This is a genomic window from Hyphomicrobium sp. (assembly GCF_036262015.1).
Lineage (GTDB): Bacteria > Pseudomonadota > Alphaproteobacteria > Rhizobiales > Hyphomicrobiaceae > Hyphomicrobium_C.
This window is the reverse complement of the sequence record NZ_DATAJR010000004.1, coordinates 55,389-112,061: the sequence shown is the minus strand read 5'-3', so window position 1 is coordinate 112,061 and position 56,673 is coordinate 55,389. Positions and strand designations below refer to the sequence as shown.

The 56,673-nt window shown below is 61.9% G+C and carries 54 protein-coding genes and 1 tRNA gene (2 of these 55 running past the window's edge); 19 read left to right on the top strand and 36 right to left on the bottom strand.

Annotated features, from left to right (window positions below):
• The 6 genes from VHO05_RS01510 to VHO05_RS01485 all read right to left on the bottom strand — a co-directional run.
• On the bottom strand, positions 1-894 hold the start of the coding sequence (locus VHO05_RS01510; protein ID WP_329644844.1) for a DUF1156 domain-containing protein. 2,046 nt of this gene lie to the left of the window's left edge; 894 of the gene's 2,940 nt are visible here — the first part of the coding sequence; the start codon lies at positions 892-894; its stop codon lies off the left edge, out of view.
• Positions 895-902: 8 nt separating this feature from the next.
• Entirely contained in the window at positions 903-1,388 is a 486-nt protein-coding gene (locus VHO05_RS20285; RefSeq protein ID WP_422653715.1) for a DUF7680 family protein, read from the bottom strand.
• A complete protein-coding gene (locus tag VHO05_RS01500) occupies positions 1,385-4,471 on the bottom strand; it encodes an ATP-binding protein (protein ID WP_329644842.1) in 3,087 nt (1,028 codons plus the stop codon). The genes VHO05_RS20285 and VHO05_RS01500 overlap by 4 nt, the downstream gene beginning before the upstream one ends.
• Before the next feature lie 394 nt (positions 4,472-4,865).
• Positions 4,866-5,168, bottom strand: a complete 303-nt coding sequence (locus VHO05_RS01495; protein WP_329644841.1) for a CcdB family protein — start codon at positions 5,166-5,168, stop codon at positions 4,866-4,868.
• Entirely contained in the window at positions 5,168-5,425 is a 258-nt protein-coding gene (locus VHO05_RS01490) for a type II toxin-antitoxin system CcdA family antitoxin (protein ID WP_329644840.1), read from the bottom strand. Before VHO05_RS01490 ends, VHO05_RS01495 begins: the two co-directional genes overlap by 1 nt.
• A 361-nt stretch (positions 5,426-5,786) precedes the next feature.
• Complete coding sequence (locus VHO05_RS01485; RefSeq protein ID WP_329644839.1) at positions 5,787-6,362, bottom strand: recombinase family protein; 576 nt, start codon at positions 6,360-6,362, stop codon at positions 5,787-5,789.
• A 282-nt stretch (positions 6,363-6,644) separates the two neighbouring features.
• On the opposite strand from VHO05_RS01485, the gene VHO05_RS01480 reads away from it, so the two are divergent.
• From VHO05_RS01480 to VHO05_RS01470, 3 genes are all read left to right on the top strand, one after another.
• Complete coding sequence (locus VHO05_RS01480) at positions 6,645-8,180, top strand: hypothetical protein (protein ID WP_329644838.1); 1,536 nt, start codon at positions 6,645-6,647, stop codon at positions 8,178-8,180.
• A complete protein-coding gene (locus tag VHO05_RS01475; RefSeq protein ID WP_329644837.1) occupies positions 8,177-11,602 on the top strand; it encodes a hypothetical protein in 3,426 nt (1,141 codons plus the stop codon). Before VHO05_RS01480 ends, VHO05_RS01475 begins: the two co-directional genes overlap by 4 nt.
• Positions 11,603-11,686: 84 nt before the next feature.
• A complete protein-coding gene (locus VHO05_RS01470; RefSeq protein ID WP_329644836.1) occupies positions 11,687-12,415 on the top strand; it encodes a hypothetical protein in 729 nt (242 codons plus the stop codon).
• A gap of 78 nt (positions 12,416-12,493) precedes the next feature.
• On the opposite strand, the gene VHO05_RS01465 is transcribed toward VHO05_RS01470, so the two are convergent.
• Positions 12,494-13,123, bottom strand: a complete 630-nt coding sequence (locus tag VHO05_RS01465; protein ID WP_329644835.1) for a hypothetical protein — start codon at positions 13,121-13,123, stop codon at positions 12,494-12,496.
• 286 nt (positions 13,124-13,409) lie between these two features.
• On the opposite strand from VHO05_RS01465, the gene VHO05_RS01460 reads away from it, so the two are divergent.
• Complete coding sequence (locus VHO05_RS01460; protein WP_329644834.1) at positions 13,410-14,318, top strand: ArdC family protein; 909 nt, start codon at positions 13,410-13,412, stop codon at positions 14,316-14,318.
• A 37-nt stretch (positions 14,319-14,355) separates the two neighbouring features.
• Here the strand turns inward: VHO05_RS01460 and VHO05_RS01455 are convergent, their stop codons facing one another.
• The 15 genes from VHO05_RS01455 to VHO05_RS01385 form a co-directional block, all read right to left on the bottom strand.
• The gene (locus tag VHO05_RS01455) at positions 14,356-14,802 is read right to left on the bottom strand and encodes a cold shock domain-containing protein (RefSeq protein ID WP_329644833.1); all 447 of its coding nucleotides are present in this window, start codon (positions 14,800-14,802) and stop codon (positions 14,356-14,358) included.
• A gap of 15 nt (positions 14,803-14,817) precedes the next feature.
• Positions 14,818-15,195 carry a hypothetical protein gene (locus VHO05_RS01450; protein WP_329644832.1) on the bottom strand — a complete coding sequence of 126 codons (378 nt, stop codon included), beginning with the start codon at positions 15,193-15,195 and terminating at the stop codon, positions 14,818-14,820.
• Positions 15,196-15,210: 15 nt separating this feature from the next.
• Complete coding sequence (locus tag VHO05_RS01445; protein ID WP_329644831.1) at positions 15,211-15,867, bottom strand: hypothetical protein; 657 nt, start codon at positions 15,865-15,867, stop codon at positions 15,211-15,213.
• A gap of 15 nt (positions 15,868-15,882) precedes the next feature.
• Positions 15,883-16,266 (bottom strand): hypothetical protein, encoded by a 384-nt coding sequence (locus VHO05_RS01440; protein ID WP_329644830.1) that lies wholly within the window; start codon positions 16,264-16,266, stop codon positions 15,883-15,885.
• Between the two features lie 21 nt (positions 16,267-16,287).
• A complete protein-coding gene (locus tag VHO05_RS01435) occupies positions 16,288-17,088 on the bottom strand; it encodes a hypothetical protein (protein ID WP_329644829.1) in 801 nt (266 codons plus the stop codon).
• 112 nt (positions 17,089-17,200) lie between these two features.
• Complete coding sequence (locus VHO05_RS01430; protein WP_329644828.1) at positions 17,201-17,791, bottom strand: recombinase family protein; 591 nt, start codon at positions 17,789-17,791, stop codon at positions 17,201-17,203.
• A gap of 136 nt (positions 17,792-17,927) precedes the next feature.
• Positions 17,928-18,392, bottom strand: coding sequence for a hypothetical protein (locus tag VHO05_RS01425; protein WP_329644827.1), 465 nt, complete (start codon positions 18,390-18,392; stop codon positions 17,928-17,930).
• A 100-nt stretch (positions 18,393-18,492) separates the two neighbouring features.
• A tRNA-Pro gene (locus VHO05_RS01420) sits at positions 18,493-18,570 on the bottom strand.
• A gap of 37 nt (positions 18,571-18,607) precedes the next feature.
• Complete coding sequence (locus VHO05_RS01415; RefSeq protein ID WP_329644826.1) at positions 18,608-19,327, bottom strand: 4'-phosphopantetheinyl transferase family protein; 720 nt, start codon at positions 19,325-19,327, stop codon at positions 18,608-18,610.
• A 164-nt stretch (positions 19,328-19,491) separates the two neighbouring features.
• Complete coding sequence (locus tag VHO05_RS01410; protein WP_329644825.1) at positions 19,492-20,037, bottom strand: MerR family transcriptional regulator; 546 nt, start codon at positions 20,035-20,037, stop codon at positions 19,492-19,494.
• 450 nt (positions 20,038-20,487) lie between these two features.
• On the bottom strand, positions 20,488-20,808 hold the full coding sequence (locus VHO05_RS01405; protein ID WP_329644824.1) for an integration host factor subunit alpha: 321 nt from the start codon (positions 20,806-20,808) through the stop codon (positions 20,488-20,490).
• Between the two features lie 186 nt (positions 20,809-20,994).
• A complete protein-coding gene (locus tag VHO05_RS01400) occupies positions 20,995-21,972 on the bottom strand; it encodes a beta-ketoacyl-ACP synthase III (RefSeq protein WP_329644823.1) in 978 nt (325 codons plus the stop codon).
• Positions 21,973-22,008: 36 nt separating this feature from the next.
• Complete coding sequence (gene plsX / locus VHO05_RS01395) at positions 22,009-23,055, bottom strand: phosphate acyltransferase PlsX (RefSeq protein WP_329644822.1); 1,047 nt, start codon at positions 23,053-23,055, stop codon at positions 22,009-22,011.
• A 258-nt stretch (positions 23,056-23,313) separates the two neighbouring features.
• Positions 23,314-23,841 (bottom strand): DUF177 domain-containing protein, encoded by a 528-nt coding sequence (locus VHO05_RS01390; protein ID WP_329644821.1) that lies wholly within the window; start codon positions 23,839-23,841, stop codon positions 23,314-23,316.
• An 8-nt stretch (positions 23,842-23,849) separates the two neighbouring features.
• The gene (locus VHO05_RS01385) at positions 23,850-24,344 is read right to left on the bottom strand and encodes a ubiquinol-cytochrome C chaperone family protein (RefSeq protein WP_329644820.1); all 495 of its coding nucleotides are present in this window, start codon (positions 24,342-24,344) and stop codon (positions 23,850-23,852) included.
• Positions 24,345-24,536: 192 nt separating this feature from the next.
• Here VHO05_RS01385 and VHO05_RS01380 point away from each other — a divergent pair, with 192 nt between their 5' ends.
• Positions 24,537-25,034 carry an outer membrane protein assembly factor BamE gene (locus VHO05_RS01380; RefSeq protein WP_329644819.1) on the top strand — a complete coding sequence of 166 codons (498 nt, stop codon included), beginning with the start codon at positions 24,537-24,539 and terminating at the stop codon, positions 25,032-25,034.
• A 99-nt stretch (positions 25,035-25,133) separates the two neighbouring features.
• Here VHO05_RS01380 and VHO05_RS01375 read toward each other — a convergent pair whose 3' ends face one another.
• From VHO05_RS01375 to VHO05_RS01350, 6 genes are all read right to left on the bottom strand, one after another.
• Entirely contained in the window at positions 25,134-27,290 is a 2,157-nt protein-coding gene (locus tag VHO05_RS01375; RefSeq protein ID WP_329644818.1) for a sodium-translocating pyrophosphatase, read from the bottom strand.
• Positions 27,291-27,642: 352 nt separating this feature from the next.
• The gene (locus VHO05_RS01370) at positions 27,643-27,981 is read right to left on the bottom strand and encodes a hypothetical protein (RefSeq protein ID WP_329644817.1); all 339 of its coding nucleotides are present in this window, start codon (positions 27,979-27,981) and stop codon (positions 27,643-27,645) included.
• 276 nt (positions 27,982-28,257) lie between these two features.
• Positions 28,258-28,605, bottom strand: a complete 348-nt coding sequence (locus tag VHO05_RS01365) for a RidA family protein (protein ID WP_329644816.1) — start codon at positions 28,603-28,605, stop codon at positions 28,258-28,260.
• A 117-nt stretch (positions 28,606-28,722) separates the two neighbouring features.
• A complete protein-coding gene (locus tag VHO05_RS01360; protein WP_329644815.1) occupies positions 28,723-29,298 on the bottom strand; it encodes a GDYXXLXY domain-containing protein in 576 nt (191 codons plus the stop codon).
• Complete coding sequence (locus VHO05_RS01355) at positions 29,295-30,401, bottom strand: DUF2157 domain-containing protein (protein WP_329644814.1); 1,107 nt, start codon at positions 30,399-30,401, stop codon at positions 29,295-29,297. The genes VHO05_RS01360 and VHO05_RS01355 overlap by 4 nt, the downstream gene beginning before the upstream one ends.
• A gap of 307 nt (positions 30,402-30,708) precedes the next feature.
• A complete protein-coding gene (locus tag VHO05_RS01350) occupies positions 30,709-30,915 on the bottom strand; it encodes a hypothetical protein (RefSeq protein WP_329644813.1) in 207 nt (68 codons plus the stop codon).
• Positions 30,916-31,106: 191 nt separating this feature from the next.
• Here VHO05_RS01350 and VHO05_RS01345 point away from each other — a divergent pair, with 191 nt between their 5' ends.
• From VHO05_RS01345 to VHO05_RS01335, 3 genes are all read left to right on the top strand, one after another.
• Positions 31,107-32,507, top strand: coding sequence for a cytochrome ubiquinol oxidase subunit I (locus tag VHO05_RS01345; protein WP_329644812.1), 1,401 nt, complete (start codon positions 31,107-31,109; stop codon positions 32,505-32,507).
• A gap of 3 nt (positions 32,508-32,510) precedes the next feature.
• Positions 32,511-33,527 (top strand): cytochrome d ubiquinol oxidase subunit II, encoded by a 1,017-nt coding sequence (gene cydB, locus VHO05_RS01340; protein ID WP_329644811.1) that lies wholly within the window; start codon positions 32,511-32,513, stop codon positions 33,525-33,527.
• A gap of 131 nt (positions 33,528-33,658) precedes the next feature.
• The gene (locus VHO05_RS01335) at positions 33,659-35,209 is read left to right on the top strand and encodes an MASE1 domain-containing protein (protein ID WP_329644810.1); all 1,551 of its coding nucleotides are present in this window, start codon (positions 33,659-33,661) and stop codon (positions 35,207-35,209) included.
• Here VHO05_RS01335 and VHO05_RS01330 read toward each other — a convergent pair.
• Positions 35,206-35,619 carry a response regulator gene (locus VHO05_RS01330; protein WP_329644809.1) on the bottom strand — a complete coding sequence of 138 codons (414 nt, stop codon included), beginning with the start codon at positions 35,617-35,619 and terminating at the stop codon, positions 35,206-35,208. The genes VHO05_RS01335 and VHO05_RS01330 overlap by 4 nt on opposite strands.
• Before the next feature lie 150 nt (positions 35,620-35,769).
• Here VHO05_RS01330 and trmFO point away from each other — a divergent pair, with 150 nt between their 5' ends.
• The 3 genes from trmFO (at position 35,770) to VHO05_RS01315 (ending at position 38,929) form a co-directional block, all read left to right on the top strand.
• On the top strand, positions 35,770-37,182 hold the full coding sequence (gene trmFO, locus VHO05_RS01325; protein ID WP_329644808.1) for a methylenetetrahydrofolate--tRNA-(uracil(54)-C(5))-methyltransferase (FADH(2)-oxidizing) TrmFO: 1,413 nt from the start codon (positions 35,770-35,772) through the stop codon (positions 37,180-37,182).
• A gap of 77 nt (positions 37,183-37,259) precedes the next feature.
• On the top strand, positions 37,260-38,414 hold the full coding sequence (locus VHO05_RS01320) for a GNAT family N-acetyltransferase (protein WP_329644807.1): 1,155 nt from the start codon (positions 37,260-37,262) through the stop codon (positions 38,412-38,414).
• A 92-nt stretch (positions 38,415-38,506) separates the two neighbouring features.
• Positions 38,507-38,929 (top strand): HIT family protein, encoded by a 423-nt coding sequence (locus tag VHO05_RS01315; RefSeq protein ID WP_329644806.1) that lies wholly within the window; start codon positions 38,507-38,509, stop codon positions 38,927-38,929.
• Positions 38,930-39,010: 81 nt separating this feature from the next.
• Here VHO05_RS01315 and VHO05_RS01310 read toward each other — a convergent pair whose 3' ends face one another.
• On the bottom strand, positions 39,011-39,529 hold the full coding sequence (locus VHO05_RS01310) for a hypothetical protein (RefSeq protein ID WP_329644805.1): 519 nt from the start codon (positions 39,527-39,529) through the stop codon (positions 39,011-39,013).
• 68 nt (positions 39,530-39,597) lie between these two features.
• Positions 39,598-40,797, bottom strand: coding sequence for an alpha/beta hydrolase (locus tag VHO05_RS01305; protein ID WP_329644804.1), 1,200 nt, complete (start codon positions 40,795-40,797; stop codon positions 39,598-39,600).
• A gap of 465 nt (positions 40,798-41,262) precedes the next feature.
• Between VHO05_RS01305 and VHO05_RS01300 the strand changes: the two genes are divergently transcribed.
• Together VHO05_RS01300 and VHO05_RS01295 are read left to right on the top strand one after the other, a co-directional pair.
• Positions 41,263-41,934 (top strand): pyroglutamyl-peptidase I, encoded by a 672-nt coding sequence (locus VHO05_RS01300; RefSeq protein WP_329644803.1) that lies wholly within the window; start codon positions 41,263-41,265, stop codon positions 41,932-41,934.
• 37 nt (positions 41,935-41,971) lie between these two features.
• Positions 41,972-43,324, top strand: coding sequence for a TIGR03808 family TAT-translocated repetitive protein (locus VHO05_RS01295; protein ID WP_329644802.1), 1,353 nt, complete (start codon positions 41,972-41,974; stop codon positions 43,322-43,324).
• Between the two features lie 3 nt (positions 43,325-43,327).
• On the opposite strand, the gene VHO05_RS01290 is transcribed toward VHO05_RS01295, so the two are convergent.
• On the bottom strand, positions 43,328-43,993 hold the full coding sequence (locus VHO05_RS01290) for a hypothetical protein (RefSeq protein ID WP_329644801.1): 666 nt from the start codon (positions 43,991-43,993) through the stop codon (positions 43,328-43,330).
• A gap of 326 nt (positions 43,994-44,319) precedes the next feature.
• Here VHO05_RS01290 and VHO05_RS01285 point away from each other — a divergent pair, with 326 nt between their 5' ends.
• From VHO05_RS01285 to VHO05_RS01265, 5 genes are all read left to right on the top strand, one after another.
• The gene (locus VHO05_RS01285; RefSeq protein ID WP_329644800.1) at positions 44,320-46,455 is read left to right on the top strand and encodes an AsmA family protein; all 2,136 of its coding nucleotides are present in this window, start codon (positions 44,320-44,322) and stop codon (positions 46,453-46,455) included.
• A gap of 106 nt (positions 46,456-46,561) precedes the next feature.
• Positions 46,562-48,097, top strand: a complete 1,536-nt coding sequence (locus VHO05_RS01280) for a M23 family metallopeptidase (RefSeq protein ID WP_329644799.1) — start codon at positions 46,562-46,564, stop codon at positions 48,095-48,097.
• Between the two features lie 46 nt (positions 48,098-48,143).
• Positions 48,144-52,226, top strand: coding sequence for a M4 family metallopeptidase (locus VHO05_RS01275; protein ID WP_329644798.1), 4,083 nt, complete (start codon positions 48,144-48,146; stop codon positions 52,224-52,226).
• A 54-nt stretch (positions 52,227-52,280) separates the two neighbouring features.
• Complete coding sequence (locus VHO05_RS01270) at positions 52,281-53,270, top strand: hypothetical protein (RefSeq protein ID WP_329644797.1); 990 nt, start codon at positions 52,281-52,283, stop codon at positions 53,268-53,270.
• Between the two features lie 168 nt (positions 53,271-53,438).
• Positions 53,439-54,239, top strand: a complete 801-nt coding sequence (locus VHO05_RS01265; protein ID WP_329644796.1) for a DUF2189 domain-containing protein — start codon at positions 53,439-53,441, stop codon at positions 54,237-54,239.
• A gap of 167 nt (positions 54,240-54,406) precedes the next feature.
• On the opposite strand, the gene otnI is transcribed toward VHO05_RS01265, so the two are convergent.
• Together otnI and arfB are read right to left on the bottom strand one after the other, a co-directional pair.
• Positions 54,407-55,183 (bottom strand): 2-oxo-tetronate isomerase, encoded by a 777-nt coding sequence (gene otnI / locus VHO05_RS01260; RefSeq protein WP_329644795.1) that lies wholly within the window; start codon positions 55,181-55,183, stop codon positions 54,407-54,409.
• Between the two features lie 8 nt (positions 55,184-55,191).
• Positions 55,192-55,614: an alternative ribosome rescue aminoacyl-tRNA hydrolase ArfB gene (arfB, locus tag VHO05_RS01255; RefSeq protein WP_329644794.1), complete on the bottom strand. Its 423-nt coding sequence runs from the start codon at positions 55,612-55,614 to the stop codon at positions 55,192-55,194.
• A 157-nt stretch (positions 55,615-55,771) separates the two neighbouring features.
• On the opposite strand from arfB, the gene VHO05_RS01250 reads away from it, so the two are divergent.
• Positions 55,772-56,116, top strand: coding sequence for a hypothetical protein (locus VHO05_RS01250; protein WP_329644793.1), 345 nt, complete (start codon positions 55,772-55,774; stop codon positions 56,114-56,116).
• Here the strand turns inward: VHO05_RS01250 and VHO05_RS01245 are convergent.
• The gene (locus VHO05_RS01245; protein WP_329644792.1) at positions 56,113-56,442 is read right to left on the bottom strand and encodes a hypothetical protein; all 330 of its coding nucleotides are present in this window, start codon (positions 56,440-56,442) and stop codon (positions 56,113-56,115) included. The genes VHO05_RS01250 and VHO05_RS01245 overlap by 4 nt on opposite strands.
• A 152-nt stretch (positions 56,443-56,594) precedes the next feature.
• On the bottom strand, positions 56,595-56,673 hold the 3' portion of the coding sequence (gene rfbD / locus VHO05_RS01240) for a dTDP-4-dehydrorhamnose reductase (RefSeq protein ID WP_329644791.1). The gene runs 803 nt beyond the window's last position; the window shows 79 of its 882 coding nt (coding positions 804-882); its start codon lies off the right edge, out of view; it ends in the stop codon at positions 56,595-56,597.

Below are 56,673 nucleotides of genomic sequence, written 5' to 3'. Positions count from 1 at the left end.
TTGCCGCTTTATCTCGGCACTATCGATCACGCGTCCGCAATCAGGGAACGCGCATGTCCCGTCCCCGTCGGCAACAGTACCTGGAGATTGGTCGACCACTTTCGCTACTAGTTCATATGAGCAATGCCTTCCCGAACTCCCCGGGCCCTTGCCGATGTGCGTCCTTACTTTGACGCCCGTGCCATCCGGTGCAAGTCGCCAATTCGGCGCAAGTGGCGTTACTCCCTCACAGTAAGGGCAATGGATCGTTCTAACCCACAGATATCCGTCGGGTCGACATCCATCACCTGGCTCTTCAGGGAATGCTTGAGCCAAACGTTTGCGGACGTCTTGAGCAAATATCTTACCGATGCGCTTAAATTCTGCGCGCACCGCCATTCCGTGTTCAAGCGGGTAGGCTATCGTCGCTTTTTGAATCAGTGCGGCAACTGGGTTGAGATCGTTGCCGACAACGGACACGCCAAGACGCGCAGCTTCAAATGGGATACTACCGCCACCAGCTGTTGGATCAACTACAACAACGCTCGGACTTACGCCATTCTTGGAAAACCATTCACGATCAGTTTTGTCTGGAAGCCACTGAAACGCCCGGGGGTATCCGTAGGCGCTAGCACCGAGTCGTTCGCCGTTACGATCTGCAATAGCGATTCGCTTTTTCGCTGCGACAGGGTCACCGTGTATGCCGATAGCATGCATGAATTTGTTTCGGTCGGCATTCGCAGGAAGCACAGAAGCTAGTACAGCTGCGCGTGAGGCTACAAGTGGTCGACGCGCCCACCATACATGCAGATAGTACGTTGGCGGCAGCGCCGTCATCGAGCGCCGTTCGCGCACACTCTCCTCGCCTAGCGCGGCAATTGGCAGCCAGCGCTCAATCAATCGTGTGTCGGTCATGTTTGGTCTTAACCGCGCTTGGGATCTGTGAGGAGATAGCGGAGCGCGGTCAATACGCGGCGCGGGTTTTTGCGATGCATGGCCATGCCAAGCCAGTAGGCCGCTTCTTCGCGGCCCATGGCCTCGATACCTTCAGCAATTGCTCGCATATTTTCACGGCTGCGCATCGGCGCCAGCGTTCGGAATAGAAGTCCGAGCATCAGCGCCAAATCCTCGTTGACGCGATGACCTTCCTTGCGCTGTCCCTCGCGGCCAGTGAACTTCACGCCCGCCTGCGTCAGGCGGCGCAATACGCGATGCTCTACGAGTGCCAAGTTGCGCCCGCGTAGACCTGCTACCCGCGTTGGTGACTTGATATGCGGCGAGGCGCGAGAAGGGAGCTGCCAGACCTCGATCTCGGTGTCGCTTGGTCCATGCCTTCGCGTTCTAATCTCATAGGCCGGGGCTGACTGCTGAGGCTCCACTGACTTGAACCTTTGAATTCGTGCGCTCATGACTGGGCCTCCGCCGAGGCGGCAACATACGCCGCGCCGCTTGCATACTTCGAAATCTGGTCGGTGAACTTCTCTGCATCATCACCAGCCATCGACAATCCTTCGCCAAACGTCAGCTCGAAACGAGCCTGCACGGTCTTCTCCTTCGCCGCCCTGAGCTGCGGCTCGAGGAAATCTCTGAGAGGCTGGGCATCGGCTGGCGTTCCCTTGAATTCTAACATGAAAGAGCTGCCGCCGGTCGTCTCATAGCCACCCTCAAAGATCGCCAATTTTTGGTCAGCCTCCCGCAATGCCGTGACAGAACCCAATAGTCTGAAAGCGTCGCCCGCATCGAACATCCGTATCGTCAGCGACTTGATCTTGGCGACCTTGGCGGCGCGGGCCTGCTCCCAAATCCGCAGCAGCGCCTCGCGAAGCAATCCCTCAAACGTGAATGACACTACACCCGTCTTGGCGGCAGGCTCCGGACCTCCAGGAATGGTTCTGCCACCTGCCGGGGCTTCAGAAAAACCACCACCGGACGATGTTGGCCCGGCACCAGGGCCTGGCCCCGTAATCGTTGAGCCCGGATCGTCCGCAGCTAGCCCTGGTGACTTAGCCGCTGGACGGGGCCAAATGTTGCGTTCGGTAGCGTAGGCCATCGTGAAAACAAAGGACTGCTCGTCAATGCTGATCGTCGTCAGCGGATCGCCCTTGCCGTAAAGTAACTCACCGCGCCGATAGACGTACTCACCTTGCTCAACGCCCCGGTTGATGCCTTTCAAGAAGACGCCATCACCAACCAGCATCGGCAACGAAGGATCACGACGGAACTCCTCACGCAGCGCCGCTGTCGTGATCTGTCCTTTCTTCAAGGGCGTGCGGTCGCGCACGTATGTAGGTGCGTCGGGCTCGTCCTCTGATGTTCTGAGCTTGCGCAGCTCTCGAAGTGCTCGAACGACTTGCTGTTGGCCGGCACCAGGTTTCTCGGAAGCTGAATGGATATCGAGCGCACTATGCGCGAGATCGACAGTGGCTCCCGGCACGCGCGTTCGAGATGGGTAGAAAACGTGTCGGTAGCATTGCTGAATAGCAATCGCGACATGCGATTCAGATTTGGTCTCTTCCTCGCGAACCTTTGCCTGCTGGTGATCGGCGAGCTCCTTGAGCCGTTCCGGCTTAACCAACTCACGCAGCGCTAGACGGCGTGCTGTTTTTTGTTTCATCTCGTCGATACGACCGTCGTCGGCCAAAACGAAGACGAGGTTGTTGCGAAGCGCGCGAAGACTGCCGCCATCGGCACCTTTGCGCTCGAAAGTGCGGGTGATCAACTCCGGCACTGTATCGACCGTCGCGCCGACATTGCAGCCGTCGTACGACATAACGGCAAGGAATGGCCGCCCACTTCCAATCTCGTCAGGCATATCCCAAGGACCGCCGGGAAACGCCACAGCATCAAAGACCTGACCTTCAAATATCTTTTTGATGCGGTCGTTGAGGTCAACACGCAGTTCGCCAGGATCAATATATTGCTCTTGCCGCCGAATGATCTGAGTGAGGTTGGCCTCGGCCAAAAAACGCAGCGGCGCTCCCGGCCGATCGTCCAGGTACGCTGACTGGCCAATGAATTTCTGGCGAGCCGCTTCAATGAAGCTGACGTCAGTTTTCGGCCCTACAATTGAGTAACGGAGATGCTCCGGGCTCAACCCTTTGAGCTGGTCGTTAAAGGCGAGTGTGTGCACAAACACAGTTCGTGCCACGTAGGTTGCGTATGGCGGCATCCCGCGATGCGATTCTTCGTCGATCTCCTGGGCCAAAGCCTTCTTGTTGGGCTCACCCGCGATGTCATTCCGCAGAGCTGGCACGTAGATTGACTGACCGAGACGCGTCACGATCTCCTGGCGGATAGGCTCATAGGCCGGATCGATGTGATGCAAATGGATGGCCGTCGCATCGCCAGGACGCTCGCTCCAGACACGAGCTACGGTGCGGCCAAGAATGCGCAGCATCCCGCGCACCCGCTGAAAATTCGCAAGGGTCGCAGTTTTGCCGGTGAAAGTTGCTAGGACGTCGGGATGAAGCGGATAGCTGGCACTGAACTCTGCGGCTGTTTCGGATTTGGACGCCTCTGGTGACAAACTGCCCTTCTGAGCGATCCACATTTGGCGATATGCGTCGACAACGCCGCCCGCTCTCTGGTCGTCAATGCGTTCAAAGAGGCGGCGACGGAGCACTTGTACCGTTTCGTCGTCCTCGGTCGGATTTAGAAGCGTTGCCTTGCGGGCAGATACGCTCTCCGCCTCCGCCATCTTATTTGCTATGAACTGGTTTTCTGCGCTGTAAGCATCGCCAGCGATTCCGTCTTTGCCGATAGCGAGAGTATAGACGAGTGCGGCATTGCTTGATGATTCAACGGCCTTGAACAGGGACGTGAGGAATGCCGTCAACTGGTCGCGTGCGCCATGCCTATTCTGGACCTTGCGCAGGTAAATCGAAAGCTCATCCAGCAGAATAAGCGACGGGTGACCTGCAAACAATTCAGCGATTGTCTCCGCACCCGGGGCTATGCCCTCTTCATCAGAACGTCGGAGCCGCTCGTATCCTTCCCGCCCGGCAAGAGCGTAGGCAATTTCGCCCCAAGGCGTGAACGCAAGCACCCCTTCGCCCATGCGCCGTCCGTTCGCAGGGTCGGCATTCTCGCCGTCGAAGGCGGCGATGCGCACCTCACCTTTTGGAATGAGACGAGGTTCAATGACCTCGGCTGGGTCCGCAACACCCTTCATTCCGCGAGCAGCGTGAACGAGCGCGATGAGGCCATGGGTCTTACCGCCACCAAACGATGTATCCAGGCGGAAGATCGCTGAGACGGTGCTGCCGCCGCCACTCAGCCGCGAGCAGACGTTGGCCAACAAATTCTTCAACCCCCGAGTGGGGTACGTATTCGCGAAGAACTTGACCGGGTCGGAATACTCGGTCGGCCCACCGCCGCCACGAATCACATGGGACAAGTCTGCTGCGAAATCCGAGTCGCTCGACGTCCCGGCCAGAACGTCCGGGCGCGGTTTGCAGAGATCATAGATCAACGACGTAGCGGTCGTGGTCACGGCGAGTCGCCCCCAATTATTTGCTTCGCTACAGCTATCGCAACCTATGGACCCGCGCCATCCACGGTGAGTCTGCCTTTTAATCAGTTGGGGACAATCGGACGGAGCATACCAGTCAGTCTGCGGAGCTCGCATGCGGCGATCTCGAAATTGAGTTAGTTTACCGTTTGTGATCAGCGAGAGACTTTGCCCGTGTGTTCGTGACAACCGCCTCCCATGCGCAAGCAGATATCAAGCCAACCCGCACCCGGGAGCCAAACGGCTTGCGCTCAGGATGTTTGTAATTGAGTATCGCTCGGTCATTGGTTAGGCAGCGTGGGCCTGGTCACGCTAAGCGGGCCACAGACGGCCCGGTCGAACCGCGACCAACACCAACGTGAGAAAGCATTGCAATTCAATACCCCTGCATGAGGAAATCGATCGCGTCGACGATGACATCGCGCTGATCTTCAAGGTTGGCGACACGTTCACTGAGCCTTGTGCAAGGAACGACAGCCAGCTCCGGCGTATTCAAAATCCAGTCGGCGCCATCGACCCTTAAGCATGGTCGAAGTCTCATAGCGACCTCTCGCTCCATCTCTCCCATTTTTACCAGCGGAACGACTACACGTGTGCTGAGATCGCGAAGCAACTCCGCCTGTAGATCGACGACATAGTGAGGAAGGCCCTCGATACGATAGACGTCAAACCGAGCCATTAGTCTAAAAGCCAGATGGGTTTGATCAAGGTGCCCGAACGGGCAATACGCTCGTTGTACGCTTCAATGGCCGCCTTGTTTTCTGAGAGCCAGGCTTGTTCTTTTGCTTTCTTGACCGCAGCCTCAATGCCTGCTTCAGCGGCGCGTGAGGTATTCAGCCGCAAGGCCCGCGCTTCCTTGATAAGATCGGTTCTGACCGTCAAACTAATGGGGCGTTTCTTGACTGATTCCGGATGCGTTTGATCAATGGTGTTCATACTCACAATATAACATTATTCCGTATACATATCAATTATGTCTATTTCCCATAAGATATATTATCGCATCGGCTCAAAGCCGCGGAAGTCCTACGGTCTTTCACGAATGACTTTTCATAGTCACACAGGCTCACCAAAAACCATGCCCGCCGGCCGGCCACCGGAGCCGCTGCCGCGCGCCGATGCGTAGCCGACCGCGCCGCCTACCGGCCGCAAGGCAACCCCTTCGGGGCGCGCTGCGCGCGGCCTTGCGTCCCGGCATCGGGATCGGCTTAACCGCATCTCGCGACGGCGGCTCCGAAAACCATGCCCCAATCTGCAGCAGGCGATCCAGGCCTGAGCCTAGGCTAACGAAGCGGCCTTAGGGCCCTTCACCATTTGCACAGAGAATGCGGGACACCGTCGAAGGCGATATCCCGAGCGCCAATGCAATATCTCGTTGCTTTGTCCCTTGGCTGGACAGCATTCGAGCCCGTTCAAGCTGCTCCGGATTGACCAAGCTCGGCCGTCCAAGGCGCACCCCGCGCTGTTTCGCGGCGTTCAAACCCGCCCTCGTCCGCTCCGCGATGAGCGATCGCTCGAACTCGGCCAGAGCGCCCATGATCTGAAACATCAGCCGGCCGGTGGCGTTCGTCGTATCGATCGTCTCCGTCAAAGAGCGAAAGCCAACCTCCCCGACATGCAGCTTTTCGATGGTTCCAAGTAGATCGAGGAGAGAGCGTCCCAGCCGGTCCAGCCGCCAGACAATGAGAACGTCACCTGCTGACAGGTACAATAGCGCCTCTTCGAGTCCGGGCCGCCGGATGGCCAGACCTGACAATCCCTGGTCCCGGAAAATGACATCGCAACCCGCCGTACGCAGCGCGTTGATCTGGAGATCCAGGTTCTGATCATCGGTCGAGACGCGCGCATATCCGACCCTTCGGCCAGGTCTCATGTTGAGCCGCCCCAACCCCAGCATCCTCGGGACATGAACATAATGATCCGGCGCAGCCAAAAACGGTCGTTTCTGAATGCGAGGGTTTTTGACGTAAGGCTGGAAAACATGCTCAAATTAGGAAATGCCAATTCAATGATTTACGTGGATTGAATGCGTATTAATAATTCATTCATTTGAATTATAGTAGAATTAAGAGTAATCCCAGAAACGACCGTTTATGCACGGCGAGCGAGGGAAAGGGGGCGAGGGAGACTGCACGAAGTTTTATCGACTACGCCATTGCTGGACGCGTTGCCTGCTCAGCACGTCGCTCGCTTGCGAACACTCGCCGAGCTGCTGACCTCGTTAGCCGGAACCACAATATCGCCCGAGGTACTGGCAGGCGTCGCTTGCCGCCATCCGCGTCTGCTCCGCCTTCTCCCGGAAACGCTTTCCAACAACATCGCGGAAGCATCTGCGCTCCTGGATTTAACAGCAGATATCTACCTCCGGGCCGCTCTCAAGAACCCTGCCCTTTTCTATCAGTCTCCGGCAGCTGTCGACGTCCGGATTGGCAAGATCGCCGACGCGTTGCGCGCTGATCGCGCGGTAGTTATCGCCGCCGCGCTCCGGTCACCCGGTCTGTTTGTGGCGGCGCCGCACACCATCGCCGACCGGATTACGGAGTTGCAGGGCGTCCTCGACCTCTCACGCACCGAATGTGTCGCGTTCGGCCTGAACAACCCCACAACATTGCTGACATCGCCTGCGGCCTTGAAGGATCGTCTTGCGGAAATCGCCGCCCGGCTCGATGCTCCCGTTAACGACATTGTCCACGCTGCCCGTCGCGCGTCCTCTCTCTTGTCGCTCACGCCGCAGCGCATACGGGCCACTCTCGATCGCTTGACGGACGGCCTTGGGCTTACGCCTGCGGAAGCGCGTCAGCTCTGGCGTCGGTCTCCGCACGTTCTCACGCGCGATCCGGAAAAACTTATCGACCGCTTCAACTCTCTGACGGACGCCCTGCCGATCGCTGCATCGGATCTCAAAAAGATAGCTCTCCAAACGGCGACGATCCTCGAGGTTCCTGCCGACACGGCCCTGCAACGCATCGAGAATCTCGCAGAATTGCTTGGCTTAGAGCTGAAGGCAGCGGTGCACCTCATTGTTGCCCGTCCGAGCCTTGCCAACGTCAAACGCGCGACCATGGAAGTCCGGTTGGAAGATCTTGCTCGGTCCTTCGGCGTGCCCAAAGGCGCAATCGTCACCGCGGCTATCAAGTATCCGGATATTCTCACGGCCGATCCTGAAACCATCATCCGCAACGTTCATGGTATTGCTGGCGCGCTCTCCCTTTCGGCGGAAACGATCGTTTCGGTAGTCTTGCGGTATCCGCAGCTGGCGACCTGCGCACCGGGCACCCTTGTAGCGCGCCTGACCGAGATTTCTGCGATCCTTCAGGTGCCCTTCGCGCGCTGTGTTGAAGCCGCCCTCAAATCACCGCCGATTTTCGCGCTGAGCCCGGCCAATATCGCCACAAAGGTGGCTCCGCTCGAAGCGTTGATTGCCGTCGCGCGGCCCGGCGGCACCCTCGCCCATCTTCTGATTTCCATGCCAGCCGCCCTGACCTATGCGGTGGCGCGGATCGACGCCCGCATCGATATCGCGCACGCGTATCCGGGGCGTTATTCCCTCAGCGTCCTGCTCTCCATGCCGGCCGCGAAGGCAGACAACCTTCTGTCTAACCGACAGCACCATCAACAAGGAGCAGGCCGCCTCTCTCTACTCTCAATACCACCTGCCCCCAAAACCGTTCCGGCAGGGAGATACGCATGAGCTTGCGCCACATGATCGAAACCATTCGCTACTCGCAATCGGGGAACGTGTTCTTCGCGCTCTTCGGGGCCGTCGCCCTCGTCGGCGTCGTCGGCGCATCCTCCATGCAGATCATGAAGGGACCAGTCAGATCGATGTCCGAGGTGACCAAGCGCACGGTCGCCGAGAACAACATGATCGCCTCCGCCAAACTGGCGCTAATCGCGGCCACCTCCCAATCCGATTCCGGCGACTGCGACGCCGACGGCTATGTCGAACCGATCCCCTTCGAAGCGTCCGCCACCGGCGCCCCGACAGGCGGGGGACATCTTCCTGCTGCGATCGGCGCGGCGATGAACGATCCGTGGGATACGCGGTACGGGTATTGTGTTTGGGACCATGGTGCGATTACGGCGGGCTGCGGCGGCGGCAATTACCTGACGGGAGAAAACGGCGCGACGGGATATGCGATCGCGGTGATTTCCGCGGGTCCGGACAGACAATTCCAAACGGCGTGTAACGCCTATCCGTCGGCGGCGGCACTCGACAAGACGCCGGGCACGGACGATATCGTGCTGGGTTACACGTATGGTGAAGCCTCGGCGCTGGCCGGGGGTCTGTGGAACCTGAAATCCGGCGACGCCGAAACGGCGGAGATCAACCGCAACCTCGAAGTGAAAGATGAAAGCGGCAACGTGACCTTCGCGTTGGACGCGCAAAGCGGTCTGGGCGATTTCATCGGCCTGACCACGGGTTCGATCGCGGGTAAAAGCGGTCCGCTCGATGTTACCGGCGGCCTGAAATTCGAAAGCGACAGCATCGCGCTGAACGCGGCGTGTACGCAAGAAGATTCCTTCGCCTTCGACACGGACACCGACATGCTGGTGCGATGCGACGGATCCATATGGGTTCCCTCGGGCGGTTCCGACAATCTCGGTAACCATGAAGCCACGGAAAATATCCAGCTCAAAGGTTTCTGGCTGTCCAACGACGGCGGCGACGAAGGCCTGCAAGTTGCGGATGATGGCGCGCTGGCCACGTCGGGCGATATGACGGTCAATAACAACCTGACGACGACGGGCGGGGCCACGGTCGGTTCCACGCTGGGCGTGACAGGCAACACGACGCTTTCCACTGTTACTACGTCCGGTCTGGCGACCCTGAACTCCGCCAGCGTGACGCAGAACGCGGGTGTGGGCGGCACGTTGAACGTGACCGGTGGTACGACCTTAAGCTCACTGACAACGACGGGTGCGGCGCAGATCAATTCCGCCCTCATCGACACCACATTGAGCGTCACGGGTGCGACGAGTCTTTCGACGCTCAGCACGTCGGGTCTTTCCACGCTGAATGCGCTGGCGGTGACGAACAACGCGTCTGTCGGCGGCACGCTGGACATGACGTCGGGCAAGATCACCAACCTGCTCGATCCGACGCTGGCGCAGGACGCGGCCTCCAAGGCTTACGTCGACGCGCGCGTGGCATCGGGCACGGGCTTCACCGAAGCCGACCCGCAGGTCGCGACCATCCAGACCGGCAAATGGTGTATCGGGAACAACGACGGCTCGGCCATCGTCTGCGACCAGAACATGCCCGTGCCCAACGACACGCTGGCGGGTCTGTCCTGTTCCAGCGGGCAAGTTCCCAAATGGAACGGGACGGCCTGGGCCTGCGCGGCGGATAACGCCAGCGGCGGTGGTTCGGATGTTTCGTTCCTTGCCAACAGAAATGGTACGACCCAGACGGTGAGCAACGGTGCTTTCACAAAGATGGTTCTATCGAATGAGGTTTTCGATACGGCCTCTGCTTTCAATCCGACAACAAGCGTATTTACGCCGACCGTTGCCGGTAACTATGTGGTTTCCGTGGGCGCTCAGTGCGCGGGTGCTACGGGGTGCTATACCTATATTTACAAAAACGGAGTCAACTATTTAGGGCAAGGCGATAGCGGGGGAGCTATGGGCTTTGTCAGTGCGACCGTACCGATGAACGGCACCACGGATTATCTGGAAGCCTATGTTTGGAATACCGGCAGTACGACGCTGGGGGGAACAAACTATTACACATACTTCACGGCGGCGTTGGTTGGCGGCGGCGGATCGGGCGGCGGGGTGGCCGATAACCTCGGCGATCACATCGCCACACAAAGCGTGCGTTTGTTCAAAGCCACGGGACCTGCGGGTAACGTCGTGGCAGGCGTCGGCGACAACCTAGGCAACCACACCGCCACGCAGGATCTGAATATGGGTGGCTACTCCATTAATGGAGCAAGCGTGGTCACTGCTGCCCGTGTCCATGTTTCAACGCCCGGCGCCAGTTCCTTCACGAAAATCGGCAAGGACGCCACCAACAACCAATTCGCCTATGTCGATCTGATCGGCGACACGACCTACACGGACTGGGGACTTCGCCTGATCCGCGGCGAGACAGGCGCGAATGCCACCAGCAAGCTTGTCTCCCGCGGGACGGGCGGTCTTTACCTCACCACGCAGGACGCCGCCGCGCTTTATTTTCAGACCGCCAACACCACGCGCCTGACGATCGGCGCGACGGGTGATGTCGTCGCGACCGGTAGCATCACCGCCGCCTCGTTCGTCGGCAACGGGTCGGGCCTGACTGGCCTGCCCTCCAGTGCCGACAACCTCGGCAACCATACGGCGACGCAGACCCTGGTCCTCGGCACCAACTGGCTGAACGGCGATACAGGCGCGGAAGGTATCTCCGTCAGCACCGCTGGCCAGGTGCGTATCGATCAAGCGGGCGCCGGAAACACGTATGACGTCTGGCTGCAGGGCGGCGCGGGGGCGAGCGGCACGACGCGGCGGCTGGCCCTGCTCGGCACCGAAGCGGGAATGTTGCACCTGAACTATGCCAGCGAATATGCGTCGGGCGTAACCATCGGCGGGCCGATCACGATTGCAGCAGGCGCGCTGACCGACAACTCGATCCTTGCGGCGGATATCGCGACGGACGCCATCACGGCGGCGGAAATTGCGGCTGGTGCGGTGACGACATCGGAAATCCTCGACAGTACGATCACCAGCGCGGATATCGCGGCGGATACGATCGCGGCGGTGGACATCGCGACCGGGGGTGTGGCGACGGCGGAAATACTGGATGGGACGATCATCGCAGCGGATCTGGCAGCTGACTCGGTGACCATCGCCAAGCTTTCGGCGACGGGTACGCCGGGTGCCACAACGTTCCTTCGCGGGGACAATACATGGGCCGTGCCGGCGAGTGGCGCTTTGGCGGTCACGACGGCAACATGCTTCAAGACCGGCCTGAGCAGTCAATCATGTACCGCCACTTGCCCGGCCACTTATCTTCGGACCGGCTGTAGCGGCAATTCCGGAAACTTGGACGTTTCGCCATCTGGCAGCACCGCGTGCGCATGCACAGGGCAGAACGGCGTTGAATGTTTTGCCTACTGCGCGAAATAGGGCGGGAAGCTGGTTATGTACCCAACGAAACAAAGAAACGGTGACGATATGAGAGCAGACAAAACGGGGAAAAAATCGACTTCCATGATGCGGTTAACGGTGGTCGCGCTGCTGGCACTTAGCATGTTATCGCCGCTTGCTGCGAAGGCGGACTGCACGACGCCCGCCGGAGTCGAAGCCGACATGTATTACAACACCACCTATAAGCGCGTTCAGTTCTGCGACGGCACCAACTGGATCAACATGGGCGTGAGCTTCGCGGGCACCGTCGACAACCTCGGCAACCACACCGCCACGCAGGCGCTCAACATGGGCGGCTTTGCCATTACCAACGCCGGCGCGATCACTGGCACGTCCATTACCGGTAACGGTACGGCGCTGACGGCCCTCAATGCTTCCAATCTGGGCTCGGGCACAATCCCCGATGCCCGCTTCCCCGCGACGCTTCCGGCCGTCTCCGGAGCGAACGTGACATCCCTGAATGCCTCGAACCTTGCATCGGGCACGGTGCCGACGGCGCGTTTAGGTACGGGCACGGCGAACAACACGACCTATCTTCGCGGGGACGGCACATGGGCAACCCTTGGCGCTGGTGGCGGCTCGCTTGATTGTACCAACGTTTCTTCATCATCAGGTGTAAGCAACTCTCGAACGGTCGCCTGTGACGCCGGCTACACGGCAACCGGAGGAAGTTGCTATCGCGGGACCGGTGACGGTGGTATCATTTGCTCACCGGCGTCAAACGGATGGAGCTGTTCCTCTAGCGCTGGCCTTTGCCACCAGGTTTTTGCTCGTTGCTGCCGAATTCAATAGTCAGGACCCGGGTCGAAAATTCGCTCTGAGGCCGAATTGTTGACTGGGCTCACTTTTGACTCTTGCGCTTTCCACCAATCAACTTCGGATGACGACCGCATTTGCGCCGCGGCGGACCTCGAACACATTCACGCCGTCCCAGCTTTCGCCGAGCAAGACCCATATGGTCTCTCGCGCATCGGCCAAATCCTCGCAACGCTGCAACTCCAAAAACACCAACATCCTGTCGTCCTGACACCGCATGATGTGCACGGCCCCCGCCGCATCGACCCGGAATTCATGCCACTGCGCATTGCGTCGCGCCTCTACGTCGGCTTCAAGGCGCTTCCGCATTGACTGTGGGTGAGCGCGATCGAGTAAATCAACGACGCGTACAGGCACGTGCCCACAACCACTGTCGTTTTCCATCGTCACCAGTAGCAATCTCGCGCCGCCCGGCGACAGAACATCGTGACCGTTCGCGCAGGGCAATGTCGCCTGCATGAACTGATCCGACACCAGAAAAGCCGAACTTCCGAAATGCATGCGGACCCATCCGCACTCAAGGCGCTCACCCGCTTTGAGCGTCACACCGCCGAGCCGCGCAGCCCAGGCAAGCGCCTCCTCGCAAACCTCTTCTGCCGCCGCCAATCGCGGCAATCCCACCGAGGCCACCGCTCCCACGACCGCCGCACCCAGCATCAATGTCCTTCTTGAAATCTTTTGCATCTCACCTCCTCCACACGGGCTGCCGAACGGTCTTTGACCCCTCCATCGCACGTTCCGATGGTCTTTCTGCGCCGTAGGCAACACAGCCCTCTCCCCGCCGCCCGGAGCAGCGGTTTCTTCACGATGCTCTCTGCGCCGGCGCGCTGACGCTTCAATGCTCCGCACGGACTCTGCTCACGCAGGCCGCCCTCGCCCTGCTCGGGTTCCGCGCCCGCTTATCCGCCGTCGCCCCCGGTTCGCATCGAAACCGCTCATCTCGGGCGGTGCAACCGGAGGGACTTTGAGTATGACGACGAATTCGAAAACCGCACGCGCGCCGAAGCGCGATCTCCATCAAACCATCACCGACCGGCTCATCGCCGCCATCGAAGCCGATCCAGGCAAGCCGCAGATGCCATGGCGGCGCTCGTCGACGCCGCTCTGGATGCCCGAGAACGCACTCTCGAAGAACGGTTACAACGGCATCAATGTCGTCAATCTCTGGGTCGCCGCCGAAGCGCGGGGCTTCACGTCGCCCGTATGGGCCACCTACAAGCAATGGGCCGAACTCGGCGCCCAGGTTCGCAAAGGCGCCAGGTCGGAACTCGTCATCTTCTACAAGGAATTCGAGGTCGAGCCCGCGCCCGACGCTGATGACGATGACGGCAAGCGTCGCGTCGCGCGCGCCTCCTTCGTCTTCAACGCCGCCGAGGTTGACGGCTTTACTCACCCGAACAAACCTGAGCCGCTTGGACCGATCGAACGCATCGAAGCCGCGGACCGTTTCATTCGGACCACGCAAGCGGCGATCGCCCATGGCGGCGACCGTGCCTACTACCGCCCGTCGACCGACACAATCCAGATGCCGGACGAGCACCTGTTCTGCGGGACAGACACCATGACCCGCGACGAATCCTACTATGCCGTCGTCTTGCATGAGCTCACCCACTGGACAGGCGCGGAGAAGCGCTGCCATCGCAACCTGGAACCGCGTTTCAAGCGCGATGCCTATGCCGCCGAAGAGCTTGTCGCAGAAATCGGCTCCGCCATGCTCTGCGCCGAACTCGGCATTACCCAGGACGTTCGGCCCGACCATGCGCAGTACCTCGCCAACTGGCTGCAAATCCTGAAGGACGACCCAAAGGCGATCTTCACCGCCGCCGCCAAGGCTTCCGAGGCCGTCTCTTTCCTGAAGCGTCTCCAACCGCCGGCATGAGCGGCAAATGCCAAACGTCCGATTGGCAGGGCGCGGCTTATCCGTTCCAGCTCAGCCGCGTCTTGCTGAATGCCTGTAATTCCGCGACCTCGATGTCGCTTAGCTGCTGATGCAGACGGCAAGGCCGCGACGACACTGGCGTCGCCGTGCTAACATCAAGCGATAAGATCAAAAATGCCTGCCAACCTTTTGGGCGCCGCACGGCGTGCGCGATAACACGCGCGCCTTCGGGCGCTTCCGTAAACCCGGAGTTCTCGAGGCACACATGGTGCAGCAGCACGTCTGATCTCACCAGATCGCCATCCGGCACAATGAATCCATAGCCCTTCGCCGCGTCGAACCACTTTACTTGTCCCGTGATACGCAACAGGCCAGGAAGGTCTTCCGCACTCGCCGCTTGGAGGTGGGACTGCGGCAGGACCGCCACTGCGCCGCAAGTGACAACGCCTTTCATCACGACGCGCCGTGACATCACAAGGGGCATGTCTCGCCTCTCACGCTACACGCCAAACGCTTCCCTGCGCATCTCGAGTAGACGCGCGTGATAGATATCGTCGAAGCCAGTCGCTTCGTGCTCCGCCAGTTTCTGTTCTTCAGCCGAGAGATCAGGCCAGTGCACCGAGAGAAGAACGCTGACGCCGATCAACGTGCGCTGCGCCTTCGCCCAGTTCACCGCCCTTATGCGATTGAGCGCTGACCTTGGCGCTTCCTCGATGACATCATCAATGGCAAGGATGACATCCTGCTCGCGATCGCGGGCTTGCGGGCTCGCCGGATCGTCAAAGCGATCGAGGAAGCTGTCGAGCAGATCCTGCGGGTTCTCTTCATTGCCCGCAAACCATTTATCGACTCGCCGACGGATAGCCTCTTCCTTCATGGCGCACCGCGCTTTCTAGGTGGCGACAGGATCGACCAGGCGCACAACCGGTCTTGACCTGTATTTATCTGCGATGGGTCGCTTGCCATACCACCGTGTCCCCGGACGGTGCTTTTCGATCGCTTTGATATGAACACGGCCCCACATATCGAAGGCCAAGCGCACCTGAGCGAACGTTGGCAGCGGCAACTCTTCGATCCCGGCTGCCAGCAGCACGTCGATCTTGCACCGAATCTCATCTGTCTCTGACGCTATGGTCCGAACGCGCTCGGTCCTGAGATCGTACCCGATGATGTCGACGAGATAGCTCTGCTCCCAACTTGGATCAGGCGCAGTGTCGATGCTCAGGATCTGGACAACTTGAGGATGGCACTTCGGCACGGGCTTGGCGATGCACGCCACGCGAGTTCCCATCCGCGTCGTGGTGTGCCCCGTCTCTTCCAGCAGCGGCGGGGTGAAAATCAAGTCCCTCACGAGTTCGCCGTTCGGTCCGTGCCCTCTAATTGATCCCAGCCCCCACCTCTCGCAGAACCAGCTTACGTGACCGGACACCGCGAAGTAATCCGGATGGTCAATAGAAACCATCGAGATTGCCTTCGCTGCCGGAACGCAGACCGCGATAGCCGCCCCACCTCCGATCAAGGCCGCTCGACGTGACACCTTCGTTGCCATGCACCCCTCCACGCATCACAAACCGAATAGAGATTGCCTCTCCCAAATCATCGCGTGCATCCATGACTGATCGCGATGCTTTTCGATGCGCCACGAAACAAGCTGTTTCATGTCCGGCTTCAATTGCGGCCAATACACCGTCATCATGAGGCGCCATGATTGGACAGTGTCCGCCAAGTCCCACCATTGCAGTGCGCGCCAGCTGTTGAGATCCGTCGGGGGCAGCGTGATCATGGTCGCGTCGATCAACCGGACCACCTCATCGATGGACGCTTGCGTGGCGGGCTTGCCGGTGCGGGCATGGTTCATCCTCAGCAGCGTATCGAAAAGCTCCTCCACGTCATCGTTCGGCCCCCAGAACCATGCCAGCACGAACGCTTTCTGCTCGGGGTAGACCATGCGCCACCGTGATGCGCTCGCCTATCGGAGCGCTTTCATCCGCGCCTTGAACGCATCTTCGGCGCATTCCTTCCGCGACGATCCCGAATACCGATCGCACGCCTTGAGTTCCGCCACCGTCAACAGGCGCTCGCGCGCAGCCCCATCAATGTCCGGGATTTTCGTCATCACCATGTTTTTGCTTGCCGGGCCGTTCGGAAACAGCGTGCAGAGTGACCGCATCTCATCATAAAGCGCGTGCAGCGGCGGCCGCGTTTGGCCGGCACCTAATATCTTCGCCTCCAAGGCGTCGTCGTACTTTTCAACGACGCACTGCGCGAGAGCGGGATTCATCAACTGGACGGCCGCGAACGTGAACATGGTCCGCATCCCGGCAAACAGGACCATCGACATATCGGCATTTTCCCAGCTCGGTGTCGATGCCTGGGACATCGCGGCGGCACGCCACTCAGCCGCTGAAGGCTTCGAGGTCGCACCATCCGGTTCAGCGCACATCTCGTCGAACAGCGGTATGGCGACGGTCTCGGGAAGCTTGTCCCGATGCATCCACAGACTGTAGAGCACGACTCTCTGCCCGAGCGGCGAGCCGAAGTAGGAGTCGGTGACGCATACTCCTTTCTTCTCTTCCCCCGCTCCCGTGAAGAGGAGTGAAAGGGTCTCCATCACCGCTTCAAAATAGAAATCTTCCCGGGCGGCCGTCGCTTCGATAATCGCTTGCGGATTTTCGGCCAGGGCTGGGGTCGTGGCTCCCGTCAATATCGCCATGAGCGCCGCTATCAGGCGTCGCTCCCGCGCGCCGACCAAAACATCAATTCCACGCATCGCTGAACCCCGCCAAAGTCACCTGACTTCTGACGAGTAAGCACGAACGTGTCGTACCGGATAAGCGGAGGGAGGTTGAGTTACGTTGCGCGCTGCGCTTCGGGGCCAGACATTAGGTGTCGCCGGCCAGATATTTCGCCAAGGTGGCCCGTGAACGGATACCCAGCAACTCCATAATCTCTTTCGACTTCATGCCCTGTTTTTTCAGAGCGCGAGCGCGGGCGGGATCGGCTTTCAAAGTGCCCGGCTTGCGGCCTCGATAAACACCACGCTTCTTCGCCGCCTCTATCCCGGCCGCCTGCCGCTCCCTGGATCGGTCGGATTCAATTTGCGTAATACCGAACAACACACCGGCAACCACCTTGCCCGCCCCGCCTCGCAGGTCGATCTGCTGGGTCACCGACACGATGCGAACGCCGCTCTCGCACCAATCGCTGATCGTGCCGATCGCTTCTCGCTGCGAACGCGCGAGATGATCGAGCTTTAACACCACGACCGTTTTGATATCGCCATCTTTGACAGCTCGCTGCAGCGCCTTGAAGCCCGGGCGATCAGTGGACGCTCGCCTGTCCGTGTCCTCAAACCAGGTGACGGCAGCCGGGCTGAAATCGTTCGCCTTCAACCAACGTGTTATCTCCTGGCGGTGCGCGTCGCGCTTCTGCCCCCTGCCCGATCCCCTCAGATAGACGCCGATACCTGCCATTCAGGACATACCTGGACTGGACGCGCGCACAGACCTCCCGCCCACACGACGGTGGGTTCATTAAAGGCACACCCTAAATCGAACAGTTCGCCCGCCATTGCCATATGTCCCAGACAACGCGCAGGGGATAACGTCCCTATTGAACCCGCTCAACCTTGAACGCACCCTGCGGTCCGAACACGTGCTCGAGGTCTTGCATCATCGCCGCCGAAAGGGTGGCACTTGCTGGCGGGAGCAGTTTGGGGATCTCGTCCCCGATCTGATTGAGTGAAAGCCAATCCACCGGGCCCAGCATCAGAGGCTTGCGCAAGATTCCGCGCAGCGCGGCGCAAACGAGATCGCGCGACACCGCCACCGACAATACGGCGTCGGGCTCCACCAGTTCAGTCGACATCACGAAGGCGCCTGCGCCCTTCCAGGCCATGAACCCCGATACCAGCCCAAGGCGCCATTGGCGCTCGCCGGTATCATCAGGCAGTGGGACGAATAGCTGATAGCCCGCGTCTCCCGGCACCTCAATGCGAAAGCGCGGAACGACTTCCTCGCGAGAGAGGACAATCGACGCCGAAAATCGAAGTTCGTCCTCGACCAGCGCATGCATGTTGGGATTCCACCGCAGTCCCGCCCTTGGTTGGTACCTCGGCGGTACCTCGGGCGTCCACTCAGTGCTCGGGCCTAATACTCTAAGGCTTTGAATTAATTGGTCGGAGCGAGAGGATTTGAACCTCCGACCCCCAGTCCCCCAGACTGGTGCGCTAACCAGGCTGCGCTACGCTCCGACTTCGGTCCCCCTTATGTCTGGCAATGGCGCCGCGGTCAACGGCTTACGTTCGAAGCTTCCAGAAGTGCGACAATGGCTTGCGCCGTTTCAGGCAGCAGGCGAAGCGCTGGCATGCTTACTTCGGGCACAAATGCCACGGCTGCGAACACGCCGGCTTGTATGGGAACGTCGCGTACTACCAGATGCGGACCCGCGACGTAGGGATTTGACTTGGCAACGACGCCCGGCCGAAGCCGTTCCAGCAGCGGGCCGACCCCGCTCCCATGGGCCTTCGCGGCAGCCTCGAGGCGAACCCAGGCTGTAAGAAAGCGCGCGTCGGGATCCGCCGCCGAGAGCGGCTCTCCGGAGGCCAGGATCATCGCCTCCGCTTCGATCGGGCCGCGGCGCGCCTGCGGGACCCGCACCGGCCGCAGACGTTCTATATCCACCCCGATCGGTCCGCTTCTGCCGACTGCAATCGCCGCCAGACCTTTCGTGTGGGCGAGACTGAAACTTAGATCGTTGCCGGGCAGCGACGGCTTGCCCGAGGGGCTCAAGGAAAACGGCTGGCCCCGGACGGCGGGCCCTAAAGCTGCTTCGAGGAGAATGCGAAGGGCAATGTGAGACAGTCGGCGCTCGCGCCGCGCGGTGTCATCGCGCATGGCTTCGAGGCGCCGCCGAATGTCGCTGGAAAGACGAGGCGTTGTGGCTTCTAGGGCTTCGAGAGCCGCAGCCGCTTTGTCGAGCTCGACGAGCCAAAGCTCTGTCTCAGCCATGCGGATCCTGTCGACGCGCTTCGGTTTCTGACAAGACACGATAACTTCCGACAAACGGACCGAAGTTGTCGTGCCCAGAAGACCTGTGCTTAGCGCGGGTTCGCCCGTAAGGCCAATTCAAATGCAAGATCGCGCGCCATGCGGCGAACGATCTTGCGATTTGTTTAGGCGCCGACAGCGCGGGCCCGACGCGGAGCGCGGACCGGTTCGCTCTTCCCGAGCGTCTCGAGCAAGATCGACCGGCACTGCTCGAGCTCTTTGATGGCGGCCTCAATGGCAGCCAAATGCTCGATGGAATTGCCGGGGCGCGCCCCACGGCGAACCGTGACCGGTGCCCGTCCGCGCGCTGCTGCGCCGACAGCCGGAACATTGGCTGGAAGCGCCCGCGCATCGGGCTGAACCCCGCGAGTCGCAGCGCCTCGAGCCGCAACCTGATCCGGTACACGGCCATGATCTTTCACGTGGTCGATACCCTGCTCCCGCAGGATCTTCTGCACGCCCTTGATCGTATAACCCTCTGCGTGCAGGAGATGCCGGATTCCGCGGAGAAGCTCCATGTCCTCCGGACGATAGTACCGGCGTCCGCCGCCACGCTTCATCGGACGGACTTGAGGAAAACGCGCTTCCCAGAATCTCAATACGTGCTTCTGCACATCGAGCTCATCAGCCACCTCGCTGATGGTTCGAAACGCCTCCGCTGCCTTGCTCATCGTTACCCCTCGATGCCCTGGGCCAGTCGTGCACCGAACCGGCTTCCGCCGGCTCCTGCCTACTGATGCGCCGCGCCCAATCCGCATTTTACTCAGCGGACGGGACCGAGCTCATGACAGAATCATGCAGCCCTAACTATGCGGAATGCCCGACGCTACAGCTTGCTTCGGCAATGATAACGTCAACGCTACGCTGCGTCTCGACCAATCAATGAAAATGGTCACAGCTTTTTTCGTAACGTCGACGCGCGCGTCTTCACCGTCACATCCTTCATCGAATTGATTGGCTTTTGTCGATATGCGCATGCGCGCAGGACGGCGTTGCGCACACAGCGAAAGCGGATCGAAGAAAGTGTCCTGTGCGATCAACGCGATCTGGGCTTGCTACAAACACAAACGCGAACCTCGTGCTGCCGCACTGGAGGCTCGCGCTTTCACATCTCGATATCGCTATTCGGCTGCTTTGGTCCGCCGCGACCGACCGGAGTTGATCCGATCCTTCATGATGTTGCTGGGGCGGAAGACCAGGACGCGGCGCGGCGTGATCGGCACTTCTTTGCCGGTCTTGGGATTGCGCCCGACCCGCTCGCCTTTCTGACGAATGCCAAACGAGCCGAAGGACGAGAGTTTCACCTGCTCGCCGCGTGCGAGACTGTCGGAAATCTCATTGAGCACCAGCTCGACGAGTTCCTGTGATTCATTTCTCGGCAGGCCGACCTTCCGGACCACGGCCTCGGCCAAATCGGCTCGTGTCAGCGTCTTGCCGTTCATTGTTATACGCCTCCCCGTGCTAGGTATTTTTCCTTATGCTACCGAGGGTCGAGCGTGCGGTCAATGACAGATCGCAACAAGCGCCTGAAATCTAAGCATGATTTAGCGAAGCCGCTATTTCCTGATTTTCCAACCGTCAGACGGCAGATTTGTGCGCCGCAGCACCCGATTTTTCGCATTGCGAAATTACATGCGGGCGAGCACTGCACCCCAAGTAAAACCGCCTCCCATAGCCTCCATGAGCACCAAGCTACCCTCGCGAACGCGGTGCTCTTCGAAGGCTTGGTTCAAAGCAAGCGGGATCGACGCGGCCGATGTGTTGCCGTGCTTGTCGAGAGTCTTGATGATCTTGTCGGGATGGACACCAAGCTTCTTCCCGATGCCGTCAAGGATGCGGACGTTGGCTTGGTGGGGAACGTAGAGGTCGATTTCGTCAGCCGCGAAACCGGTCGCGACCAGCGTTTCTTCAATCACGCCCGAGATCTTCTGCACCGCATGGCGAAACACCTCGCGGCCGTTCATGCGCAGGTGGCCGACGGTCTTTGTGGTTCCGGGGCCGCCATCGACGTAAAGCAAATCTTCGAAGCGGCCGTCGGAGCGAATGAGTGTCGAAAGAATTCCTCGATCCTCTTTCGTCCCATGTTGGGGCTGCGCCTCGAGCACTACGGCGCCAGCGCCATCGCCAAAGAGCACGCACGTCGAACGGTCGGTCCAGTCGAGAATGCGCGAAAAAGTTTCGGAACCAACGACAAGTGCCCGTTTTGACTGACCCGTCTTGATGAAGTTGTCCGCGATCGTCATCGCGTAGACGAAGCCTGAGCAGACGGCTTGAACGTCGAATGCCGCGCCCTTCGTTACGCCGAGACCCGATTGGATGCGGACAGCGGTCGAGGGAAATGTGCGGTCCGGCGTGGCGGTTGCGCAGACGACAAGGTCAATGTCGACCGGATCGATGCCGGCGCGGACGAGCGCCTGATGGGACGCCGCGATGCCAAGCGTCGAGGTCAGCTCATCGTCGGCGGCGATGTGGCGCTGACGGATCCCACTTCGCTCAACGATCCACTCGTCGGTCGTGTCGACGATCTTTGCCAGATCGGCGTTCGTCATGATGCGCTTCGGGAGATGCGCGCCGACGCCCCGGATGACGGATCGGATGACTGCCAAGGTGTCCTCTTCTATCCTGCTTTTTGGGCCCGGGGCTCAGTCGTGGGCCGAAGTCACCGCTCCTAGACGGTGGTGGAAGGCCTCGAGATCCGCGGCCAGCCGTTCCAGCAAGCCGCTCTCGGACATTTCGTAGCCGAGATCGACGGCACTCGCAAAGCCAAGAGCATCCGTGCCACCATGGCTCTTAACCGCTATTCCATTGAGTCCCAAGAACGTTCCGCCGTTTACCCTTCTGGGATCCATCTTTTCCTTGAGAACCCGGAAGCCGCCCCGCGCCAGTAATGCACCGAGACGGGAAAGCGCCGTGCGCATCATGGCGTCTTTCAAGTACTGGCCAATTTGTCTGGCGGTGCCCTCCGCCGTCTTCAGCGCAATGTTGCCGGCAAAGCCTTCGACCACAACGACATCGACCTTGCCCTGACCGATCTCGTCGCCTTCAATAAATCCGCGATAGTCGAGTGGTAGCTCCACGGCCTTCAATAGCGAATGGGCTTCCTTGACCTCTTCGGCGCCTTTGATGTCCTCGACACCGACGTTGAGGAGGCCCGCTGTCGGGCGTTCGACGTGGAAAAGCGCACGCGCCATGGCCGCGCCCATCAGCGTGAAGTCTGTCAGTTGGCGCGCCGTTGCGCCGATATTGGCGCCAACGTCAAGTACGATGCATTCGGCCGTGATCGTTGGCCACAGCGCGGCAATGGCTGGACGCTCGATACCGGCCATGGGGCGCAGGATCAGCTTCGCCATGGCCATCAGTGCGCCTGTGTTGCCAGCGGAGACGGCAACATGCGCCTCACCTTTCTGCACAGCCTCCAGCGTCAGCCACATGCTGGAACCCTTGCCGCGGCGAAGCGCCTGGCTTGGTTTTTCATGCATCGAGACGGAAAGCGTGGTGTGCACGACGCGAGAGCGCGCCGCGAGCGCAGGATGAGCGGCGAGTACGGGCGTGATACGCGCCTCATCGCCGAAAAAAATGAAATTCAACGCGGGATGGCGCTCGAGGGAAATTGCGGCCCCGGGGACCACGACTTCGGGACCATGATCGCCCCCCATAGCGTCGAGCGCTAGTGTTCGCGGCTGAGCCATCTGGCTTTTCTCGACCCTATCGAACGAGGCACGGTGACTGAAATCTCTGCCTTGCCGTGCTGACTTCCGGAAACCCGCTTACGCCCTTTCGGGCACATTTCCAGAGCCAGCATCCCTTCCCCCAGGGTGCAGGCCGTCGGGAAAATACTCGTTTGCATCGCTGAAACAACCACTTTCCGTGCCGCAGCGGGGGACAAGACCGACTGCACCGAAAATCCGTGGCCGACGAGCGCCTTGCCGTCTCAGCAACGGCTCAAGCTAGGGCCGAGGCTTCAATTTGGCGAGTGCGGCAAAGGGACTTGCCGTCTTGGGATCGTCCGCCTTTGGGTCGACCCAGTCGAATGCGGCATCCGGCTTTCGGGGATAGGGGACGAGCGCAGCCGACATCACGGCAAAGATCAACGCGCCGACTTCGATGCGACCATCCTCGATTGGCTCAACGTCGGCGATGCTCGACACCTCGCGGTCGCCGGCGACTGGCTCTTCATCCTCCATGACCTCCGGGGGGCGGAGCTCGATCGAGAAGGATTCCTTCAAGCGCGCCGGAATGGGCTCGAGCGTTACGACGCAGGCTTGCGTCACAGCCGCGTCCAACGTCCCTGCAAACGCGTAACGCTCCTTGCCGAGCGGCTTGATCTCGTAGGCGACGTCAAGGCTTTCGCACGACACGATATCGAGCTCACGCGCGAGTTCGATCCGTTCCTCTTCGGTCGCTTGCCGCTTGCGAGAGATCGGACGCTCGCCGAGGTCTGCGACAGTGTGGACCCAATCACGAAGTGCCGTCATGGATTTACCTACGATTGAGCGACAGCGGCGTCATGCGCCGCATCAAAAAGCTGGACGCTTCCGGCCTGGAGGGCATCCAAGGGTGCGGCCTCAAGGCGGGCAAGGCTGCCGAGCGTCATATCTGCAAGAGCGCGGGCCCCTGAGGGACTTTGCTCGAGGCCTGGAATCGTAGCCGCCAACTCATCCGCAAGTGCTGCGACCGGATCCGAAGACGCGACCGCGCGGCGGTAGGACAAGCCGCGTTCCCCCAGCGCCTGGGCGGCACGTTTGACTTTCTTCGGCACAGACATGTCCCCGACGCCCATTTCGCGCAGGCAGTCGTCAATGTCAGTCACAAACGTCTCGCTGAGGTAGCGTGCGACGCGACGCTCCCGAGGTCCGCCCGCCGTCTGAAGCCGTTCCAGAACCGGAAACATCAGCAGAATGATGAGCGCCGTCCGCCCTTCCGGCGTATCGAAGACACCATGGCTCGCAAAAAACGCCGGCTGGCGGGCCTGGGTCACGACAGCGCCATAAAGGTCGATTGCTCTGCGCCGATCTTCGGCTCTGCTTCTAAACCAGGAGAGCACGCGGGTTTTCCAACCTCTTGCTTTAGGGGATTAGGGGTATCCCGCCGTTGCCTTGCGGCTTCCTTTTAGCTAAGGGCGGGACTTGAGCACAGGGATTTCATGAGTCTCCCAGGGAGTCTAAATACTATGCGCCGTCGGGTCGCGCCGCACCAGAGCGCCAATCGCAGCAGCACCGCTCGTGCCGCCCGCCGCGCGTTCATTCCCGCCGTCCTGATGGCCGCACTCTCTCTCGGGGCCTGCAGCGAACAAATCACCAAGCATGGGCACCTGTTCCGTGAAACGGATATCGCCCAAGTTCAGCCCGGCATGGGCCAGGAGCAAGTCAAGCTCATCCTCGGCACGCCGACGACGACGACCACGTCAGGCAACGGGTCGGTCTATTACTACATCTCGAGCACGGAAAAGCGCGTCGCGTTTATGTCGGGCAACGAGGTCGACCGGCAGGTGCTGGCTATCTATTTCACGCCGACCCAGACCGTCGAGCGCGTCGCCAATTACGGCCTGAAGGACGGCAAGGTGTTCGACTTCGTGTCACGCACCACACCGGCGCCTGGCGGCAAGGAAGACGGCATCGTCAAGCAGCTCTTCCGCAACCTCGGCACGAAACAGATCTTCGGCGAGTAATTTATCGCCGGCACTGGAAGCCAGGCGCCACGAACTCAGCCAACAAAAAAAGGCCCCGCGAACGGGGCCTTTTTCATTTGTCCTTGTCGCGCGGCCAGCTCAGCTATGCGCAAGCACGGCGAGCAGCAGAAGCGCGACGATGTTGGTGATCTTGATCGCCGGGTTCACGGCGGGGCCGGCGGTGTCCTTGTAGGGGTCGCCGACGGTGTCGCCCGTTACCGATGCCTTGTGGGCCTCGGTGCCCTTGACGTGCTTGACGCCGTCCTTGTCGACGAACCCATCCTCAAAGGCCTTCTTGGCGTTGTCCCAAGCGCCGCCGCCCGAGGTCATCGAGATGGCGACGAAGAGACCGGTCACGATGACGCCGAGGAGCATGGCGCCAACCGCCGAGAATGCCGCGCCGCGGCCGCCGATCGCTTCGATCACGAAGAACAGCACGATGGGCGAGAGCACGGGCAACAGTGACGGGATCACCATCTCCTTGATCGCCGACTTGGTCAGGATGTCGACGGCACGCGCATAGTCAGGGCGTTCGGTGCCCTTCATGATACCGGGCTTGGCCTTGAACTGACGGCGCACCTCTTCGACGATCGAACCCGCGCAACGGCCGACGGCCGTCATGGCGATGCCGCCGAAGAGATACGGGATGAGACCGCCGAGCAGGAGACCGACCACGACGTAGGGATTGTCGAGGCCGAAGTTGGTCTCGACGCCCTTGAAGAACTGATAGGACGTCGAGCCTGCCTCGTTGGCCTTGGCGATGAAGTACTGCAGGTCGTAGTTGTATGCGGCGAACAGGACCAGGGCGCCAAGACCGGCCGAGCCGATGGCGTAGCCCTTGGTGACGGCCTTGGTGGTGTTGCCGACCGCGTCGAGGGCGTCCGTCGAACGGCGGACTTCCTTCGGCAGGCCGGACATCTCGGCGATGCCGCCTGCGTTGTCCGTCACCGGGCCGAATGCATCGAGCGCGACGATCATGCCCGCAAGACCAAGCATGGTCGTGGTGGCAATCGCCGTACCGAAGAGACCGGCCAGATTGTAGGTAGCGAGGATGCCGGCCACGATCGCGATGGTGGGCAGCGCAGTCGCTTCGAGCGAGACCGCGAGGCCCTGGATCACGTTGGTGCCGTGACCGGTGACCGAAGCCTGGCTGATCGAGCGCACCGGGCGATAGCCGATGCCGGTGTAGTACTCGGTGATCCAAACGATGAGGCCCGTGAGTACGAGGCCGACGAGGCCGCACAGGAAGAGATTCTGCCCGGTGATCGACACGCCGTTTGCAGTGCCAACCTCACCAAAGCCGCCGAGCACATAGTGCGTTGCTGCATAGAGGCCGGCAATCGACAGAACGCCGGAAGCAATGACGCCCTTGTAAAGCGCGCCCATGATCGAGTTGTTGGCGCCGAGCTTGACGAAGTAGGTGCCGACGATCGAGGTCACGATGCAGGCGGCGCAGATGGCAAGCGGGTAGACCATCAACGCTGCGAGGTTCGGCTGTCCGGCGAAGAAGATCGCGGCGAGAACCATGGTCGCGACGACGGTCACGGCGTAGGTCTCGAACAGATCGGCGGCCATGCCCGCGCAGTCGCCGACGTTGTCGCCGACGTTATCGGCGATGGTAGCCGGGTTGCGGGGATCGTCTTCCGGGATGCCGGCTTCGACCTTACCGACGAGGTCACCGCCGACGTCGGCGCCCTTCGTGAAGATGCCACCGCCGAGACGGGCGAAGATCGAGATCAGCGAGGCGCCAAAACCCAGCGCGACCAGCGCGTCGATGACGGTGCGGTCGGCAGCGCCATAGCCCAACACTTCTGTGAGGATATAGTAGTAGATCGCGACGCCGAGCAGCGCGAGACCCGCCACGAGCATGCCGGTGACCGCGCCCGCCTTGAAGGCGATGTCGAGGCCCTTGCCGAGCGATACGGTCGCTGCCTGAGCGGTGCGAACGTTGGCGCGCACCGAGACGTTCATGCCGATGTAGCCGGCGAGGCCCGAGAGTACGGCACCGATGAGGAAGCCGATTGCAACCGGTGCGCCAAGGAGGATCCAGGCCAGCGCGAAAATCACAGCGCCGACGACACCGATCGTCTGATACTGGCGATTGAGGTAGGCCCGCGCGCCTTCGCGGATGGCGCCAGCGATTTCCTGCATCCGCGCGTTGCCAGCGTCAGCCTTCATCACAGACTGAATAGTGACAACAGCGTAGAGAATCGAAAGCGCGCCGCAGGCGACGATCCCCCAAAGAATCTCTGTCATTGAAACGTTTCCCCTTATTTTGGCCAGCTCGTCGGCTGCGGCCTCTCCTGAGGCTCCGCTCGCGACAATCCAAGAGCGTGCAATCCTCCGCCCCCCTGGACGAGAGACGACGCGGGACCATGCCAAAAGAGGCCTTTCGTTGCAATACAGGCACATGCAGTTGGGGCCATCCCGTTCACCGCCGCGGCCGCCCCCCTGAATCGCCAAATACCTATTATGATTTCAAATGGATAGACGAGATAGATCGACGCGGCGCGTAGCCTAGTCCGATGCTCGCCTTTAGGCGGAAATGCGAAACGGCGAAGCCCAAGGAGCTTCGCCGTTCAGATCCACGTGTCGTGAATGCCGTGATTTATTTGCAGGGGCGGGCTTCGATCTGGCAGTCGACGCCGCCGCTGCCGCCGGAGCAGCTCATGCTTTTTCCGGCTGCTTTTGAAAAGCGCGCCCAATCGCTGCCGTACTCAAAGTCCGTGAAGCTTGCCCACGCGCCGATGGCAGCTTTCTGAGCGGCAGCCTTCGTGGAGCCGCCGCCGCTGCCGTAGTGGTAGTGGTCGGTAAAGCAGGTCCGACCACCTTCCTTGCGAAGGTCGTGCATGTAAGCGAAGCCCGTGTCATCCGCCATCGCAGGCGCCGCCGCCGCGCTCATTACGGCCACGGCCGCTACCGCTTTGAGAATCCGAATTGCCGACATTGTCGCCTCCCAGCGAGTCATCACTTGAGACAATGAAGGATCTCGCCTGGCCCAAGCCCCCGACGAATCCACATAGGACATTGCCCGATTCACTTAGGGGTCTCGATAGGCGACACGCCGTCCCTCGGCGAATCAGGATCCGCCGAGGCAAACACGTCACAGATCTAAAACTTAAGCGAACCGGTCGGAATATCTGGAAAATCGAACTTTCTCAGCGTCCCGCTCCGCTTTGTCGCGGCGTCTTTGTTGCGCTACTTCGCAGCGACCTTGCTTGCGCTACTTCGCAGCGACGACGCTGATCTCGACCAGCATGCGCGGATCCACAAGCTTGGCTTCGACGCAGGCGCGCACGGGCGTATCCTTGCCACCAGTCCAAGCCTTGTAGGCCTCGTTCATCTGCTCGCGGTGACGGATGTCATTGAGCCAGATGGTCGCCTGAACGACTTTCGACTTCGAGGTGCCCGCGAGCGCCAGGAGGCGATCGATCTCGCGCAGCACTTCTTCGGTCTGACCCTTCACGTCGCGCGAGAGATCGGCGGGCACGATACCAGCTGTGAAAACGAAGCCATTGGCTTCGGCGGCCTTGGAATAGATCTCAGTCTCTTCGTGACGCTTGATGGTCATAACGCGGCGTTGCTCCCGTGGATTGAAAGACCCGTCCGCTTAGCAAACATGCGCGCCGAGCGCCAGCCGGGCGCGCGGTCGCAAGCCTTCAACCAGGCCCCCCGAGTTCACGGCCGACTAGAGGAGCGGCTCTTGAGCGAGGCGTTCGCCGTCGACCATGAGGCCCTTGATCGCCACCTCGCCGGATTTTCCAACCGCAAGCAAGGCCGAGATTTTCTTGTCTCGCACCTTCTGCTCCAGCTCGCGGCCGGTGCCTTCCGGCACGAAATAGCTCTCGATGCCGTAGTGCACGGACGCCTTCGGCAGCTCGCCTTCGGCGGGTGGAGCGCTGACGTACGAGACAATACCTTTCAGGACGACCTGCGCGGGATCGGACGGTTCGGTGAGCTTGTCGGACGCCGACACCACCTCCCACTGGCCCGCGGCGGTGCCGGGCTTCAGCGTCACGTACACCTTGTCACCCTGGACCGTGGCCTTCGGGACGCGAATCTCTCCGGTGCCGAACGTGTAGCCGAGAATGACGTAATCGCCGCGAAAGAGATCGCGCGGATCGACGGGGATCACTTCAGCGACGATCTCGCGCCCATTCAAGAGAAGGGACGCGCGACCGTAGACCATGGTGGCGAGGGCGGCGGTTTGGATGAGCGCCACGGCAGCGATCGCGAGCCAGGAGCGCGGAGACAGATTGATCATGACGCTGCTCCGGTCATTGGGTTGGACTGTGGCTCGGCGCGGGCGTGGATGCGATACGCCAGCGCGGCGAGCCCGGATACGATCAGGGCCGCGATAAGGAAGAACAACGAGGTGTTGAGCAACGTACCGATGGTCTTGGTGTAGACGGCCAGGATCTCGACCGAGAAGCCCGTGTAGCCAAGCCAGAGGGCGCCGCGATTGCCAGCGCTCAAGCCCCAGAAGATAGCGCCGAGCAAGAGTGCGAGGGCCAGCACGGCGAGCAGAATGAAGACGTCCAGCTCCGGTGACTCGATGAATTGCAGCGCGAAGAGGCCCGCGAGCGCCATCACGAGCCCGTAGTTGAAGGAGCCTGACCAGAGCGCCGGCAGCTCGGGCTTCAGGCGCTCACCAGCAATCGCGGCCGCCATGACAAGGAGACCGCCTGCGACGACCAGGCCATGCGCGTGGCCTCCATTCAACCAATAGCCGAGGCTGACGACAAAGCCGGTGAGCGCGAGGCCGGACAGGTGCAGGCCCGGGCGCCACTTTTGCCAGTAGAAGGCGGCCGAGATCAGGGCCCACGGACCGAGGAACGGCCAGAAGACGGTATCCAGACGGAACGCTTCCGTGATGCCCCAGTAGCAGACCAGCACCATGGCGAAAGCGAGCGCGGGATTGGAGCGCAGCCCGACGCCTGCGAGCAGCGCGCCGCCCGCCCACAGCAACACCGCGTCCGCCGGATTTCCGTCCATATGGTACATCTGCGAGACAAGCATGATGCTGCCGCCGAAGATGCCCACACCGAGCAAGATTGCGGCGTGCGCGAAGCCTTCCAGATTGCGCCGCGCAAGCGCGCCCGCGAGGCCATACGAGGCCCAAAGCGCAGCGACCAGCATTCCAAGGCGCAGAATCCGGGGCATGTACTGCCAGTTCGACGCCACGAAACTCATGACGGCGAACCCCATCAGGACTGCGCTCAGGATGGCGAGCGAATTCGCCAGTCCGAGCGTGCGCACGCCCTTCTCGATATCCCTGCGGATCGCGGATTCGCCTTCGGGGGTCACCCAGCCGGCCTCGCGCCAGCGCACGAGGTCGCGGTCGATACGTTTGCGGTAGCTCCACATGGAGACGATGTCCTGATGTTAACCTTTGCGCCAGCCTGGGGACGGCCATGCGCAAGAGCGTGCGATCAGCCTCGGGCCGATTGGCCGATCCCTGATCATTGTCCAGAAGAATATGTTATCGCGAGTTTATTATGTCATGAACGTGAGTTCGCGTCCGCGCGACGCTCTCGGGCGCGCAGACGCTGGCGGTCCATCATCGTTAATCGCGATATTTATGAGGGAATGAGCCGGGCAAAACGCTTCTCGTCTCGAGCCGAGCTCGACCGAAAAACCTCAAGGATCTCAGTCCATTCCCTCGTGGAACGTCTTAAGGCGTGGGTGTGGCTGGCGGCGGCGTTTCGGGTGTCGTCGACGGCGCGGGTGTAGGCGCCGGTGCGGGTGTAGGCGCCGGTGCGGGTGCCGATGAAGACGCTTCTGGTGGCGTCGTGGTGGTGGGCGCCGGCGTGAGCGCCGAGTAGGCGATCACAGCCAAGGCAATGGCCGCAGCAATAGCAACAACGACTTTTGTGTCCATTGGTTTCCTCCGTGCTCCTGAACAACACGATGACATTTTTGTAGCATGATTTTCTCTTTCTCGCCAGGAAGCGGGGTTTTTGGTCCGGGCTACGAAAGGCTCGACGGCATCGCCGACGCACGCCACAATGCACGAACGTCATGCACCGGCTGGCGTCGCGCATTGCGTTCACTCACTTGCAAGGCAGCCCCATGGACTTCGACGCAACATTCCTGGCGCGTATTCAGTTTGCGTTCACTGTCTCGTTCCACATCATCTTTCCGAGCTTCACGATCGGGCTCGCGGCCTTCATTGCGACGCTGCTCGTGCGCTGGCGGATGACGGGTGCGGACCACTTGCACCGGCTCGCGCGCTTTTGGACGAAGATCTTCGCCGTGAGCTTTGCGATGGGCGTCGTCTCGGGCATCGTTTTGTCCTACGAGTTCGGAACAAATTGGAGCGGCTTCTCTCGCGTCGTCGGCAACGTGCTCGGACCGCTACTCGGCTACGAGGTGCTGACCGCGTTCTTCCTCGAAGCGTCCTTCCTCGGCATCATGCTGTTCGGCTGGAACCGCGTGTCTCCCAATTTGCATGTGGCCTCCGCGGTGCTGGTCGCCATCGGCACATCACTTTCGGCATTCTGGATCCTCGCGGCAAATAGCTGGATGCAGACGCCTGCGGGACATGCGCTTACTCCCGAAGGAATCGCCTATCCGGTGAACTGGATGGAGATCATCTTCAATCCCAGTTTCCCATACCGGTTCGCACATATGTTCACCGCCGCCTATCTCACGACATCTCTGGTCGTGGCGGCGGTCGGCGCGCGTTATCTCTTGGCCGGACGGTTTATCGAAGAGTCCAAGACCATGCTGCGTATGGGCATCGGCATGGTGGCATTGCTCGCGCCGCTCCAGCTTGTGATCGGAGACGCGCATGGTCTCAACACGGCCGAGCATCAGCCGGCCAAGGTTGCGGCGATGGAAGCGCACTGGGATGGCAGCAAGCCCGCCGATCTCGTGCTGTTCGCATGGCCCGACGAGAAGCAAGAGACCAATCACTTCGAGATCGCAATTCCGAACATCGCGAGCTTGATCATCACGCACGAGCTGGACGGCCTGTTCAAGGGACTCAAGGATTTCAAGCCTGAGGATCGCCCGCCCGTGAAGCCCGTATTCTTCGCTTTCCGCGTCATGGTCGGACTCGGATTGCTCATGATCGCCGCTGGCCTCATTGGCGCATTCCTGTGGTGGCGCGGGGTGCTGTTCGAGACGCGATGGTTCCTTTGGCCGTTGTCGATCTCTTGGCCTGCGGGCTTCATCGCCATCCTGGCGGGCTGGTGGGTCACGGAGACGGGCCGGCAGCCGTGGCTCGCAACCGGAATCCTGCGCACGGCTGACGCGGCTTCTCCCGTGTCGGCGGGCGCGGTGCTGACCACGCTGGTGCTGTTCGTCATCGTCTACTCGATCGTGTTCTCGATGGGCATCTACTACATCAACCGGCTGATCAACAAAGGTCCGATCGGCGCTTCGGTGAAGCCGCCCGAAGGCTTACCGTCACGGCCGCTTTCGGCTGCCGAGGAAGCCGCACACGAAGCCATCGAAGGGACGAAGTAAGCCATGGAAGATACGTCCTATTGGCTGCCGCTGATCTGGGTTGCAATTCTCGGCGTTGCCGTAGCGCTCTATGTGGTGCTCGACGGTTTCGATCTCGGGATCGGCATCCTGTTCCCGGCCAGCCCGGAAGAAGCGCACCGCGATCAGATGATGAACTCGGTTGCCCCCTTCTGGGATGGCAACGAGACCTGGCTCGTGCTCGGAGGTGGCGGACTGCTGGTCGCCTTTCCGCTGGCCTACTCGATCATCATGCCAGCGGTCTATCTGCCGGTCCTGATCATGCTGCTGGCACTGGTGTTTCGCGGGGTCGCTTTCGAGTTCCGCTGGGTGGCAAAGCCTCATCATCAACTTTGGGACATTGCTTTCGCCGGCGGCTCGATCGTGGCGTCCTTCATGCAGGGCGTCATCCTCGGCGCGCTGCTGCATGGCATCGAAGTCAGCTCGACCGGCACCTATGCCGGCGGGTCGCTCGATTGGATATCTGCCTTTTCGATCCTGACCGGCATCGCCGTCGTGGCGGGCTATGCGCTGCTGGGTGCGACCTGGCTGGTGATGAAGACGGACGGCGAGGTGCAGGCCAAGGCCCGCGAGCAAGCGAAGCTCCTGCTTCCGGTGGTGCTCGCCGCACTGCTTATCGTAAGCCTGTGGACACCCCTCGCCATCCCGCGCATCTTCGAGCGCTGGTTCACGCTCCCGAACTTCTTCCTGCTGGCGCCCGTGCCACTGCTCGCCGCATACGCCGCGTGGTCCTGCTGGACGGGTCTCGCGAGCGGGCGCGATCAACGGCCGTTCTATTCGACCATCGCGCTGTTCCTGCTCGGCTTCATCGGGCTCGCGGTATCGAATTTGCCTTACATCGTTCCGCCGGCGGTCGACGTCTGGCAAGCGGCGGCCCATCCTTCTTCCCAGTTCTTCATGCTGGTCGGCGTGCTTATCCTGCTCCCGATCATTCTCGCCTACACTGTGTTCGTCTACTACACGTTTCGCGGCAAGGTGCGGGCGGGCGAGGGTTATCATTGATCGGCGAGGCAGGTTGATGCGTGTTCGTTTCCCAGGTTTGTTCGCTGGGGTGGCGGGCTTTGCTTGCAGCTGCCTCGCGCCTGGAGCGGCCTCCAAAGATTCAACACTGCTGAATTTGACGCGAGTGGACAGTGCGGACCGTAGCTGACGAGGCACGTGCTCCCCGCCGTTCGCAGCCCCCGCTGCGCATTGGCCCTGGCTCGTTTCTCGTCGCGACACTGCTCATGGCGTTGGTTTACTTTTCCGCCTCCGTCTTTGGACTGGCGCTGCTCGCTCATCCCAACGGCGTTGCTGTTTTCTGGCCTGCGTCCGGCGTCGCGGTCGGGGCGCTTCTTGTATTCGGACGCCCCTATTTTGCCCCACTTGCACTGGGCGTGGCGATTGGAACGATCTTCGCCAATATCTCGGCAGGTCGTCCGCCGGCATTGGCTCCGATTTTCGGATTGGCAAATGCGGTCGAATGCCTCGTCGTGGCCGGCCTATCGGAGCGCTTTCTCGGGACACATCTCCGTTTCGACACCCTTCGGCGCGTGGTCGGAATCTTCTTTGCCGCAGCGGTAGGTGCCGCCATTGGCGCCGTGATTGGAGCGACCACAATCAAGTACTTCGGCGATCTCGCAGGTTCCTTTCTGACGCATTGGAATCTGTGGTTCCGCTCGGACTTCATCGGCATTCTCGCCATGACGCCGCTGATCGTGGGGCTTCGTGCGCTTGCTCGGCCCCTTCCAATCCGCACGCACATCGAAGGCCTGCTCCTGCTCGGCTTCCTCTCGCTCGCAGCCGCCATCATCTACCCCAGTACGTTCCAGGAGCACGGCATAGAGGTCAGCCTCCCGATTTCAGTCCTCTTTCCGCCGCTTCTCGTACTGGCGATCCGGCACCCGTTGACCTACTCGCCCATCGGCGCCTCTCTGGTCGCGTTCATCACGGTCGTCTCAGTCGTCGCAGAGCAAGCCGTTGCGACGGAGTTCGACATCCTCTGGGCGCAGGCGACGATCGTTTCGATGGTCGTCTGCTCGCTTTCTCTGAGTGCGCTCATCGCGGAGCGGCGAGAGGGCGAAGAGCGGCAGAGAATGCTGGTGCGCGAACTCGACCATCGGGTCAAGAATGGGCTCACGCTGGTTCAGGCCGTGGTCGAGCGTTCCCGCGAAACGGCCTCCTCGATCGAGGATTTCTACTCGGCGCTCGAAGGCCGGATCCGCTCAATGGCGCGTACGCATTCCATGCTGAGCCGTCAGCGCTGGCACGGTCTTGAGCTAGGCAAACTGATCGAAACGGAGCTTGAGCCCTTCCAAGACAGGTCCCCCGATCTTCTGTCCGGTCCAACAGTGACGCTGAGCCCTGCGCTCGCTCAATCGTTGAGTCTCGTGCTGCACGAGCTTTCAACGAACGCCGTCAAACATGGCGCGCTGTCCAGTCCTGGAGGACGCGTCCACGTTGCATGGGAGATCGTACCTTCGGAGCGCGAACCAGACGCGAAGGACCTCCTCATAGATTGGCGCGAAGAAGGCGGGCCGATCTTGGATCGAATCGGGTCTGAGGGCTTTGGAACAACCACGATACGCGACTTGCTCGAGTATGAAGCAGCGGCCGCGGTCGACTTGAGCTTTCCGAGAGAGGGAGCGCGCTGTTCGATCCGGGTGCCAATTCCGGCGAACGATACAGAGGTCTCGTGGCGCTAGGCCAGCTCGCTCTCGGAGCTCAGTCCCGTGAAGCGCGAGACAACGGCGCGAATGCGATCATGGTCGAGAGGCTTGTTCATTCTCGCCACGGCAGCACGGTCGGCATCCGATGGCAACGCTTCGTAGGCGGTGATGATCGCATACGGAATGCCGCGGTCGATCAGCTCATCGACCAAGGGATCCGCGAAGCCGTCCTGCAGGTTCATATCGACCAACGCGAGCGAGATAGGCTGAGTATCGATAACCTTCAGCGCCTCGCGCACACTTGGAACCGGACCCACGGCGTATGCGCCGGCCTGTTCGACGATGGTCTTCAAGGATTGCGCGACGTTCCAGGAATCTTCCACGATGAGAACACCCGCATTGCGGCTGGCACCCGTGAGACTCGCAAGTTTGGGAATGATCGACATGTCGCTCCCCCCTCTGCTGCGGCTGATCTAGACTGGCGACGGTTTGCTTCCGTTGTATGCTCCGAAAACTAGCGTAAGTCCATCGTTGTTCGGAGAAGTTGCATCGGGTCACTTGACGCAGGACCGCCCATCCTGTGATAGGCTCGGCCCATGACAATCCATAGCCCAATTCACGTCATCGGCGGGGGCCTCGCCGGCTCCGAAGCCGCTTGGCAGATCGCCTCCCAAGGTGTGCCTGTAATCCTTCACGAAATGCGGCCCATCCGGATGACGGACGCCCATAAGACCGAGGGGCTTGCTGAGCTCGTCTGCTCGAATTCCTTCCGCTCCGACGAATGGGAAACCAACGCCGTCGGACTTCTGCATGCCGAGATGCGGCGTGCAGGGTCGCTTATCCTGGCCGCCGGAGACCGGCACAAGCTGCCGGCTGGAGGCGCCCTTGCGGTCGACCGGGACGGCTTTTCGGCTGAGGTTACCGCGCGCCTCTCTGAGCACCCTCTTGTCACGCTCGAACGCAGCGAGGTGGCGGGGTTGCCCCCTGACGATTGGGACAATGTCGTGGTGGCCACCGGGCCACTGACGTCGCCTGCCTTCAGCGAGGCGGTCCGAGCGCTGACTGGCGAGGGCGAACTGGCCTTCTTCGATGCCATCGCGCCGGTTGTGCATTTCGACAGCATCGACCAGTCCATCGCGTGGCGGCAGTCGCGCTACGACAAAGTCGGCCCAGCGGGCACGGGCGCCGACTATCTCAACTGCCCGATGTCGAAGGAGGAGTACGAGGCCTTCATCGACGCATTGCTCGCAGGTGACAAGACGACGTTCAAGGAGTGGGAGGCCTCGACGCCGTACTTCGACGGATGCCTGCCGGTTGAGATCATGGCCGAGCGCGGGCGAGAGACACTGCGTTTCGGCCCGCTGAAACCCGTGGGCCTCAGCGACCCGCGCACTGGCCGGCGACCCCATGCCGTCGTACAGCTTCGCCAGGACAATGCGCTCGGCACGCTGTGGAACATGGTCGGCTTCCAGACCAAGCTGAAGCATGCGGAACAAGTCCGTGTCTTCCGCATGATACCGGGACTTGGCGAAGCGGAATTCGCGCGGCTCGGCGGGCTCCACCGCAATACCTTCCTGAACTCGCCCAAGCTGCTCGATAACGCGTTGCGTCTCAAGGTGCAGCCGCGGCTCCGCTTCGCCGGCCAAATCACTGGTGTCGAAGGGTATGTGGAAAGTGCAGCGATCGGCCTTCTCGCAGGCCGATTTGCGGCAGCGGAACGCAAGGGACAGGCTCTCGCGCCGCCGCCGCCAACGACGGCCCTCGGCGCATTGCTCGCTCACATCACCGGCGGCCATCTGTTGGAGGGAGGTTCCGGAGCGTCATCGTTCCAGCCCATGAACATCAACTACGGTCTCCTGCCGCCGCTCGAGGACGCGCCAGTGACGGGCACTGACGGAAAGAGATTGAAAGGCAAGGAGCGCGGGACGGAGAAGAAGCGCGTGATGTCACGCCGCGCGCTGCAGGACCTCGACGGATGGCTCGCTGAACGCGCACGCGCCGATGCCTAACCCTGGAACGATCGCAAAAGCCTCCTATTTTCTGGGGGTGTTGACGAAGGGAGCTTAGGCTGGGCGACGCCGAGCAGATGGTCATCAAGGTGGTACCGCGCATCGAAGGGATCGGCGCGGACGCATGGGACGCGTGCGCCAATCCCGATGCTGCGACCTACGATCCCTTTGTCAGCTACGCGTTTCTTCAGGCATTGGAAGAAGCAGGAACGGTCGGGCCCGGAACGGGCTGGCATCCGCAGCACCTCGTGCTCGAACAGCCTGGAGGTGAGGTCGCCGGCGTCATGCCGCTCTACGCCAAGACCCACAGCCAGGGCGAATACGTCTTCGATCACGCCTGGGCGGAAGCTCTGCATCGCGTCGGCGGAGAATACTATCCGAAGCTGCAGGCGGCTGTGCCGTTCACACCCGTTCCGGGGAGACGATTTCTCACCCGTCCCGGCCCGAACGCGGAGGAAGCGGAAAAGCTTCTCGCACGGGCTGCAGTTGCCGTGGCGGGTCGCGTGGGCGCGTCATCGGTGCATGTCACATTCCTCACCGAGAGCGAATGGAAGCGCCTCGGAGCCGAGGGGTTTCTGCAGCGCACGGGACAGCAATTCCATTGGCGCAACGAGGGCTACCGGACGTTCGACGATTTCCTCGCAACGTTGGCCTCGCGCAAACGCAAGGCGATCCGCAAGGAGCGTGGCGAGGCCCAGGTGGGACTCGAGATTTTCTCAGTCAGCGGCGTTGAGATCACCGAAACGCACTGGGACGCGTTCTTCGATTTCTATATGGACACCGGTTCGCGCAAGTGGGGACGCCCCTACCTCAATCGGACCTTCTTCTCGCTCCTCGGGCAGAGGCTGGCCGATCGCTGTCTTCTGGTCTTCGCGCGACGCGAAGAGACGCTCGTTGCCGGTGCGCTCAACCTGATCGGCGGCGACTGCCTGTTCGGCCGCTACTGGGGCGCGGTGGAGCACCATCCGTTTTTACATTTCGAGCTCTGCTACTATCAGGCCATCGACTACGCCATCGCGCACGGGCTTTCCCGTGTCGAAGCGGGCGCGCAGGGCGAGCACAAGCTCGCGCGCGGCTACCTGCCGGAGACGACCTATTCCCTGCATTGGCTGGCGGACCCGCGGCTGGAAGCGGCTGTCGCGCGATACCTCACGGAGGAACGGGCGGAAATTTCCGAAATCAACATGCTTCTGCGCGAGCACGGGCCATTCAAGCGTGGCCCCATGGACTAGCCGGCCGAAAAGGGAAGCTGCGAGGGCTTGCGGATCGGGTGTGAGGATGCTCTTAGAGGGGCAGCTTTCACAGAACTCGAGGGCACGGCGCAATGGCCTATGACACCAACAACGTGTTCGCAAAGATCCTGCGCGGCGAGATCCCTGCACACAAGGTTCTCGAGAACGAGGACATGATCGTGTTCATGGATGTCATGCCTCAGGGTCCTGGCCACGCCCTGGTTGTTCCGAAAGCCGCCTCCCGCAATCTGCTCGATGCGGACACTGCTATGCTGTCGAGGTTGCTACCGGTCGTGCAGCAGGTCGCACGCGCCGTTAAGAGCGCGTTCGAGGCCGACGGGGTCAGCATCTTCCAGTACAACGAGCCGGCCGGCGGACAGAGCGTATTCCACCTTCATTTTCATGTCGTGCCGCGGTTCGACGGCGTGCCGCTCAAACCGCACTCGGGCAAGATGGAAGATCCGGCCGTGCTGGCTGCCAACGCGGACAAACTCCGCAGCGCGCTCGCAGGCTAGCGTCTCGTTGATTCCGAAGTTCACTTGGTACCTAGCCGCGAGATCTGGCGAACTTCGGAATCGGGACACTAGGGCAGAAGATCAACGGATCGGCGAAAGTTTATCGCGCACAATCGCCGCTGCCGGAGCAGGCGCAACTGTCGTGTTCCAGCTCCCCACGGAGGCCGCGGCGAGCGGCGGCGGCTCTACGCTGGCCGTGCGGTCATAGCACCCCGCCACGCACGCAACCTCAGTTGATGGGTCGCCCGGGAGATCGCTGCCGGACGTCGGCTGCAGCATGCCTTCGGTCCGCATCTCGGCCGCTTGGGTCGCGACAAACGTCTTCCGAATGAAAACGATATGCGCGCCGTTACCCTCGGGGCATCCGGCTTCGCAAACGACGACGTCCATTCCCGGATATTGCGCGGCGAGCGGATGCGGCTTCTGCGCACTGCTCTTTTCGGCGTCGAGGATGCTTTTGGCGCGGCGGGTGTAATAGTCGTCTTGCGAAGGCTTGGCTTCGCTGACCTGAACGGCGGCATCATCGCCAGCGAAAGCGACAGGCGCGAGAGCAAACAAGAGGCTAGCGCCCGCGAACAGGACGACTCCAACGCAACGCATCACGCTACTCCCACTCTGCGACCCGCACCGCCTCCTAGCGACTGTCGCAAAGCAGAGTTAACGAACGCTTAGGGATGCGCGTCCGGGTAGCGCCAGTAAAGACCGCGGTCGGTCGTCACTTCCTCGAGCGTCGGTGTGCGCAGCTTCGGCGGACGCGTTCCGCTTCCGATCAAGGCCGCGATATCGGACAGCAGGGCGTTGTTCTCTGCGTATCCCGAGTGGTTGAGCCCAAGGCTGTCCGTGCTCGCGGCGGAGACGTCGATGGTGTCGATGCCGGGCAGCACGAGCGGACCGGCGGCCGGTACGTCGCCCGCGCGCGGGATGCCGCCGTAGAAGTTCCGCGACACGCGAAGGGCGCGGTCATTGCCCGCGGCATAGAGCGTCACACCGCTCGCCAGTCCCTGGATATCGCGCGCGATGTTTTCGAAGTTGTCGCGATCGACGTCGGGTGCGGCCAGTATGATCTGGCTGATCTGAACGCCTTCGGGCTTGGAGCGGCGTAGATCCTTCAACACCTGCAGTGTCGGCTGGTTGCCCATGCTGTGCGCGATCACGCTGACGGACTTTGCGCCGGTCTTGTTGATCACGAGCTCCATGAAATCCTTAAGGTACGGCTCAGACTGGCCCGAGCTTTCCCGGTCATAGGTGTAGCTCGCGAGGCCACCGCCGGATGGCCAGCTGTAGGCAAAAGCAGCCCCATCGAACTTCAGGTCATAGGAGATCTGCGCCGTTCGGTAGATCGCGTAGTCGAAGCTCGTGTTGTAGCCGTGAACAAAGATAAAGGCGTGGTCCTTGTAGCGGGCCGATTGGGCAAGCCGCTCGCGGACAAGATTGAGAAACTCTTCCTCCGAAAGTGACTTGATCTCGTCCATCGTGAAGTGGCGGTTTGGATCCTCCGCCTCTTCGTAGAGCGTGACGTTGAAAACCTTGATGGTCCATGGGCGCTCGATGGACGGCACCTTGTGCGCCTTTGGGACTGTGACGAGCGCGCGCCCAAGCTCGAGACGGCGGCCTCGCTCGCTACCGTAATCGAGGCGCTGCTCGTTCGGCTTCTGGGCGCGATCTGTTCCGTAGTACACTGGAACGATGTCCCACTCACCCTGCGCCTTTTTCGGCGCGTCCGTGGGGGGCGGGGCTGCGGCAGGCTCTGGCGGTGGCGCGCCATCTGCGGCCGCCGGAGGCGGTGCTCCGCTGCCGACCGGTTCGGGTGCACCCGCGCCGGGCGCTTCAGCGTCCGGTGGCGGAGCGGCCGAGCGCGGAGCGCTCATTTTCGGGGCCCGCGGCTTGCTCAGAGTGTCGGGCGGCTCGGCCTCGTAGTGACGCGCACCGTCCTTTTCGGCTTCTGCCGCGCTGTCTTGCGGTGGCGGGCTGCCCGCAGGTGGAGGGAACGAATCTTCAGGTGCTGCGTCTGTTACAGGCGGACTGCCCGATGACGGAGGTTCGGCCTGCGGTGCAGGAGCCGGAGGCGCGCTACTTTGCTTGGGCGCTTCCCCGCACGACGTAACGAACGCTGCCGCTAGACAAACAGCTAGAACTCCCAATTTGTGCAAAGCCGCCTCCCCAGAAATTCCCGGCAGTGGCGCACCATTGAAGGATCGCCGTCGCGTTCCCACGTGTCGCAGGCGGCCACCGAAAGCGGATCGGAGGGTAGTTCCGATCCCAATAGAGATCAACGAATTCGCAAAGGCCAAAACCTTTCATTGGACATTTCAAACGGCTATCACTCGAGGGTGATGCGGCGGCGAGATACCATTCTTCTGACGGGCTTCGGTCCCTTCCCTGGCGTCACCGAAAACGCTAGCGAGCGTTTTGTTGCAAAGCTCGCGCATCTGGCAGCACGCCGCTTCAGCGCGCATCGTGTCGTGGCCAGAATTCTTCCGACGGAGTGGGAACGCGCGCCCTCACGCCTTCAGACGCTCTACGAGCGGGAGCGGCCCAAATTGGTCCTGCATTTCGGCGTCTCTCCGAACGCAACCTGCTATGTGATCGAAACCGTCGCACGCAACACGCGGAAATCCGCCGAAGATGCCATTGGCGCGTTCCCGCACGATGACGTTGTCGTGCCTGGCGGGCCAACCAGGATCTCCGCCCGTCTTCCCGCCACCGACATCAAGGAACGGCTTGCCGCCATCAAAGTCCCGTCCGTCGTGTCGGAGGATGCAGGCGCCTATCTGTGCAATACGGTGCTCTACAAATCCCTCCTCTTTGCCGAGCAGATCGAGGAGCCGGATGCCGTCGGCTTCTTCCACATTCCTCAAGTCATTCAGCCGGCACTTCTCAAGTCAAAAAGCGACCCCAAGGAGATGCGGTTCGACTGGGGCACGGCCCTGATCGGCGGTCTCGAGATCATCCGGACCTGCCTTGGACGGCCTCCGCCCTCGCGGCGACACGTTAAGGTCCATTAACCCGCTTCAGGCATGATGCGGGCTGGAGCCCGCGTCCATGCACCTCGACCGCCGCACACTTCTCACGACAGGACTGGCAACGACCGGATTGGCGACGGCCGCCGTCGCGGCCGGACCGCGTGATCAGCCGCGCGAACAGGGCCAGTCCCCATTCGTGCTTCTGCCCGATGAAACGCGGGATCAGACGGCCGAATTGCAAGCGGCCATCGATCAAGCGGCTGAGCGCGGCGTGCCGTTGACGCTTGCGGCCGGAACCTTCCGCGTTGGCGCGCTGGCGCTCCGGGCTAACACCCGCCTGATTGGCGCCTCGCGCCAGACGGTGCTCGAGTTCTCCGGTGGCGGCACGTTCCTTACAGCCAAGGACGCGAAGGGAATTCGTCTCGAAAGCCTCGTGCTGGACGGCAACGGCCTTGGCATCGACGCCACACGCGCGACCGGACTGATCCAGCTCGACGATTGCGATGGGTTTTCTCTTTGCGATCTCGAGGTCCGGCGTGGACTTCTCAATGGCATTTCGCTGTCGCGTTCGTCGGGCTCAGTTGCGGATTGCTGGGTGCACGATTTCTCGCAAGCCGGCCTGTTGAGCCTTGACGCAACAGGGCTCACCATTTCGCATAACCAGGTTACCGACTGCGCCAATAACGGCATCCAAATCTGGCGCAGCGCGCCGGGCGAGGACGGCAGCATTGTCTCCGCGAACCGGATCGAGCGCATCGCCGCCAAGAGCGGCGGTAGTGGCCAGAACGGCAACGGCATCAATGTATTTCGTGCGGGCGGCGTGCTGGTGTCCGGAAATCGCATCTCCGATTGCGCCTATTCGGCCGTTCGCGGCAATGCCGCCAGGAACATTCAGATAATCGGCAACGCGTGCCGGACGATAGGCGAAGTGGCGCTCTATGCGGAGTTCGCCTTCGAGGGCGCGCTGATTGCCAGCAACCTCGTCGAGGGTGCAGCCAGTGGCATCGCCGTCACGAACTTCAACGAAGGTGGGCGGCTCGCGGTCGTACAGGGCAACCTCGTGCGCGACCTGTTCCGGCGTGAGCAGGAGCCGGTCGACAAGCGCGGCGTCGGGATCAGCGTCGAGGCGGACGCCGCAGTGACAAGCAATGTCATCGAAGGCGCGCCGACGGCGGGTATCATCGCCGGATGGGGCGCCTATCTGCGTGATGTTGCCATCACGGGCAATCTCATCCGGTCGTCCGGCGTCGGTATCCTTATCTCGTCCGATCCGGCGGCGGGTGCCTGTCTCGTCAGCCAGAATATGATCTCGGGCGCCCGCGATGGCGCGATCCGCGCCATGGATCACGGCGAACCGAACGGACCGGATCTCGCGTCCGCCGAGCCGCCCAAAGGCGGACGGATCGCGATCAGCGGCAACCTGTCGGTGTAACCACTACGGCGCAGGCGGCGGCGCTGCCCGGATCAGCTTCAGCATCTCGCTGTCCTTCGAGATCTGCGTGGTGTCACGGCACTGAGACTTGGCCTCGTCCGTGCACTCGACCGTCACGGTGTAGGGCACGCCGAACCGGGTGATGGTGTATTCCGCGAGAAGTCCTTCCTCGCCGCCCTCGTTACGATCGTCGAACACAGAGACCGCAGGACCGGCCTGTGGCGCGGCACCAGCGGGCTGCGTCGGATAGACGGGGAAGCTGTCGGCCTTGAACTCATGCTGGACCCGAAGGTCAGCCGAAACCGAGACCGTCACATCGCCGTAGCGTTCGACGATCTGGTACCAGACCGGATTTTCCTCATCCATCACCACGTCACGCTCCGTCGCCGGGCGCGGTCCGAGGCGGAACGTGTTCTCGGCAACGCCCGGCGTGGCTTCGAAAGCCAGCACCGGCAATTTCAGTTTGCCGAGCTGATCGTCAGCCTGAGGACCAAGCGAACGCGGAGGGTTCGCGGCTGCCGCGCTGACGAAGCTCTTGATTTCAGGATCTGTCCACTGGACCGCAATCAGCTTGTCGGCGGCCCAAAGCGGCGATGCCGTGGCAGCGAAGGCGGCCAGCGCCGCGAGACGCATCCACGCGATGCGAGAGCACTCATCTTCACGCGACATTCGCCACACCCTTGTTTTGCATGACTAGTTTCCGGCACGCCTGATCGGCGTCCGGTCATTAGAGCCTCGCATTGAGGCCGAAATCTATCCGGCGCTCCTAGTCGCAATCAAGAACTGCGTGCAAAGAGTCGCTCTCGGGCAACGCCCCTCCGCACAAGCGCGGATAAGGTGTGCCGCCGGTTGAACGGCGGCGCGCCAGATAGTATTCCGCATGCATGCCACGCTCCCCGGGGGGAGCGCCACGAGACACCGACGCGCCGTTCGCCAAAAAGCGGATCGGCCGTGTTTGGCGTGATCGTGGGCAAACGTGTTGCGTGGAGACCCGCATGGCATCTGATCCTGGAACGCTCGCGGCGCAGGGGGCGCGCGCAAAGGGCAGCACAGCTTGGAGGGTGTTCCGGCTGCTCCTGATCGGAGCGCTGGTCTCCGTGGCCTTGCTCGTCGCATTCCCGCCGACCGGCCTCATCAAGGATCAAATCGCGAAAAGCGTCGGCCAATCGATCGGGCGCACCATCACGATCGGCGACATGCGGCTGCGCCTGCGGCCGAAGCTGGACGTCGAATTCGATCAGGTCGCGGTTTCCAATCCCGTCGGGATGCCGGCCCGCGACGTCCTCCGTGTCGAGACCATCAAGACCCGCGTGGATCTCTTGCCGCTGCTCAAGGGCCGCGTGCGGATGGACAGCCTCGATCTCGTGAAACCCGAGATCGCGCTGGAGGAAGATGCAACGGGCACGCGCAACTGGGTGTTCGGAACGCAGCCCGCCCCAGTGGCGGCCGGCGCCGCACCCGCTGAAGCTCCTGCGGCAACGCCGGCGGCATTCAACCTTCCGCCTGTGACGAACGTCACCGACGGCTCACTCACGTTCCAAAGCGCAAAGACCGGTGCCAAGCGCGCCGCCAGCAAGATCAACTCCGTGCATACGCTGGATCTGATTTCAGGTGCTATGGCCTCCAAAGGCAACCTGTCCGCGGGCGGCGAGACGGTCGTTTTCGATGTCGCCCTCTCGGATTTTGACGCAATGCTGGCCGGGAACTCGTCACGGCTCATAGCCAGCATGGATGCCCGTCCGCTCAAGGCGTCGGTCGAGGGTGACGCGGTATTTTCCGCCCTCGCGGAGTTCAAGGGCGATGTCACGGCCTCGTCGCCCTCGCTGATGGATCTCGCGTACTGGCTCGGATCCGATGCAGCGCCTTCCGGCGAGCCGCTGAGGAGCTCGCTCGAAGGCAAGATCGCTGCGACGACACAGGACGTCACGTTCACCGAGACCGATGTGATGGTCAACACGACAAGCGGCCGGGTCGACGGCAAGCTCGACCTCGGCGGCGACCGTCCAAAGTTTGCCGGAACCATTTCGAGCGAGCACATCGATCTCGGGCGGATTTCCGGCTCGTCACAGCGAGCCGCGCTAGCGCCTTCGCCGCAAGAGGATTTCGAACCGCTGATTACGCCGAGCTGGGATCAACTGCTTAAGGACCTCGACACGCTTGAGAAAGGTCCGGCGGCCGCGGCACAAGCCGAACCGAGCGCGGCGCCTACCGCCGCAGCCACCTCTGGATGGAGCGAGCAGCCGTTCAATCTCAAGGCGCTCCGCTCTTTCGACCTCGATGTGATCCTCAACGCAGCCACGATCACTTACGGCGCGCTGGATCTCAAACAGGGGCGTGTGAAGGCGACCATTGCGGACGGGACTCTCGATGCCAACATCGAAGAGCTTTCAGTTGCGGATGGAAAGGCTGTCGGCACCGTCACCATCGACAGCAAGGCCTCTCCGCCGCGCGCGGCCGTTGCGCTGACGCTCACGGACGTGGCCGCGGAACCCGTCGTGACCGAGCTCACCGGCAAGCCGCTGCTCTCCGGCAAGTCCAATGTCGAGATCACGGCCACGGCCGCTGGCCAGAACCAGGCCCAGCTTACCTCGACGCTCGACGGCAAGGCGCGCTTCCGCATGGCGCAGGGTGCACTGCGCGGCTTCGACGTGCGCCGCATGATCTTCGAGTGGTGGAAGAGCTGGAAGTTCGATCTCGCCATGAAGACCGGCTTCGAACGGCTCGATGCACAGTACGATATCAAGAAGGGCATCATGCGCAGCCAGCCCGGCTTCGAAATGGGCGGCTCCGAGGTCGAAATCAATTCGGCAGGTACCGTGAACGTGCCGAACAAGCGGCTCAATCAGGAAATCCGCGTCAAGGCGATCCCACCGCCGACGGCGTTCCCGATCCCCATCCGCATCTCGGGCGATTGGGCGAAACCATCGATCGGCATCGATTGGGGCGGGCTCTTCTCCGCCGCGCCGGGGCTCGGCGGACCGCAAGCACTTGCGGCCTCACCGGAAGCGGCGCCAGCAAATGTTCAAGCCGCGATCCGCCGTGTTTTGTCAGCCGATCTGCCGCCGGATCGCCTGTCGCCGGAGGCGCGGCAGATGCTCGAGTCCTTATTGCCCACCGACGCAACCCCTTAGGGGGATTTCGAAATCGGTGCACGCGTTGAATGGGTTTCACACTTTCGGCACTATTCGGTCAGATCCAAGTGCACACTGAAGTTGCAACGGGTACGGGGGACGTGGCGTGAGGATAGCTCGTGGAATCGCGTTGTGCGCCATTCCGTTGGCCGCAAGCATCCTGTTCGTGCATCCGGCGCAAGTGCCGGCCCAGGATCATTCGGCGGCCGTAGCCGCGGCCGCACCTTCCCTGTTTGGGCGCGACCTCGCGACCTACGCACTCGTGCACAGCCTTGCGGGGCCGGGCATGACCGCACGTCCCGGTTCTCCCAGCTCTGGCGCCGATCGCGGGTGCACTGCGCGCAACGCCGACGGCAGCCTCGTTCACCTCGCGCGGTGCAGCCTTCTTCCTCCCGACGGCACGCCGACCACGCCTCCCACCAATCCCTCGACCGGCGAAGGCCCTACGACACCTCCCACGCCGACGGAACCGCCCGCGACGGGCGGCGGCACAACTAACGATCCCGCCAAGGCCGGCTTTGCCTATTATCCGCCCGGCGAACTCTTCGACCGCGACAAGGGCCGCGGCCGGGCCGATCGCTATGTCTACATGCCGAACATCATCTTCCCGTTGAAGCTCGGCGAGGGGCAGTTCCCGCACATGAATTCCCAGATCTGGGGGTATGGCGGCGGCGGCTGGAACGGCAAGGGCGCGGCCGGGGGCAGCGACAGCGATCCGCGCAACTACGATCCGATGAAACAGCGCGACAACTACTGCGAGGTGCGCGGCTGGGAGATGCCGCTGTGTCCGGGCGGCGCTGGCCATCAGGGACAGGACATCCGTCCGCCGAGCTACAAAGATAATTATTGGGAAGTCGTAGCGGTCGCGGACGGACAGATCGTCAACGTCACGTCGAACACGACGGTGCAGCTCAAGACGAACGACGGCACCGACTTCTACTATCTTCACATGCACCCGAAATCGATCACCGTGAAGACGGGGGCCAAGGTCAAGCAAGGTCAGGTGCTGGGTAAGGTCTCGCGCTACATGGGTGGCACCGTGTCCACGAGCCTGCATCTGCATTTGCAGGTGCGCCAGCGCATCAAAGCCGGCGACAAGACCATGCAGGTGTACGTGCCGACGTTCCCGTCGCTGATCGCCGCACTGCGCCGCGCGAAGGGGTTCGATCCGGGCATCGATGCCAACGGCAATCTGATGGTCGACGCAGGCCTCGAAATCGGTGCGCCGCAAACGCCGCCGACGCCTGCTCCTCAACCCCAACCGACGCCAACACCGTCGCCAACTCCGGCTCCTACCCCGACACCCACTCCTACGCCGACTCCGGCTCCCGAGCCTACGCCGGCGCCGGAACCCGCGCCTCAGCCGCAACCCGAACCGACACCTGCACCGCAACCGGAGCCAACTCCTGCCCCGGCACCCGAGCCGCAACCGGAACCCGCACCAACGCCCGCACCGACTCCGGAACCGAGCCCGGCGCCTGCTCCGACACCGCAGCCGGAGCCCGCTCCCGCGCCGAAGCCGGAACCTGCACCTGCCCCGTCGCCACCTCCCGCGCCGGCCCCCACTCCGCAAGAGAAGGGTTGGTGGGGTTCGGCCAAAGACAATTGGTACTCATGGTGGAAATGGGCGACCGGCCCGTGACCGCTGCCTTGATTTGCATTTGTTGATTTGAGTTAGGAGCTCACCAATGCCGAGACATACGCCAGCTTACGCCATGGCGATGCTCATGGCTCTCACCGTGCCGTTCGCTTCGACAGTGCAGGCGCAGTTGCCGCCGTCGCAGTACGACAAGTTGCAGCGAACGCTCGAGGAGAAGTTCGCGCCGAAGAAACAGGCACCGAAGCCCGCGCCGTTCGGCCAGAAGAAAGACGACTTCATCTATGTCGACCCGGGCGCCTCGAAGAAGGAGAGCGATCCCAAGGCCAAGCGTTCTGACATGACTTGGGGCGAGAGTTTCTCCTCTCTGTTCTCATCGTTCGTGGGCAGCGGCGAGGCCGAGTCCCGCGTGCCCAAGGGGGCCTTTGCTGAAGCCGGTGCCGAAGCCGGATCCACACGGCATCCGTCCCTGTTCCGGACGATGTTTCCGCAGCGTTCCCGCACACCCTCCGGCCGTCCAGAGCCGGCTGGTGACCGCAAGGTGCCCGTCGCAAAGCCGAACAGCTACGTGATCCAGCTCAGCCCAACCGCGACCGACAGGGACATCGAAGCACTGCTCAAGAAATACAACCTCAAGATCACCAAGATGATTGCGCCGCTCGGCGTGATCACGGTGGAGGTGGACGGCGCACCGACGCCTGTGCAATCGGCGCCGGGAGCCACGGCGCAGGACAGCAAGGCCCAGCTGCAGAACGTGCTCGAACCGCCTCTTATCCGCGATCTTCGCAAGGAGAAGGTCGTCGATGGCGCATTCGTCAACTCGACGATGGAGGCCAAGCACCTGCCCAAGAGCAAGGGCGCGACGATCACGGTCGGAAGTGATGTCTTCAGCTGGCGCTGGAACGCAGGTGACGGCGAAGACGGCAACTGGGGCCTCAAGGCCATTCGCATGCCGCCGGTTTGGACCATTCTCGAGAATTATCGCAAAGCGCACCCGGACGCCCAGAGGCCGAAGATCGGCATCATCGACGGCGGCTTCGCAGCCAACCCGGCCGTGCCGTTCGCATCGATGGAGAACGTGAAGCCGCTCGTCTACCACTCGGCGGGCTGCGGCACGCACCATGGCATGCACGTGGCGGGCATCATCGGCGCACGCGGCGGCGACCAACCGGGCATCGACGGCATCGTACCGGACGCCCGCATGGACGCAATCGCGGTCGACGACACCATCGTCGGCGACTCGGGGCATGTGGGCGTGGACGAAGGCTGGCAGGTGCACGCGCTCCTGTTCGACGACGTGCTCGCGAAGACGCTCGACTATGTCTACGCCAACCTCATGACGCCCGACGGCTTGCGCGTCATCAACATCAGCCTCGGCTACAATTTCGTGGCCAGCAACTTGCTCGGCGACGACAATCCGGAAGAGGTTCCGGGCCTCGCGCTGCACATCATGCATCAGGCCAACCTGATCCGGCTGATGGCGAGCCGGGTGCAGGACCACGTGCTGTTCGTCGTGGCCGCCGGCAACGATTCCGAGGATCGCGCCACGCCGATCGAAGCCAAGTGGGCCTCGCCCTTCGCGTGGGCCGGCACGCAGGACTCTGCGACAGGCGAGAGCCCGCCGAATATCCTGGTCGTCGAAGCCGTGGATCGAGACGGCACGCGCGCCGAGTTCTCCAACCTCGGCGGTCATGTGGCCGCGCCCGGTGTCGACATCATGAGCACGCTTGCGGCCGACAAGCTGCCGTTCGGCGTTTGCAGCGGCACATCGCAGGCGGCGCCACACGTCGCAGCGCTGGCTGCGATCCTGTTCGAACTGGCACCTGACAAAAAGCCCGCCGAAATCGCAAAGGTACTGGAAGCCAGCGCAACGGCGCCACCTACCGGCATCACACGTGCCCCAATGATCGACGCACTCGACGCGGTGGCACAAGTCGCGCCGCAATCGGTCCGTCTGCTTGCGGATCTCGATGGCGACGGCGTTGTTGGGCCGAGCGACCTCGCCGCGTTCTCACGTCAAGTGGCGACGCTTTCGAGTGCGGCAACGGCGAACACGGCCTTCACCGAGGATCTCAACGGGGACGGCGTCATCGACGACAACGAATGCTTCTGGCCGCAGATCGACCTCAACGGCAGCGGGCACGGCGCGCTGTCACCCAAGGACTCGCGCAAGCTCGGTGGAAGCGATCGGACCGATCTCGCGACTATGGAGTTCCTGTGGTCGGACGCGGCGACGCCGTTCGGCACCGCGGTCGCGGCTACGGGGCTGGCGACACCGCCCGAGATGTATGCGGTCGCGGAATCGCAGCCGGAACCCATCACCAAATGCCGCCGTATGATCAGCACTGGGGTGACGGTCGCGGACAACGCGGCGACGCCCGCCGCACCATCGAACGGCGAGGCCGCAACGCCTCTCGTTACGACTTCACCGGGTGCTGCTCCTTCGTCGAGCACCACTCCGACTAGTGCGGAAGCGCAGGAAACGAAAGCCGAAGTCCAGCGTGCCGTCGAAGAACTACGCAAGACGCACCCGAACCTGCGCGTGACCATCAATCCGGCGACGGGACTGCCAAACACGGTCATGGGGCTTTCACCGCAACCCGGCGCGGGCTCACCTTCGATCGGCGCCGCGGAAGCGCCTCGCGAGCAGACCGAGGAAGAAACCAAGCGCGCGGTCGAATCCTATTTCGGAACCGGCGGCTTGAGCTCCCTCTTCCCGAAGAAGAACAAGAGCGCGAAGCCCGAATACGTGGGACGCCGCAAGGATCCCGACTTCCCGAACCGCTACGTGGCGGAGGTCGAGCAGCGTGTGGACGGCGTCCCAGTCTTCGGATCGACCGCCAAGCTCAACGTGGACACCTCGCTCGGCGTCACGAAGTTCAGCGGCACGATTTCGAACGTGGCGCTCGACGACACCAAACCGAAGATCGCGGAAGGCGAAGCGATCGCAGCGGCGCGCGCCAAGCTCGCCGAAGTTCTGCGCAGCGCGCCGGACGCTTCGCGGGCTTTCCCTTTGGCCCCGAACGCTGAAAAGGCCGAGGTGAAGAAGCCGGACCTGCTCGTGTTCGATCCTGCGCTCGTCGGCAAAACCAAGGGCGGAGCGACGCGCCTCGCGTGGATGATCTCCATCGACAACTTCCGCATCTTCATCGACGCGAACACCGGCGAGGCGTTCTATTACTATCGTGACCAGCCATCCGGCATGCTGCGGCGGATCTTCGATCTCGGCCAGATGACGGCCTTCCCCGGCACGATGGGGATCGACGAGGAGAAGCGGACGCGCGCGGAAAAGCTCGCACCCGAAGCGCTCACCGCGTTCCGCAACGCCGGCATCGTACGTGATTATTTCTTCCTCACGTTCGGACGCGACGGTTTTGACGACAACGCGGGCCAGGGCGGCTCACCGCTCGAAGCCTATGTGCGCCATGGCCGGACGCAGAACGCCTACTGGTGCACGTCCAAATCCTACGACTGTCCAAAGGCCAACGTCATGGTCTACGGGCCTGGGTATGCGGATGCGCTCGATATCGTCGCCCACGAGATGACACACGGCATCATCGCGCATGAAAAGAACCTGCTCTATCTCAACGAGCCCGGCGCGGTGAACGAGTCGCTTGCGGATATCTTTGGTGCGCTGATCGAGTTCGATGCCAAGGGTGACGGCGGCAATTGGCTGATCGGCGAGGCTTCTCCCGGCTTCTCCATCACCTCACCGCTGCGCAGCATGGCCGACCCGAACCTCAAGGACGGGAACAATCGCTCCATGTTCGACCGGACGGCGCGCTTCTCGCTCGCGAACCGCGGCCAGCCCGACCACTACGCGGACGTGCTGTCGCCCGACGACAAGCAGTGCGGATCTACGGCCTACCAGGACAACGGCTGCGTGCATTTCAACAGCGGCATCCTGAACAAATTCGCCTACCTCATCGCCGAGGGCGGGACACATCGCGGCGTGACGGTGAAAGGGATCGGACGCTACAAGCTCGGCCGCATCACCTACCGCGCCATGACCGTGGGCCTCAACCAAAGCTCGACGCTGTCGAACGCAGCGAACGCGTTCGTGGAGGGATGCTTCGAGCTCGCGAGCGGGGAACTCGGGGGCATCATTCCTGCCGATTGCGAACAGGTCGCGGCCTCCCAGCGGGCGGTCGGGCTCGAGGTGCCGTCGAGCTGAGCGTTTCCGTTGCCGATTTTGATTTGAGTTGTTGTGAGAGACGAGGACAAGAGCATGACACGGGTCACACTCGACCGCCGCCAGCTGGGCGCAGGGTTTGCCGCCGCGATGGCGCTTCCGCTCGCGGCGCGGCTCGACCTCTCGTCCGCCTTCGCGCAAGAAGGACGCGGCACGTGGTCGGCGCTGAGCAACCTGTCCGAGGAAGCGCAGCGGCTCGGGTTGTCTGTCCCGCGCATGAGCCTCGCGCCGGCTTCGGCCTCGGAGGACTTCTCCGAAATCCAGCCGGCCATCGTCGACTTCATGGACAGCGTCACGTCGTCGGCGCCGGATGCGCGCGGCGTCACCTCGGCCGACGTCGATAGCCTGATCGACCGGGCGTCCGAGCTTCTGCGCACGAGCCGCAATGCCGAACGAGCCCAACGCGACATTCCCGAGGGCCCATCGGCCGCCGCTATCGCGGCACCGAAGTTCGAGGTGATCGCCGACGACTACAGGAAGCTGTTCGCGACGTGCGAGGTCAAGTCCGAGAAGCGGTCGGAGGTGATGTGGTACGTCTCGAAAATCACCGACCCGACGCGGCGCAAGGCGTACGAAGCGGTGGCCGAGGAAACCTGCGTGCCGTGGTACTTCACGGCGATCATCCACGGCATGGAATGCAGCTTCGATATGACGTCGCATCTGCATAACGGCGACTCCCTCAAGGCCAGGACGTGGCAGGTTCCCAAGGGTCGGCCGAATCCGTGGCTGCCGCCGTCCGACTGGGTGTCGAGTGCGTGCGACGCGCTCCGCTACGACAAGCTCGACGAGAAGCCAGACTGGGGCCTCGCAAACATGCTCTACCGCTGGGAAGCCTACAACGGCTGGCGCAGCCGCCTGCTTTACAAGATAAACACACCGTACCTGTGGAGCTTCTCCAATCACTACACGAAGGGCAAGTTCGTCGCCGACAACGTGTGGGATGCGAACGCCGTGTCCAAGCAGTGTGGCGCAGCGGCGATGCTGAAGGCGCTGGTCGAGACCGGCGCGGTTTCGCCGCCCGCCTAGCGAACCCGAGAAAGCTCGGCTCGATCTCTCTCGCTGTGCATTGGAGATGATCTTCCGCCAGCACGGCTCTCGCCCCCCTTGATCCGGATCAGCTCTGCGCGCTTCCCGAGATGCTAGCGTTGGTTGCCCAATCGCGAGCGGCACAAGGAGCAGGAGCTGGGACAACCGGTGGAGACGCAGACACTTTCCGGAAAACAGGATCCGGTCGTCCGCAGGATCACAACCAGCGACGTGATCGACGCGCTGGCTCGTGGCGTGCGCGATTTCCAGGCCGCACCTCTCTATGGCTTGGTCCTCGGCGGGATCTGCGCCCTTATCGGCATTGCCGTGATCGCCACTCTTTTCTTTGCGGGCATGCCCTACTTCGCCTATCCGATCGCGGCCGGTTTCGCGCTCGTCTGTCCGAGCCTCGCGGCAATGCTCTACGAAGTGAGCCGTCGCCTCGAGCGCGGCGACGACCTGTCCTTCGGTGCAATCTTGCGCACGGTGACAGGCCGCAGCGAGGTGCGCTGGATGGGCTTCATGACCATCTTCGTGCTCATCATGTGGATGTATCAGGTGCGGCTTCTGATGGCCCTGTTCCTGGGCTACAGCGGCATGTCGGCAACGCTCCCGGCGTTCATTCACACCGTTCTGACCACCACCCCGGGCCTCATGTTCCTGCTGGTTGGAAATGTCATCGGCACGATCCTGTCGATCGTCCTTTTCTCGCTCTCGGTCGTCTCATTTCCGCTCGTGCTCGAGAGGGACGTCGATTTCGTCACGGCCATGATTACGAGCGTCCGCGCCGTGACCCTGAATCCCAGACCGATGCTGCTGTTCGGACTCATCATCGGCGTGTTTCTGCTGCTTTCCGTGCTCACGGGCTTTCTCGGGCTGGTGTTCGCTATGCCCATCCTAGGCCACGCCACATGGCACCTTTACCGCAAGGCCGTCGCGCCAGAGGCTCTTCCCGCTACTCGTGATTGAGCCGCGAAATGGCATTCCTTCGTGCGGCTGCAAACAGGTGCGCCGTCCAAGTCTGAGGTCGCGCCTCAGCGCGCAATGACGCATCGGCGAATACCGCTGTCACTGGCGACATCTCTGGTGTCCGCTAAGGGTCAAAAGCGGCCAAGCAAGCCTACCTAGGCAAATGACTAGCCCAGGGTGACGCCGCAGGCGGCGGGCCACGTGAGGCCCGCTTCGGTGCCTGCGCGCGGCTTGTATTCGCAGCCGATCCAGCCCGTGTAGCCCGTCGCGTCGATGGCGCCAAAGAGGCGCGCGTAGTCGATCTCGCGCGTGCTCGGCTCGCCGCGATCCGGCGGATCGGCGCACTGGTAGTGACGCGTGAGAGGCGCGAACTCAGCAATGGCGGCTTCGACACCGCCCTCCATGACGTGGCGGTGATAGAGATCGAACTGCAGGCCGAGGTTCGGCGCGCCGACTTCGGCGATGACATCCCGCGCCTCCGCCGTGCGCGTCAGATAGTAGTCCGGCATGTCACGCGTATTGATCGGCTCGATCAGAATATCGACGCCCAGCGGCGCAGCCCATTCGGCGGCAAGCCGAAGGTTCGCCACGTAAGCCTCGCGCGTTGCGCCGTGGGTCGTGAGCCCTGCCATGCAATGAAGGCGCGGGCACTTGAGGGTCTCGGCATAGGTGAGCGCCAAATCGACGGCCGAGGCGAAGTCATCCTCGCGGCCGGGTAGCGCCGCGTAACCGCGCTCGCCCTTATCCCAGTGGCCCGGCGGAAGATTGAACAGCACGAGCGAGAGCCCGTTGTCGTCGAGGCGCGCGCGGATCTCTTCCGCCGGTGTCGCGTATGGAAACATGAACTCGACCCCCTTGAAGCCCGCGCGCGCGGCCGCCGCGAAGCGGTCGAGGAAGGGCAGTTCAGTGAACATGAAACTGAGATTGGCGGCGAAACGGAGCATTCCGGGCTCTAGTCAACGGATGGGCGGGATTGGCGGAGCTTTTTGACGGAGCCGCGCTTGACCTTGCTGTCGACGCGACGGGCCCTGGCGGCTCGGCTCGGCTTGGTGGCGACGCGCTTCTTCGGCACATAGAGTGCTTCGCGCACGAGCTCCGCGAGGCGATTGCGTGCATCCTCGCGGTTGCGCTCTTGCGTGCGGTGCCGCTCGGCGCGAATGACAAGCACGCCGTCGTCAGTGATGCGGCGGCCGGCGAGCACGACGAGGCGATCGCGCACGGCCAACGGCAGGCTCGGCGAGTGGCGCACGTCGAAGCGCAGTTCCACCGCCGTCGAGACCTTGTTGACGTTCTGCCCGCCCGGACCCGAAGCGCGGATGAAGCGCTCCTCCAGCTCACGATCGTCGATCGATATTTTGTCCGTAATCTCCAACATGGCGCGTGTTTAGCAGAGTTTTGCCGGGATTAAAGGGACTTGGAGCCGCGAACCTTAAAGATCGGGCCGTGTGTGCCACGCGGAACTGGCGAGGGAAAGCAACGAGACTAACGGTGATCCAATATTCTCAGTCCGTCTCGGACGCCGGAGGACACCCATGCTCACGTCTCTTGAATTGCTCATCAATGGTTTCGTTGCACTCGTCATCCTGCCCTTGGCGATCGCCTCTTTGATCGGCGGATCGAAGGCGCCGGAGAACACGATCCTGACCAAGTACTATCGTGCGGAGCCACACCTCATGCTGGTCAGCAACGTGTTTCTGCTGTCTGTCTGCGCGACCGCAATTGCAAAGCTCGCCCAGCATTTCGGTTATCTCGATGCCGGCCAAGCGGAGCGGCTCGAGCCTTGGCTGACTATCCCGCTGATGGTTCTGCTCGTTGTTTTTCTCGCCATGGCGGTCAAGGCTTGGCTGAAGGTCCGTCGTGAAGGTACGGCCACCTAGATCAGACACACGCAGGCGAGCGTGATGGAGAGGACGATGGCGGCGTCGAGCCAGCCCTCGCCGCCTGCTATCCATGCCACAAGCGCGGCTGTTACGACGAGAACGGGAAGGAGCAGCTCTGCGACGACGAATGTCGTCACAGGGAGCGACAATGGCCCGGCGAGAGTAGACAGGCGCCCGGACCAGGCGCGAACGAATACGAACAATGCCAACGCTGCTCCGACGGCGATGGCCCACCACCATGCCCGGGGAGCCGGCTGTGCATATGCAAAAACTGAGATTGCGAGAACGGCAAACGCGAGGATTTTAGGAACGAGCGAAGGCATCAGGACTGGCGTCTCTTACAAATGCGCGAGCGTCGCGGGCTCTAGAGCGTGATTTTTTGATTTAGTCGAAATCACGCTCCAGGTCTTTGTTGAGACCGATTGATTCATCCTTCGGACTGATAGGGTCCGGAGCGATCATGGTTTAGCAGGCGCTAGTGCAGGCTCAAGAGTTGCCCGACACAATCGGCAACGCCTTGCTGCCAGGCAGGCAGACGCAGTCCGAAGGTGCGC

Bases quoted from the DNA above. Each gene is read 5' to 3' on its own strand.
- VHO05_RS01425 (WP_329644827.1), bottom strand. From the start codon at position 18,392: ATGCATGCGCTGGTCGAGGACGAACTTCGATTTTCGGCGTCGATTGTC.
- VHO05_RS01375 (WP_329644818.1), bottom strand. From the start codon at position 27,290: ATGACAGAGATTCTTTGGGGGATCGTCGCCTGCGGCGCGCTTTCGATT.
- VHO05_RS01405 (WP_329644824.1), bottom strand. From the start codon at position 20,808: ATGAACGGCAAGACGCTGACACGAGCCGATTTGGCCGAGGCCGTGGTC.
- VHO05_RS01315 (WP_329644806.1), top strand. From the start codon at position 38,507: ATGGCCTATGACACCAACAACGTGTTCGCAAAGATCCTGCGCGGCGAG.
- VHO05_RS01445 (WP_329644831.1), bottom strand. From the start codon at position 15,867: ATGGCAACGAAGGTGTCACGTCGAGCGGCCTTGATCGGAGGTGGGGCG.
- VHO05_RS01285 (WP_329644800.1), top strand. From the start codon at position 44,320: ATGGCATCTGATCCTGGAACGCTCGCGGCGCAGGGGGCGCGCGCAAAG.
- VHO05_RS01365 (WP_329644816.1), bottom strand. From the start codon at position 28,605: ATGACCATCAAGCGTCACGAAGAGACTGAGATCTATTCCAAGGCCGCC.
- VHO05_RS01450 (WP_329644832.1), bottom strand. From the start codon at position 15,195: ATGAAGGAAGAGGCTATCCGTCGGCGAGTCGATAAATGGTTTGCGGGC.
- VHO05_RS01495 (WP_329644841.1), bottom strand. From the start codon at position 5,168: ATGGCTCGGTTTGACGTCTATCGTATCGAGGGCCTTCCTCACTATGTC.
- VHO05_RS01305 (WP_329644804.1), bottom strand. From the start codon at position 40,797: ATGAGCGCTCCGCGCTCGGCCGCTCCGCCACCGGACGCTGAAGCGCCC.
- VHO05_RS01290 (WP_329644801.1), bottom strand. From the start codon at position 43,993: ATGTCGCGTGAAGATGAGTGCTCTCGCATCGCGTGGATGCGTCTCGCG.
- VHO05_RS01410 (WP_329644825.1), bottom strand. From the start codon at position 20,037: ATGAGCAAGGCAGCGGAGGCGTTTCGAACCATCAGCGAGGTGGCTGAT.
- VHO05_RS01275 (WP_329644798.1), top strand. From the start codon at position 48,144: ATGCCGAGACATACGCCAGCTTACGCCATGGCGATGCTCATGGCTCTC.
- VHO05_RS01355 (WP_329644814.1), bottom strand. From the start codon at position 30,401: ATGTGGAGCTACCGCAAACGTATCGACCGCGACCTCGTGCGCTGGCGC.
- VHO05_RS01415 (WP_329644826.1), bottom strand. From the start codon at position 19,327: ATGGCTGAGACAGAGCTTTGGCTCGTCGAGCTCGACAAAGCGGCTGCG.
- VHO05_RS01310 (WP_329644805.1), bottom strand. From the start codon at position 39,529: ATGCGTTGCGTTGGAGTCGTCCTGTTCGCGGGCGCTAGCCTCTTGTTT.
- VHO05_RS01455 (WP_329644833.1), bottom strand. From the start codon at position 14,802: ATGCCCCTTGTGATGTCACGGCGCGTCGTGATGAAAGGCGTTGTCACT.
- VHO05_RS01250 (WP_329644793.1), top strand. From the start codon at position 55,772: ATGCTCACGTCTCTTGAATTGCTCATCAATGGTTTCGTTGCACTCGTC.
- VHO05_RS01390 (WP_329644821.1), bottom strand. From the start codon at position 23,841: ATGACGGCACTTCGTGATTGGGTCCACACTGTCGCAGACCTCGGCGAG.
- VHO05_RS01295 (WP_329644802.1), top strand. From the start codon at position 41,972: ATGCACCTCGACCGCCGCACACTTCTCACGACAGGACTGGCAACGACC.
- VHO05_RS01330 (WP_329644809.1), bottom strand. From the start codon at position 35,619: ATGTCGATCATTCCCAAACTTGCGAGTCTCACGGGTGCCAGCCGCAAT.
- VHO05_RS01360 (WP_329644815.1), bottom strand. From the start codon at position 29,298: ATGATCAATCTGTCTCCGCGCTCCTGGCTCGCGATCGCTGCCGTGGCG.
- VHO05_RS01430 (WP_329644828.1), bottom strand. From the start codon at position 17,791: ATGGCAGGTATCGGCGTCTATCTGAGGGGATCGGGCAGGGGGCAGAAG.
- VHO05_RS01270 (WP_329644797.1), top strand. From the start codon at position 52,281: ATGACACGGGTCACACTCGACCGCCGCCAGCTGGGCGCAGGGTTTGCC.
- VHO05_RS01475 (WP_329644837.1), top strand. From the start codon at position 8,177: ATGAGCTTGCGCCACATGATCGAAACCATTCGCTACTCGCAATCGGGG.
- VHO05_RS01485 (WP_329644839.1), bottom strand. From the start codon at position 6,362: ATGAGACCTGGCCGAAGGGTCGGATATGCGCGCGTCTCGACCGATGAT.
- VHO05_RS01380 (WP_329644819.1), top strand. From the start codon at position 24,537: ATGCGCCGTCGGGTCGCGCCGCACCAGAGCGCCAATCGCAGCAGCACC.
- arfB (WP_329644794.1), bottom strand. From the start codon at position 55,614: ATGTTGGAGATTACGGACAAAATATCGATCGACGATCGTGAGCTGGAG.
- VHO05_RS01345 (WP_329644812.1), top strand. From the start codon at position 31,107: ATGGACTTCGACGCAACATTCCTGGCGCGTATTCAGTTTGCGTTCACT.
- VHO05_RS20285 (WP_422653715.1), bottom strand. From the start codon at position 1,388: ATGAGCGCACGAATTCAAAGGTTCAAGTCAGTGGAGCCTCAGCAGTCA.
- VHO05_RS01245 (WP_329644792.1), bottom strand. From the start codon at position 56,442: ATGCCTTCGCTCGTTCCTAAAATCCTCGCGTTTGCCGTTCTCGCAATC.
- trmFO (WP_329644808.1), top strand. From the start codon at position 35,770: ATGACAATCCATAGCCCAATTCACGTCATCGGCGGGGGCCTCGCCGGC.
- VHO05_RS01350 (WP_329644813.1), bottom strand. From the start codon at position 30,915: ATGGACACAAAAGTCGTTGTTGCTATTGCTGCGGCCATTGCCTTGGCT.
- cydB (WP_329644811.1), top strand. From the start codon at position 32,511: ATGGAAGATACGTCCTATTGGCTGCCGCTGATCTGGGTTGCAATTCTC.
- otnI (WP_329644795.1), bottom strand. From the start codon at position 55,183: ATGCTCCGTTTCGCCGCCAATCTCAGTTTCATGTTCACTGAACTGCCC.
- VHO05_RS01435 (WP_329644829.1), bottom strand. From the start codon at position 17,088: ATGCGTGGAATTGATGTTTTGGTCGGCGCGCGGGAGCGACGCCTGATA.
- VHO05_RS01300 (WP_329644803.1), top strand. From the start codon at position 41,263: ATGCGGCGGCGAGATACCATTCTTCTGACGGGCTTCGGTCCCTTCCCT.
- VHO05_RS01440 (WP_329644830.1), bottom strand. From the start codon at position 16,266: ATGGTCTACCCCGAGCAGAAAGCGTTCGTGCTGGCATGGTTCTGGGGG.
- VHO05_RS01470 (WP_329644836.1), top strand. From the start codon at position 11,687: ATGATGCGGTTAACGGTGGTCGCGCTGCTGGCACTTAGCATGTTATCG.
- VHO05_RS01460 (WP_329644834.1), top strand. From the start codon at position 13,410: ATGACGACGAATTCGAAAACCGCACGCGCGCCGAAGCGCGATCTCCAT.
- plsX (WP_329644822.1), bottom strand. From the start codon at position 23,055: ATGGCTCAGCCGCGAACACTAGCGCTCGACGCTATGGGGGGCGATCAT.
- VHO05_RS01465 (WP_329644835.1), bottom strand. From the start codon at position 13,123: ATGCAAAAGATTTCAAGAAGGACATTGATGCTGGGTGCGGCGGTCGTG.
- VHO05_RS01370 (WP_329644817.1), bottom strand. From the start codon at position 27,981: ATGTCGGCAATTCGGATTCTCAAAGCGGTAGCGGCCGTGGCCGTAATG.
- VHO05_RS01320 (WP_329644807.1), top strand. From the start codon at position 37,260: ATGGTCATCAAGGTGGTACCGCGCATCGAAGGGATCGGCGCGGACGCA.
- VHO05_RS01490 (WP_329644840.1), bottom strand. From the start codon at position 5,425: ATGAACACCATTGATCAAACGCATCCGGAATCAGTCAAGAAACGCCCC.